The sequence below is a fragment of the Paraburkholderia steynii genome (genome assembly GCF_900100565.1).
Taxonomy (GTDB): domain Bacteria; phylum Pseudomonadota; class Gammaproteobacteria; order Burkholderiales; family Burkholderiaceae; genus Paraburkholderia; species Paraburkholderia terrae.
In genome coordinates this window covers 57,672-108,280 of record NZ_FNDI01000031.1, presented here as the reverse complement: position 1 = coordinate 108,280, position 50,609 = coordinate 57,672, and the positions used below count along the sequence as shown (strand labels likewise).

The 50,609-nt window shown below is 59.8% G+C and carries 42 protein-coding genes (1 of these 42 only partly in view); 15 read left to right on the top strand and 27 right to left on the bottom strand.

The window, feature by feature from the left end; all coding sequences use genetic code 11:
- Positions 1-83: 83 nt before the first annotated feature.
- From tnpA to tnpC, 3 genes are read left to right on the top strand one after another with little or no spacing between them, the layout of a single operon-like run.
- On the top strand, positions 84-500 hold the full coding sequence (gene tnpA / locus BLT65_RS37830) for an IS66-like element accessory protein TnpA (RefSeq protein WP_091776185.1): 417 nt from the start codon (positions 84-86) through the stop codon (positions 498-500).
- Complete coding sequence (gene tnpB, locus BLT65_RS37825) at positions 497-844, top strand: IS66 family insertion sequence element accessory protein TnpB (RefSeq protein ID WP_091776188.1); 348 nt, start codon at positions 497-499, stop codon at positions 842-844. Before tnpA ends, tnpB begins: the two co-directional genes overlap by 4 nt.
- Before the next feature lie 29 nt (positions 845-873).
- Positions 874-2,466: an IS66 family transposase gene (gene tnpC, locus BLT65_RS37820; RefSeq protein WP_091776191.1), complete on the top strand. Its 1,593-nt coding sequence runs from the start codon at positions 874-876 to the stop codon at positions 2,464-2,466.
- Positions 2,467-2,769: 303 nt separating this feature from the next.
- Here the strand turns inward: tnpC and BLT65_RS37815 are convergent, their stop codons facing one another.
- From BLT65_RS37815 to BLT65_RS37805, 3 genes are all read right to left on the bottom strand, one after another.
- Positions 2,770-3,882, bottom strand: a complete 1,113-nt coding sequence (locus BLT65_RS37815) for an acyltransferase family protein (RefSeq protein ID WP_091788113.1) — start codon at positions 3,880-3,882, stop codon at positions 2,770-2,772.
- Between the two features lie 192 nt (positions 3,883-4,074).
- The gene (locus BLT65_RS37810) at positions 4,075-9,021 is read right to left on the bottom strand and encodes a glycoside hydrolase family 99-like domain-containing protein (protein WP_091788110.1); all 4,947 of its coding nucleotides are present in this window, start codon (positions 9,019-9,021) and stop codon (positions 4,075-4,077) included.
- 11 nt (positions 9,022-9,032) lie between these two features.
- Positions 9,033-10,433 (bottom strand): ABC transporter ATP-binding protein, encoded by a 1,401-nt coding sequence (locus BLT65_RS37805; RefSeq protein ID WP_091788120.1) that lies wholly within the window; start codon positions 10,431-10,433, stop codon positions 9,033-9,035.
- 376 nt (positions 10,434-10,809) lie between these two features.
- Between BLT65_RS37805 and BLT65_RS37800 the strand changes: the two genes are divergently transcribed.
- The 4 genes from BLT65_RS37800 to BLT65_RS37785 all read left to right on the top strand — a co-directional run bounded on the left by BLT65_RS37800 (position 10,810) and on the right by BLT65_RS37785 (position 16,208).
- Positions 10,810-11,625, top strand: a complete 816-nt coding sequence (locus BLT65_RS37800) for a sulfotransferase (RefSeq protein ID WP_091788107.1) — start codon at positions 10,810-10,812, stop codon at positions 11,623-11,625.
- A gap of 194 nt (positions 11,626-11,819) precedes the next feature.
- Positions 11,820-12,644, top strand: coding sequence for an ABC transporter permease (locus BLT65_RS37795; protein WP_091788103.1), 825 nt, complete (start codon positions 11,820-11,822; stop codon positions 12,642-12,644).
- Positions 12,634-14,022 carry an ABC transporter ATP-binding protein gene (locus BLT65_RS37790; RefSeq protein WP_091788100.1) on the top strand — a complete coding sequence of 463 codons (1,389 nt, stop codon included), beginning with the start codon at positions 12,634-12,636 and terminating at the stop codon, positions 14,020-14,022. The genes BLT65_RS37795 and BLT65_RS37790 overlap by 11 nt, the downstream gene beginning before the upstream one ends.
- A gap of 236 nt (positions 14,023-14,258) precedes the next feature.
- On the top strand, positions 14,259-16,208 hold the full coding sequence (locus BLT65_RS37785; RefSeq protein ID WP_425273196.1) for a glycosyltransferase family 2 protein: 1,950 nt from the start codon (positions 14,259-14,261) through the stop codon (positions 16,206-16,208).
- A gap of 46 nt (positions 16,209-16,254) precedes the next feature.
- On the opposite strand, the gene BLT65_RS37780 is transcribed toward BLT65_RS37785, so the two are convergent.
- The 6 genes from BLT65_RS37780 to BLT65_RS37755 all read right to left on the bottom strand — a co-directional run bounded on the left by BLT65_RS37780 (position 16,255) and on the right by BLT65_RS37755 (position 21,667).
- Entirely contained in the window at positions 16,255-17,163 is a 909-nt protein-coding gene (locus BLT65_RS37780) for a glycosyltransferase family 2 protein (RefSeq protein ID WP_091788095.1), read from the bottom strand.
- Positions 17,160-18,056: a dTDP-4-dehydrorhamnose reductase gene (rfbD, locus tag BLT65_RS37775; RefSeq protein WP_091788091.1), complete on the bottom strand. Its 897-nt coding sequence runs from the start codon at positions 18,054-18,056 to the stop codon at positions 17,160-17,162. The genes BLT65_RS37780 and rfbD overlap by 4 nt, the downstream gene beginning before the upstream one ends.
- Before the next feature lie 8 nt (positions 18,057-18,064).
- Positions 18,065-18,616, bottom strand: coding sequence for a dTDP-4-dehydrorhamnose 3,5-epimerase (gene rfbC, locus BLT65_RS37770; protein WP_091788088.1), 552 nt, complete (start codon positions 18,614-18,616; stop codon positions 18,065-18,067).
- Positions 18,601-19,494 (bottom strand): glucose-1-phosphate thymidylyltransferase RfbA, encoded by an 894-nt coding sequence (rfbA, locus tag BLT65_RS37765; RefSeq protein ID WP_091788084.1) that lies wholly within the window; start codon positions 19,492-19,494, stop codon positions 18,601-18,603. Before rfbA ends, rfbC begins: the two co-directional genes overlap by 16 nt.
- A gap of 10 nt (positions 19,495-19,504) precedes the next feature.
- On the bottom strand, positions 19,505-20,566 hold the full coding sequence (gene rfbB, locus BLT65_RS37760) for a dTDP-glucose 4,6-dehydratase (RefSeq protein ID WP_091788081.1): 1,062 nt from the start codon (positions 20,564-20,566) through the stop codon (positions 19,505-19,507).
- 198 nt (positions 20,567-20,764) lie between these two features.
- Positions 20,765-21,667, bottom strand: a complete 903-nt coding sequence (locus BLT65_RS37755; RefSeq protein WP_091788078.1) for an NAD-dependent epimerase/dehydratase family protein — start codon at positions 21,665-21,667, stop codon at positions 20,765-20,767.
- Positions 21,668-22,024: 357 nt separating this feature from the next.
- Here BLT65_RS37755 and BLT65_RS37750 point away from each other — a divergent pair, with 357 nt between their 5' ends.
- Complete coding sequence (locus tag BLT65_RS37750) at positions 22,025-22,870, top strand: symmetrical bis(5'-nucleosyl)-tetraphosphatase (RefSeq protein WP_091788075.1); 846 nt, start codon at positions 22,025-22,027, stop codon at positions 22,868-22,870.
- A 28-nt stretch (positions 22,871-22,898) separates the two neighbouring features.
- Here BLT65_RS37750 and BLT65_RS37745 read toward each other — a convergent pair whose 3' ends face one another.
- The 8 genes from BLT65_RS37745 to BLT65_RS37710 form a co-directional block, all read right to left on the bottom strand.
- The gene (locus BLT65_RS37745) at positions 22,899-23,756 is read right to left on the bottom strand and encodes a lysophospholipid acyltransferase family protein (protein ID WP_091788072.1); all 858 of its coding nucleotides are present in this window, start codon (positions 23,754-23,756) and stop codon (positions 22,899-22,901) included.
- A gap of 50 nt (positions 23,757-23,806) precedes the next feature.
- Entirely contained in the window at positions 23,807-25,084 is a 1,278-nt protein-coding gene (locus BLT65_RS37740; RefSeq protein WP_091788069.1) for a dihydroorotase, read from the bottom strand.
- A gap of 51 nt (positions 25,085-25,135) precedes the next feature.
- On the bottom strand, positions 25,136-26,176 hold the full coding sequence (locus BLT65_RS37735) for an aspartate carbamoyltransferase catalytic subunit (protein WP_042307408.1): 1,041 nt from the start codon (positions 26,174-26,176) through the stop codon (positions 25,136-25,138).
- Positions 26,177-26,258: 82 nt separating this feature from the next.
- Positions 26,259-26,771 carry a bifunctional pyr operon transcriptional regulator/uracil phosphoribosyltransferase PyrR gene (gene pyrR / locus BLT65_RS37730; RefSeq protein WP_042307406.1) on the bottom strand — a complete coding sequence of 171 codons (513 nt, stop codon included), beginning with the start codon at positions 26,769-26,771 and terminating at the stop codon, positions 26,259-26,261.
- Positions 26,758-27,192: a Holliday junction resolvase RuvX gene (gene ruvX, locus BLT65_RS37725; protein WP_091788066.1), complete on the bottom strand. Its 435-nt coding sequence runs from the start codon at positions 27,190-27,192 to the stop codon at positions 26,758-26,760. Before ruvX ends, pyrR begins: the two co-directional genes overlap by 14 nt.
- The gene (locus tag BLT65_RS37720; protein ID WP_007736677.1) at positions 27,189-27,764 is read right to left on the bottom strand and encodes a YqgE/AlgH family protein; all 576 of its coding nucleotides are present in this window, start codon (positions 27,762-27,764) and stop codon (positions 27,189-27,191) included. Before BLT65_RS37720 ends, ruvX begins: the two co-directional genes overlap by 4 nt.
- A 246-nt stretch (positions 27,765-28,010) precedes the next feature.
- Positions 28,011-29,423 carry a hypothetical protein gene (locus BLT65_RS37715; RefSeq protein ID WP_091788063.1) on the bottom strand — a complete coding sequence of 471 codons (1,413 nt, stop codon included), beginning with the start codon at positions 29,421-29,423 and terminating at the stop codon, positions 28,011-28,013.
- 358 nt (positions 29,424-29,781) lie between these two features.
- Complete coding sequence (locus BLT65_RS37710) at positions 29,782-29,952, bottom strand: rubredoxin (protein ID WP_004186709.1); 171 nt, start codon at positions 29,950-29,952, stop codon at positions 29,782-29,784.
- Positions 29,953-30,214: 262 nt separating this feature from the next.
- On the opposite strand from BLT65_RS37710, the gene BLT65_RS37705 reads away from it, so the two are divergent.
- Positions 30,215-31,075 (top strand): hydroxymethylpyrimidine/phosphomethylpyrimidine kinase, encoded by an 861-nt coding sequence (locus BLT65_RS37705; RefSeq protein ID WP_007589089.1) that lies wholly within the window; start codon positions 30,215-30,217, stop codon positions 31,073-31,075.
- Positions 31,076-31,439: 364 nt separating this feature from the next.
- Positions 31,440-32,039 carry an adenylyl-sulfate kinase gene (cysC, locus tag BLT65_RS37695; RefSeq protein ID WP_091788057.1) on the top strand — a complete coding sequence of 200 codons (600 nt, stop codon included), beginning with the start codon at positions 31,440-31,442 and terminating at the stop codon, positions 32,037-32,039.
- A gap of 134 nt (positions 32,040-32,173) precedes the next feature.
- Here the strand turns inward: cysC and groL are convergent, their stop codons facing one another.
- Together groL and BLT65_RS37685 are read right to left on the bottom strand one after the other, a co-directional pair.
- Positions 32,174-33,814, bottom strand: coding sequence for a chaperonin GroEL (gene groL, locus BLT65_RS37690; protein ID WP_042307398.1), 1,641 nt, complete (start codon positions 33,812-33,814; stop codon positions 32,174-32,176).
- A 43-nt stretch (positions 33,815-33,857) separates the two neighbouring features.
- A complete protein-coding gene (locus BLT65_RS37685; protein ID WP_007589096.1) occupies positions 33,858-34,148 on the bottom strand; it encodes a co-chaperone GroES in 291 nt (96 codons plus the stop codon).
- A gap of 689 nt (positions 34,149-34,837) precedes the next feature.
- Between BLT65_RS37685 and BLT65_RS37680 the strand changes: the two genes are divergently transcribed.
- Positions 34,838-35,047 carry a hypothetical protein gene (locus tag BLT65_RS37680; protein WP_244186923.1) on the top strand — a complete coding sequence of 70 codons (210 nt, stop codon included), beginning with the start codon at positions 34,838-34,840 and terminating at the stop codon, positions 35,045-35,047.
- A gap of 104 nt (positions 35,048-35,151) precedes the next feature.
- Here the strand turns inward: BLT65_RS37680 and BLT65_RS37675 are convergent, their stop codons facing one another.
- From BLT65_RS37675 to xylA, 7 genes are all read right to left on the bottom strand, one after another.
- Positions 35,152-36,294 carry a hypothetical protein gene (locus BLT65_RS37675; protein WP_244186921.1) on the bottom strand — a complete coding sequence of 381 codons (1,143 nt, stop codon included), beginning with the start codon at positions 36,292-36,294 and terminating at the stop codon, positions 35,152-35,154.
- Positions 36,295-36,729: 435 nt separating this feature from the next.
- Positions 36,730-38,127 (bottom strand): MFS transporter, encoded by a 1,398-nt coding sequence (locus BLT65_RS37670; protein WP_042307391.1) that lies wholly within the window; start codon positions 38,125-38,127, stop codon positions 36,730-36,732.
- Positions 38,128-38,180: 53 nt separating this feature from the next.
- Positions 38,181-38,930, bottom strand: a complete 750-nt coding sequence (locus BLT65_RS37665) for a methyl-accepting chemotaxis protein (protein WP_091788051.1) — start codon at positions 38,928-38,930, stop codon at positions 38,181-38,183.
- Positions 38,931-39,384: 454 nt separating this feature from the next.
- Positions 39,385-40,581 carry a sugar ABC transporter permease gene (locus BLT65_RS37660; protein ID WP_042307387.1) on the bottom strand — a complete coding sequence of 399 codons (1,197 nt, stop codon included), beginning with the start codon at positions 40,579-40,581 and terminating at the stop codon, positions 39,385-39,387.
- Positions 40,578-42,155 carry a D-xylose ABC transporter ATP-binding protein gene (gene xylG / locus BLT65_RS37655; RefSeq protein WP_091788048.1) on the bottom strand — a complete coding sequence of 526 codons (1,578 nt, stop codon included), beginning with the start codon at positions 42,153-42,155 and terminating at the stop codon, positions 40,578-40,580. Before xylG ends, BLT65_RS37660 begins: the two co-directional genes overlap by 4 nt.
- Before the next feature lie 74 nt (positions 42,156-42,229).
- A complete protein-coding gene (xylF, locus tag BLT65_RS37650) occupies positions 42,230-43,258 on the bottom strand; it encodes a D-xylose ABC transporter substrate-binding protein (protein ID WP_042307384.1) in 1,029 nt (342 codons plus the stop codon).
- A 212-nt stretch (positions 43,259-43,470) separates the two neighbouring features.
- Entirely contained in the window at positions 43,471-44,796 is a 1,326-nt protein-coding gene (xylA, locus tag BLT65_RS37645; RefSeq protein ID WP_091788045.1) for a xylose isomerase, read from the bottom strand.
- Positions 44,797-45,138: 342 nt separating this feature from the next.
- Here xylA and BLT65_RS37640 point away from each other — a divergent pair, with 342 nt between their 5' ends.
- The 3 genes from BLT65_RS37640 to BLT65_RS37630 all read left to right on the top strand — a co-directional run bounded on the left by BLT65_RS37640 (position 45,139) and on the right by BLT65_RS37630 (position 48,495).
- Positions 45,139-46,341, top strand: coding sequence for a XylR family transcriptional regulator (locus BLT65_RS37640; protein ID WP_091788042.1), 1,203 nt, complete (start codon positions 45,139-45,141; stop codon positions 46,339-46,341).
- Positions 46,342-46,372: 31 nt separating this feature from the next.
- Positions 46,373-47,464 (top strand): aldose epimerase family protein, encoded by a 1,092-nt coding sequence (locus BLT65_RS37635; RefSeq protein WP_091788039.1) that lies wholly within the window; start codon positions 46,373-46,375, stop codon positions 47,462-47,464.
- A 326-nt stretch (positions 47,465-47,790) separates the two neighbouring features.
- On the top strand, positions 47,791-48,495 hold the full coding sequence (locus BLT65_RS37630; RefSeq protein WP_091788036.1) for a PepSY-associated TM helix domain-containing protein: 705 nt from the start codon (positions 47,791-47,793) through the stop codon (positions 48,493-48,495).
- Positions 48,496-48,574: 79 nt separating this feature from the next.
- On the opposite strand, the gene BLT65_RS37625 is transcribed toward BLT65_RS37630, so the two are convergent.
- Positions 48,575-49,348 (bottom strand): SDR family oxidoreductase, encoded by a 774-nt coding sequence (locus BLT65_RS37625; RefSeq protein WP_091788033.1) that lies wholly within the window; start codon positions 49,346-49,348, stop codon positions 48,575-48,577.
- A gap of 473 nt (positions 49,349-49,821) precedes the next feature.
- Here BLT65_RS37625 and iscB point away from each other — a divergent pair, with 473 nt between their 5' ends.
- Positions 49,822-50,609 carry the 5' portion of an RNA-guided endonuclease IscB gene (gene iscB, locus BLT65_RS37620; RefSeq protein WP_091788030.1) on the top strand. Its footprint extends 622 nt past the window's final position, so 788 of the gene's 1,410 nt are visible here — the first part of the coding sequence; it begins with the start codon at positions 49,822-49,824; its stop codon lies off the right edge, out of view.

Below are 50,609 nucleotides of genomic sequence, written 5' to 3'. Positions count from 1 at the left end.
GTAAGCGTTGCCCCAGCACCGTCTAGACCAATGTTGCCAAAGTGGACACAGTAGGCCCCACCAAACGAGTGGTGGAGACTACTTTGTCACCTGAGATAGCAACAGCAGCGAGACGGACGCGTAAAGGTACTCCCAACCACCCCATCGAGTTTCGGCGTGAACTCGCGAAGCTGGCATGTGAACCGGGTGTCTCGGTCGCACGACTGGCTTTGGAACACGGGCTCAATACGAATCTTTTGTTCAAATGGCGCCGAGCCTATCAAGCCGGGCAGTATGAGCCGCCGACACTGCTGCCCGTAGAAGTGGTGCACGAGGAGCGCACAATTGAGAACGCGGCTGTATTGCCGGCTCAGTCGCAGAGCAAGGCCCATCCAGTCGTCGCTGGTGTGATTGAGGTAAGCGTAGGCGTCGCACGCGTGCGTATCGAGGGCACGCCCGACCCGGCCACGCTGCGTGTTGTGTTGCGTACGTTGCGTGCCGCTGCGGAGGCTGAAACGTGATTGGTCTTCCTGTCGGCACGCGTGTCTGGCTGGCTGCCGGCGTGACCGACATGCGGGCAGGATTCAACAGCCTCGCGGCCAAGGTGCAAACCGTGCTCGAACGGGATCCGTTCTGCGGGCACGTCTTCGTATTTCGTGGCAGACGCGGCGACCTGCTCAAAGTGCTGTGGTGGAGCGGCGATGGCATGTGCCTGCTGATGAAGCGACTCGAGAAGGGGCGCTTCGTCTGGCCACAAGCCGACGGTGGCGTTATTTGCCTGAGCCCTGCGCAACTATCAATGCTGCTGGAAGGCATCGACTGGCGGCAACCGACGAGAACGGCACGACCGACGTCGGCGTTGTAAACGTCGCTGCTCGCGCGTAAACTGCCTGCATGACGCGCGCGAATCCGCTTCCCGACGATGTCGAAACGCTGAAGGCCATGCTGCTCAGCCAGGAGGCGGCACTTCGCGAGCGCTACGCGCAAGTGCTCAAACTACAGGAAATGGTCGACTCGCAACAAGCCGCGCTGGCTTCGCGCGCAGCGGAAGTCGAACACCTGAAGCTGCTCATTGCCAAGCTGCGCCGTATGCAGTTCGGCCGCAAGTCGGAGAAGCTGGACCGCCAGATCGAGCAACTTGAGTTGCGTCTCGAAGAGCTTGAGACTGACGAAGGCGCGGCACCGGTGGAAATCCCGAAGACGCCTCGCACGGCCGTGGAACAGGCACCGCGCAAGCCACTGCCCGAACATCTGCCGCGTGAGATCCAGACACACTTGCCCGAATTCGCCGGAAAGTGCACGCAGTGTGGTGGCCTGATGAAGTCGCTGGGCGAAGACGTCGCTGAACAACTTGAGTACGTACCGGCAAGCTTCCGGGTCATCCGTCATGTGCGCCCGAAGTTTGCCTGCGTGTGTTGCGACCACATCTCTCAGGCACCTGCACCGAGCCGTCCCATCGAGCGTGGTCTCGCTGGCCCAGGGCTGCTGGCACACGTGCTGGTCTCGAAGTTTGCAGACCACTTGCCGCTTTACCGGCAGTCGATCATCTACGCGCGGGAAGGCGTCGAGCTTGATCGCTCGCTGCTTGCCAAGTGGGTCGGGCACGCGGCGACGCTGCTGCAGCCACTCGTTGAAACACTACGTCGTCACGTGATGTCGGCGACGAAACTGCACGCGGACGACACGCCGGTTCCCGTGCTTGCACCAGGCAATGGCAAGACGAAGACCGGTCGCTTGTGGGTGTACGTGCGTGATGATCGTGCATCGGCCGACATGACGCCGCCGGCAGTCTGGTTTGCCTACACGCCGGATCGAAAGGGCATCCATCCGCAACAGCATCTCGATGCATTCAACGGTACGCTGCAAGCCGACGCGTACGGTGGATACCAGGCTATCTACGAAACCGGGCGAGTTACAGAGGCAGCTTGCTGGGCGCATGCCCGACGACAGTTCTATGAGTTGCACGTAGCGCGCCCCAATGCGTTGAACACCGAAGCGCTCGAGCGTATCGGCGCGCTATACAGGATTGAGGAAACGATCCGGGGCAAACCGCCCGATGAGCGCCGGGCGTATCGCCAGGAACATGCGCGGCCGCTACTCGATCGCTTCCATGCATGGCTCACCATGACACTGGAAACGCTCTCGCGCAAATCGGATACGAGCCAGGCGATCCTCTATGCGATGAATCGGTGGGAAGCGCTCACACGCTATTGCGATGATGGCCAACTCGAGATTGACAATCTGCCAGTCGAGCGCGCGCTACGCGGAGTGGCCATCGGTAGGCGCAATTACCTGTTTGCCGGTGCCGATTCCGGGGGTGAGCGCGCCGCTGCCATCTACAGCCTCGTTGGCACCGCAAAACTCAACGGCATCGATCCTGAGGCCTATCTGCGCTACGTGCTCACGCGCATCGCCGACCACGCGATTAACCGCATCGACGAACTCACACCGTGGGCCGTCGCCGATCAGCTCCGCCGCCCAGCCTGACAATCACGCTCTCCAGTCAAGACGTTGCTGCTGCCACGCTTACGTCCCTGGGCCCATTAGTACCTCGACAGAAATTGCAGGATTCACGCACCAAATGTCAGACCCCTGCGATTTCCACAATACCATTTTGGTCGTAAAGCCTCGCCAGACAAGGACTTCTCGATTGCCAGGTTCGACTCAGCATCTCAACTACCAACAAATGCGCGCGGGTCAACGCATAGCGACTTTCGGCAACTCTCGATTCTAAAACTTAAAACTTGCAATTTTGCACATATCACAGAGGCATCAACTCACAATCGAACTTCAAGCAATTGCACTACTGCTCTTGCGTCGCTGGAGAAATTGAATCAAACTCTTTCCGAGTGCGTTGCCCGGTGTTTCAATAAAGCGATACGTAAGTTCAGAAATAGACGTGACTACCGCCAGACCAATCGCTATCGACACGAGATACGCGGCAGTCACGTACGACACGTGTGCATAAATAAAGGCGAACACTTTCGACATTAAGAAAAGCGTTGTGGCATGACTAAGATAAACCGAATAGCTTATCCGTCCGTAAAATCTGGAAATGCGATTCACGATAATTACCGGGGACTTTATAGCCAAACCAATCAACAGTAAACCATAGATAGCTGCCTCGACTGTCAATCCGTCAAACCCACCAAAACCAATCAAGCCATATGCGACGGCCCAAATTCCCGCGATCCCAGCAGAAACGAACATTTCACCAATACCATACAATTTTGCCTTGTCGACATCGATAAGTCTAGAAATTCGATACACAACGATGCCGAACAGGAACGTTGGAAGATGATGAAGCAAACTGAAATTGTAGTAGGTCTCCACCAACCCCAAGTCGGCGATCATATGTGGTAGCGCCGCCCTCCATATCGCCCTCAGTAGCAAGGAAAAGAGGAAAAGAGCTGTTGCCTTTCCCAAGTTGCCTGCGCATTTGAAAAGAACAGGGAAAAAGACATAAAACAGCATTTCGACGCCGATCGTCCAACTCGCCCAAACGAAACCCTGTTCGCGCCCCGGAAAGAGATTCAAAACAAAGAAAACGCTGCGTGCAATTTCTGCAGGAGAATGAACTGTGTTGAAGACGAATATATCTCGAACGATATATGCGATTATCCATACATAAAACAATGGGGCGATTCGAAAAAAGCGCCGAATAAAATAATTCAACAATGGCGTGGATTCGTCGCGCTTGCGTGAATCCGTGGACAGGCAGAGCGTAAACGCACTGACCACAAAGAAAAGCGTTACACCCGATCCACCGAAACCCGTGAACGGAGCCAGCCATCGCGGCGCCACTGCCATTGGCGTAGTGATCAGGCTGAAATGGAAAGCGAGCACGTACAAGGCTGCAAAACCACGCAACGAGTCAATAAAACCGAGTTTCGGAGGCTGCATTTGTTAATCCGTTGTAGTTACTCGAAACAGCGTCCACCATACTGTCAAACATAGAAGCGAGGCGCACCGACCGAGGTCAAGACTGGCTCTTGGTCCAGACGGACTCCATTCCCGTCCGCCGGCCTGCAATCAGGCTCGCCTCGGCGACGACGCCACTACCATCAGCGGCAACAACCGCACCCACCTGCTCGTCTAGTCGATTGCAGTCATGCCCGGCAACGTTGCCTTAATGCCATCGAGAATTCGCGCATCGATACGGAACTGCGCGCAAAGATGTCGGGCATAACTATCAGCGACCTCTTCGGTCGCTACATCCAGATCGAAACGTTCCCGTACCCACAATTGGATACCGCGTATCTCTCTCAATTGAGATTCACCAAACCCGCCAATTGTTACGCTACTCCCGTGCCGCCGATGAAGGTTAAGTGAACTCTCTGTAAACGCCACTTTCCCCTTCGCCAGTACGTGTAGATAGACCATCCAGTCACCGGCGACACGAAACTGACGAATCTCGGCAAAGTGCGAATCGAGCACCTCAGCCAAGGCTTTCCGCTTAAACACTACCGCACTGACATTCGGGATAGTGTTCTTCACTGCGAGCGCATCGCGGATCTCATCAATGCCTTCATTGACGTAGTCGACTTGCCACTTGGTCGTAGAAATGTCCGCTACATAGTCACGATAATTCTCGGCCATCACTTCGCCCGTCTCAGCCATCTGCTTCGACTCGCTGTAGCTCAAGACCGTCGCCTCATCGTCGAAGCCTTCGATCGTTGTGCCAAGGAAATCCGGAAGTGCCAGATCATCCGCTTCCGCAATCCACACGTAGTCACCGTGCGCAAGGTCGACACCGCGCTTCCACTGTGCAAAAACCGAGCCTGAGTTTGTCGCATTGACGATGAGCCGATTGTCAACTGACTGGTTTGCCAGCACCGACTTGATTACCGATACGCTGTCGTCACTCGAGTTATCGTCGAGGACGATCACTTCATAGATGGGATATCGTTGCTTGAGAATGGACTCGAGCCGGTCTTCGATGAAGCGTGCGTAATTGAAGTTTGGTACTACGACGGAAACTCGCTTCAAGCCGATTCCCAACAGATCCAGCAGGTCGAACACGTAATGCCTGAATGAAAACTCGTCCGCAATGATCCGGGCGCCCGTCGCTCCCATGCGTCGAGCCTCTTCGGGCTCGGTCAAAAGCCTCTGCACGGCAGCCGTGAAAGCCTTGACGTCCTCTAGCGGTACAAGCAATCCGCAGTCGCGAACTATCAGTTCACTGGCGCCCGTTGCCCCTTCGAAAGCGACGACGGGCACGCCCACCTCCAACGCTTCAAGGACAACAGACGGAAACGGATCTTCACGCGACGTAAGCGCAAGGACATCGGCGCCTGCGTAATAGACATCCGTATCTGTCTCTAAGCCTGGGAAAACGAATCTGTCGCGGAGCGGGTGATGAACCAACAAAGCATCGACGATCTCCTGCGCTTTGGATTCCCAATGACCGACCCAAACGAAGTATGTGTCCTTCAACTGCGAGCCCAGCTCTACTCCGATCCTCGCGAACAGGTCAACGCCTTTCCGCAGATCAGCATACCCGACTCCAAGCACAATTTTGGCGTCACCGGGAAGATGAAGCTTTTCACGCAGTGCGGACCGTGCGCGACCTTGATCACCTCGTAACTGATTCCGCTTGTAAAGCCCTTGGGGCCTCAACCGACTACGGGCTTCAGCGGCAGGCATCATCGTCCGGAAGGACCCTCTGACTGATTCGGCAGGAAACACGATTGCAGATGCGCTTTCACTGATTCGTTTGGCATGGCGCTCCAGATTGTATTTCGCGAGCATCCCTTGTAGTTCGTGAACGAGCGATATACACCTGAAGCCGCCATCGGCTAATGTGCCTGCAAACAGTCCGGACACGGTCGAATTGCAAATTGCCACATCAAAGCCCCGCGAGGATAGCTTGCTCACGAGACTCCGCGCCTCCTCCCCTTCGGGATCTACTTCCTTGAGATCGTAGACGCTGCTCCAATTTGCGAACTCATTCCTCAAAGGGCCGGCTCCCAATAGCACCGTTGCCACTTCAAAATTGAAGTCGGCCGCCAGTGTGCGAACCAGATTTAGCGCGAGGAATTGTGCACCATGGGCATAAGCATCGTGAGAAACCACAACGATCTTGCGACCACTCAGGACCGCATTTGCACGGACGAGTGCGTTGTTGGTCGCCTGAAGCCAAGCGTAGCCGTACTTGCGGTCCGGTTCGAGGTGTGCCCCCTCCGCCCATTCGTTCCACGCGTTGATAAATACAAGCCGCTCGTCGGGATTATCAACTTTAGCGACCGTATATGAGGCTGCGTTAAACAACCACTCTTCATAGAGCCGCGGTGTCGAACCAAGGAATACAGTACCCCGTCCCGGCTTGCGGGCTTCGTTATCCCACGACGGAGTCACCCCGCGGAACAATCGATAGTTCGGCGTTTCGTAGTTGTAGCTCTTCTCCAGATAATGCGTCCAATCTAGAACATGCCCCGCAAACTTGTCATTGAAAAATGTCAGTTCATTTGCAAGCGACGGCGGATGTGCGTTATTGGGCGGGAATTCCACCGCGGCATCGAAACCATAGTCACGCGGATCGGCATTCTCGAAGGACTGCGTATAGGCGAGATACAACTCCCCGATCCCATTCTCGCGCGCCCATTTACGCCACCGTTCGACAGTCTCACGCGCATTGGGAAGCAGGTTCGGACGGTACACCATCAAATAGGGGCGACCGTTGATTCTGATATACCGCGGATCTTTCAGGTACGACGAAATATGCTCGATGAACGCGAGGTCATCCTCCGCGGAGTGATGCTGCGAGATCAGACGCTCCTGATCGAGACCATCCCATCGTCGAGTCCAGTTTTCATTCGCCCAGCAGAGACAAAACGGAAAATCAAACTCCGAATGCTCGAGGTATTGACGAATGGGCGCCTCCATCAAGCGCTTGCCTCCAAACCAATAAAAATAGAAGCAAAATCCACCTAGACCCGCGGCTTTCGCGAGTTCGACCTGCCGTCGTTGAACCTCCGGAATACGTAGGTCATAAAAACCGAGCTCGCCAGGCAGATGCGGTTGATAGTGGCCGGCGAATTGGGGGACCGCACGCGTGACATTTGTCCACTCAGTGAACCCCTTACCCCACCATTCATCGTTTTCAGGGAATGGATGAAACTGCGGCAAGTAGAACGCGAGTGCACGTACAGGCACATTCCTGGGTGCAACGGGAGGCAACGCCTGGTAGTTAGCGTCGGGACTGACGGCAGTGACGGGCAGCACATACGATGTCAGGTTCGCCGAGTCCTCCCTGGACGCAGGAACGTTAGCGGGTGCCACAGCCTCAGCGGGCGCGTCCGCTTGAGCAACCGTCGATGCGGAACGCAAATGGGCGCGCAGCGAAGCCCAGTCTTGGTAGGCCCGCGTATGAGCGAAGAGTCCCGGAAAGGCACGAAAGGCCGCGCCTTTGATCCGCCGCTTGGCACCAAATGGCACGGGAGCGAGACGATAGACCATGCGCGTTACCGACCGTAACGCGGCAGCACGCTCCTCGCCTCCGTGCGCGATGCGCCCGGCGAAGCGGATCGGCTTCGAAATTCGCCACGACGTACTCGAGTATATTTGCGCCAACTGTTCTTGGTTTCGCCTAGCCTGAACCTCGCGTTGCTGCAATGCCAAAATGAGTCGGTTTCGCTCCGCCGCCACGGCCTCTCGCTGCCCTTCGATCATCGCTATGGAATCGTCGCGTAACGTCACTTGTTTCTTGGCGTCGAGGAGGCTTCTCGACAATGCCGCAACATCTCGATCAGCTTCGGCCAACGAATCGCCGACGGACTGCATGCCCACTGACGCCGCCAGATCTAGCATGACTGCCCAGCCCGGTTTGATCATCGTCAGAACCGCGTGTGGCACTGGAATGGTCAGCCATGGGTCGTCTGTGGTCACGACCAGAGTCGCTGGTTGAACGGATTTTCGAAAGAAAGAGCCATGGACCTGATCGAGCCCCTCGCAGCGGCCATCCCACGACCAGGCGGGCTTTCCATCCTCGTTGACAAGAGAGATGTCGAACATCCGCACCAGACAAGGCCGGTCGCTAAGATCTAGCCTCAGACTAACGATGTCGAGATGCGCCGCATTCGGTTCACGTATTTCGAGGCGAACCTGCTGCCTTGATTCATTGGCGAGTACGTAGCATCCGATCGCGTGACGTTCTGTCCACGTCTCGTCCTGCGCGACGTGCCAGTACAACTTACATTCGATTCGACCGTCCTGAACCTTGCCAATGCCTGCCCCCGCCCCGCCCGGAGCCTCGTAGACGCTACTGTCGAGCTTCGGCATTTCGACGTCGGACGCAATCGCGACAAAGTAGAGCGGACGCGCGACCCCCATCTCTTCCACCTTGCTCGTGGAATCGGCACCGGGGATGGTCGTCAGGTGCGTAGCAGTGTCCTGCAAAGGCGCGAGCATTGACCCCGTCACAACACGCTGACCATACAACTCGACATTTCGAAACTGCTGGCGCAGCAGCGTTTCGAATTCGTCGAGATACAGCTCCTTCACGTGGAACGGATTTGCATAGCCCGTCACATCCGAGTACTCGTACTTATTCGGGCTGGAGATGATCAGCACTCCGCCTGGAACAAGTACTCGCTTGATCTCACGCATCATTTCTTCATGCTGGTCATGATGCTCGATCGTCTCAAAGCTGACCACGACGTCGACACTGGCGTCCTCAAGCGGAATACTTGCGGCTGAGCCGACTTCAAACCTCAGATTGACCGCTCTGTTGCAATACTCAGCGCGGGCATGCCGAACTGCGTCTTCACTAATGTCCACACCGACGACGCTCGAGGCTGCACCGGATAGTGCATAAGATCCATAGCCCTCACCACATGCGATATCCAGCACTCGCCGTCCGGTTGCAAGCTTTGCCGCGAGCACATAACGATGCACGTGCTCCAGTTCGATTTCTGTAGACATACCCGGGATAAAGCGCTCGCCATCCCACGCAAGGTCCTCTCCGCCCTGACCCGAAAGTCCGCGGTCAATATCGTCGTTATGCATTTCGCCCTGATTCGTTTCCAACCGGTTGTTCGACATACGATGTGTGATTAGTGTGCAGCCACTGCAGTGGAGATTCCGATGTTCAGCATAGGAATGGCCATGAGCTGGTGCGCTGTGCTGGACGCGTGAACCTTCAAGGCTAGCGCGTCATGAATCCAATGAAGCTGAACGTGCGACTGTTGCGTGCCGTCGGCGATGGCCACGTTCACAGAGTAGTCGCCTACAGGCAGAATCGGCATGGCAAAAGTAAATTCCGCCCGCACAACATCACCTTCTTCACCCGCAACAGGTCGGTCCTGATAATTGACGAACGTGTTTTCTCCGAACAAGGGCTGTCCCAAGATGTCGTTAACAAAAAACCCGACAATTGTTGATCCGACCGTTTCATGGAGTTGTGCCGTTACCCTGAGCGTTACACGCTGCCCTCCAACGACCCATCCAAGGGCACTGCCCTCTTCGTTCAAAAACTCGACATCACCGATGCGCGCGCCGCCCGTGCCAAACGAGGCCGCGACACGATCGAAGCGCATGACTTCGATGTCATTTCGAAATCTCGATCGATTGACGATAGAACGACGGTTGTCGTATGTGTCCGTGGCCACAGGTCGAGCTGCCTGACGTTGCTGCGTACGAGGCGGCTGATTCGCGCTCAGTGTCGGTGCCGCATCGTAATATGCTTCCAGATAGGCTTCGCAAACTTCACCGGGGTCCCCTGACCGCATCACGACGCCCTTGTCGATCCAGACGACCCGATCACACAGCTTCTTGACCGTGGACGTGTCATGGCTCACAAAGAGAATCGTGCCCCGCTCCCGGAAACGGTCCATAAAGCGCAAGCACTTTTGGTTAAAGAACGCGTCCCCGACCGCGAGCGCCTCATCAACGACAAGAATGTCGGCGTCCACGTGAGCGATTACCGCAAACGCCAATCTAACGAACATACCGCTCGAGTAGGTCTTGACTGGTTGATCTACGAAGTCACCGATGTCGGCGAAGCTGATGATGTCGCTCAGACGCTCGTCCGCCTGCGCACGCGTGAGCCCGTGAAGTTGCGCGTTCAGATAGATGTTTTCACGCCCGGTGTATTCCAAATCGAATCCCGAACCGAGCTCCAGCAGGGCCGCCACTCTGCCGGAGGTTTCGATCGATCCGTCGGTAGGATTGAGCGTTTGGCAGACGATCTGTAGCAGCGTGCTTTTACCGGATCCATTGCGTCCAATAATGCCAACGGTTTCGCCTCGGGTCACCTCGAGATCGACGCCATTGAGCGCCCAGAATGTCTTCGAACATTCATTCGCAATCGTGCGCGCCCGCTCTCGAACTGCCGCCCAAGGCAAAATACGACTCGCCCCTCCAAAAAAACCTTGCTTCAGGCGCTCGGCGGGCGTTTCGTATGAGCTAAATCCTTTCCTTATCTTCGACGCTCGGATGACTACCTGACTGCACATAGGTACGGCTTCCTTCGAAAAGATCATGGATTCAGGCCGTCCTCCAACACCGAACCCACACGTGTTCAAACTTACGCATTCTATCAAACGGCCGAATGCCGCCTTCGACCCGGGCGCCCGGTCTCACGGCTGCCAAGTCTGTAGCGCCCTGTAAGGTTTCAAATCGGCCACAAAATAGTGAGTCGGTCATAATCACGAATCACTGGACGAACCAATGATTCCCCGCAGCGCAACAAGGCTTCATCGTTTCGCTAACCGAAAACAAGTCTGGCGGAGTTCATCAGCGTTCTGGTAAATATTACCTGTATAATTTTAGGATTCTGTAATCTTCGAATCCGCGGCCGACGTCGCCGCTTGTCAACCACAATTTACCGATATGTTCATTGTATTTGGCTCACCACGATCAGGCACAACCTTGCTCAAGGAGTGCCTTAACCTGCATTCGCAGGTTTTCATACCCATGCAGACAACAGTCATCAGCACGGCCGCGCACCTGATCGGAAGTATCAGCGACTGGGCGAAAGCTCGTGACGTGGTGACTGAAATGCTACTCGCATCAGACGATTTCGCGACAATTTTCAGTCAGCATCTCTCGGAAGCCGACGTGCGCAGCGCTGTAGCAAGCGCCCCGCCGACTTTTGCGGGTGTAATCGATGCGTTGTATTCCTCACTTGCGAGCAAGCTGCAAAAGTCGATCTGCGGCGACAAGTCGCCCGACGACCTGCTTTCCATCCGAAAACTTGAACAGGTAGGCCTTTTCGATTCATCGATCAAGTTCGTTCATATCGTGCGCGACGTGCGCGGTTCGGTTGCCTCGTTGCTCAACGTCGATTGGGCACCCAAAGGAATCGACGAATACTTCCCGCGTATCTGGAGCTACACAAACTTACATGTATTCCACGCGCTGAACAAAAAACCGAACTATGTGCTTCTGAAATACGAGGATCTGGTCATCCGGCCAGAACACGAGCTAGCACGGATCACAGAACTCTTGAGGTTGCAGTTTGAAGAGTCGATGCTTGATGCAAGTCAGCGAGGGCCGGAGCTTCGTACGAATCAAAGCCATGTGAATCTGGCTCAACCTTTCCTACCCGACCGGATTTCCGCATGGCAAGATCAGTTGCCGGATCGGGTCCGGCACCATTGTGAGTTCAGTGCGAGAGAGGCCATGCTCACATTTGGTTACGAATGATGCAATAACGGCTTAAGTTGTGCTGCATAGCACTGGTGAACAAGGTACGCAGGACAGTCCGCCTGCGTCACTATGAGATAATGGGACTTAGCCGTCAGCCGTAGGAGGTCAGGCCTCCATCAGCAATCGGCACCATGCGGCGCCGGTTGGACGGGCGCAGCAACCGTATTTCGCCCTTTTGTTCACCGACACCCATGCAAAGTTTCAGTGCCTCGCCGATGTATCTTTTGGCGTCGATGGCGAAGAATCGCCGTTTGATGTTCGACCTTGCCCGCAGAGACGCAGTGGGTCGATACAAAGGGTCGATGCTGGGCATTCTCTGGTCGCTTCTCACTCCGCTGCTGATGCTGAGCGTCTACACGTTCGTTTTCAGCGGTGTTTTCAAGTCGCGCTGGGGCAGCGGCGGACCGGAGGGATCGCACGCACAGTTCGCTGTCGTGCTTTTCGCAGGCATGATCATGTTCAATGTATTCTCGGAATGCCTGAACCGTGCCCCGACCATGGTGCTTGCGAACACAAACTTCGTAAAGAAAATTATATTTCCGCTGGAAATTCTCCCCTGCGTTTATTTGCTGTCGGCACTCTTCCACCTGTGTGTCAGTATCACCATACTTCTTATCGCCGAATTCCTCGTGCAAGGATATATACCCATAACGGCATTTTTGTGGCCGTTGGTTCTGCTCCCATTATGTATTTTGATCCTCGGGATATCGTGGCTGCTTTCGGCCACTGGTGTTTTTCTGCGCGACATTGGCCAGACGATTGGTATTTTGATCACAGCATTGATGTTTCTTTCCCCTATTTTCTTTCCTGTAGCATCGCTGCCGCCCCGATTCCAAGCGTTCGTTTACTGGAATCCTCTCACGTTCCCAATTGAGCAAAGCCGAAACGTACTCATTTGGGGTAACTCGATCGACTGGTTCGCATGGTGCATTTATATGGCCCTGAGCGCGATCGTGGCGTGGGTGGGATTCGCGTGGTTCCAGAAGACCAGGAAGGGCTTTGCCGATGTCCTCTGAAGTCGTGATCGAAGCAACAGGGCTGGGAAAAGGGTTCGACTCGTACGCCCGCCCGTCCGATCGACTCAAGCAGTCCGCCTGCAATTTCGCCGCTCGCATTTCCCCAATCGGCTCGTTGCGTGCATACTTTTCTCAGCGCGCAAAGGACGCGGCTCAAAAATTTTGGGCGTTGCGAAATTTCGACTTGGAGGTTCGGCGAGGAGAAACAATCGGCATCATTGGACGCAATGGCTCAGGCAAGAGCACACTGCTCCAGATGATCTGCGGGACGCTTTCTCCCAGTGAAGGCAACGTGGTTACCCATGGGCGCGTCGCAGCATTGCTCGAACTTGGCTCGGGCTTCGACGTCGAGTTCACTGGTCGCGAGAACGTATACATTAACGGCCAACTAAATGGGCTGACACGAGAACAGATTGACGAAAGGTTTGAGGCAATTCGAAGCTTCGCAGATATTGGCGATTTTATTGATCAGCCCGTCAAAACCTATTCTAGTGGCATGTTCGTCAGGCTCGCGTTTGCAGTAATTGCACATGTCGACGCGGACATTCTCGTTGTCGACGAGGCGCTCGCCGTAGGCGATGCATTCTTCACGCAAAAATGCATGCGTTTTCTTAGACAGTTCATGCAAAACGGCACGATTCTATTCGTCAGCCACGATTCTTCAGCTGTCCGCAGCCTCTGCACGAAAGCAATCTGGCTCGAGCGAGGCAAGATTATTGCCTCCGGCGATCCCAAAAGCGTGTGTAATCAATATCTCGAAGCCTATTACGAAGCGCAGCAGGGAAAAAGCCAGGTCGAGGCAGTCCCGACCCTACACCAAGAAGAGGAGCTTACCGAGCGCGACGACCAACGTTCGCACTTCCTCGCGCAGCCCGAGATTGATGTCCCAGCTTTTACGCTCAGTCCTGTCGACTCTTCTCTTTATGATGATTGGGCGACGATTGAGTCCGTGAGATTGCTGAAGAACAATGGCGAACCGCTGACGTGGACCACTGGCGGCGAGATAGTCTCTCTGAGAATTGTCGCGCAATCAAAGTTTGCTGAAAGGGGGGTCGTCGTCGGCTTCGTTGTAAAGGACAAGTTGGGCAGAACGCTCTTTGGCGACAACACTTATTGGGAAACGTTTAACGATCGAGTCGACTTGTCGCCGGGCGAAAGCATGACGAGCGAATTCACTTTTGCAATGCCCGTACTTATGCCCGGCGACTACGCAATTGACGTTGCCATTGCCGTCTCCGAAGGAGATGGCGATCGCGAGACGAACTGGCAACATGGTGCGTACTTCTTCCGATCAGAAGCCGCGACCTCGTCCACGGGACTCATCGGCATACCAATGCTCGAAGTGTCTTTAAGTCTCGACAATCCCCACACCTACTAGTGCATCTTTGTATGGCCAGTCAGATTGACCCCGCTCGCAGCAATGGAACAACGAGTGCGCCCTCGCCGCGCGAAGATGAGCTTGAGCGACTTCGAAGCCAGCTTGATGCGTACGAAGCGCGCGTGTCCGGCCTTGAAAAGCGCCTGGGCGAGGCTCTTGCTAAAACGTCTGAGCTTACGAAGGTACGCAACCAGCTCACCAAAACTGAAGTTGAACTACAGACTACCTATCTGTCGATGTCATGGCGCGTGACTGCACCGCTCCGCGGTGTGTCCCGAATGGCGCGTGCTGCGCGTTTGCTGATAGAGACAATGCAACGACAAGTGCAATTCCGCGGGGGTATGTGGCAAGCGTTTGAGTACTACATCACCGTCTTTAAACGCGAAGGCGTCGCTGGGTTGAAGTCCCGATTGGCGCGCTTAGCTTCGGGTGTTGGCTTCGCCCATAATCCGCTATCGGATGCCGCGTACAACGAGTGGATCGTAAAGCACGACAGCATGACGGGTGATCGATCGTCGTTGACGCATGACATGCTGCATGCGATGACCCGCCGCCCGCTGATATCGATCGTGGTTCCGACCTATAACAGCGATGAAGAATTTCTCTCGAAAATGATCGCATCGGTAACATCGCAGATTTACCCTGATTGGGAACTGTGCATTGCCGACGACGCGTCCACGACACCACACGTCAGAAAAGTTCTCGAGGCAGCAGCGCAAGGAGATGCACGTATCAAGGTCGTTTTCCGTGAAGAGAACGGACATATCTCCGAGGCCAGTAATAGCGCGCTTTCTATCGCGTCTGGGGACTTTGTCGCCCTACTCGATCACGACGACATCTTACCCTCTCACGCGTTACTGATGGTTGCGCACTACATCAATCTGTATCCGTCCGCTCGAATGCTCTATAGCGACGAAGACAAATTGACGCCCGAAGGCAAGCGCACGACGCCTTATTTTAAGAGCGACTGGAACCCCGAGATGTTCTTGACGCAGAATATGTTTTCACATTTGGGTGTATTCGATGCCGCACTTGTTAGAAGTGTTGGAGGGTTTCGCACAGGGTTCGAAGGAAGCCAAGATTACGACCTTGCACTGCGCTGCGTAGAGGTTGCCGGCAACGATGCCGTCGTTCACATACCGCATGTCCTTTATCATTGGCGAATCTCACCCGGTAGCACCGCGGGCAGCGGTAGTGAGAAACCATACGCTCAGGTTGCTGCGGAGCGAGCAGTCGCAGAACATCTCGAGCGATGCGGTATTGCCGCAACGATTGAACAACCTCATGAGAATCTTGCGACGTTCCGGATACGTTACGCGTTGCCTCATCCATCACCGCTTGTATCGATAGTAATTCCGACACGCGACGGTGTGGACTTGCTCAGACAGTGCGTCGACAGCATTCTGGAACGCACGTTATACAGCAACTACGAAATTATCGTGGTTGACAACGGCAGCGTCGAACCAGAAACCCTTGCGTACCTTGACAAACAGAGCGAGCTACGCAACTTGCGCATCCTTCGGGATGACTCACCATTCAATTTTTCCGCCCTGAACAATCGGGCAGTTGCAATCGCGAATGGCGATTACGTCTGTTTGCTGAACAATGACATCGAAGTCATCTCCCCCGACTGGCTCGGCGAAATGGTTAGCCTCGCGGCCCAACCGCAGAATGGCGCCGTGGGTGCCGCGCTCTGGTATCCGAATAACACGCTTCAGCACGGTGGCGTGATCATTGGCTTAGGCGGAGTAGCCGGGCACATGCATCACACAATGCAACGCGGTCATTTCGGCTACTTTGGCAGGGCAGTAGCAACGCAAAATCTTTCGGCGGTGACAGCAGCTTGCCTGGTAATCAAGAAATCTGTTTACGACGAGGTGGGCGGTCTTGATGAAGGCCTTGCAGTTGCGTTCAATGACGTGGACTTTTGCCTTCGCGTCCGCGAAGCCGGTTATCGCAACGTCTGGACTCCGTACGCTGAGTTGTACCACCATGAATCGGCGACGCGAGGTTCGGACATGGATCCGGACAAATACGCACGGTTCGTCAAGGAGGTTCGTTGGATGGAGGCTCGATGGGGAGACAAGCTGAAAGAAGATCCAGCATACAATCCGAACCTCACTTTCGATACGACTTCATTGCCGTTCTCGCTTGCCGAGCCTCCACGTAGAGGCATGCTGGATTGAAGTGTGATCCGCGTCCTGCTCGGTGATAGTGAAGGAATTGCCTAGTTCACCGTCTAGTCCGGTACGCCCCCAACCTACCGCGCGCGCCGTCGCAAAGACCCCGCCAGACCATTTTGAGGTGCTCGAGCCGGTCGCTGGGAAAGCAACAGTAGATGACAACGCGAACCGGAAGCTTGATCAGTTCAGTGCTTTTCCAAGTGGCCGGGACTGATCTGCGTTTCGCCAAAGCCACAGCATTCCGGAACAGATAGTAGTGCCGCAATGGGTTGTGCATCGGATACGCCCGCCCAAAGATCCGAACGGGCTCACCACCTAGTTCGTGACTCATACGCACCCAAGGCACGCCGAGCACGCGAAAACCCTTGTGCTTCGCCCGTGCACACCATTCAAGATCGACGAAATCGATGAACAGCGAGTCGTCCATCGGACCGACGTTCGACCACCATCGCAGATTAATGCACGACCCTGATGAGATCAGAAAGTCGACGTCGATCGGCTGGTCGCCGGTCGGAACAATCCGTTCAAGCTTGAACCAGCGGAATCGGACGAATGGGGCAACGCCACGCAGACGCGGGTCGTCATACGCCGGTCCGGCAATCGCAACACGGTCGCCGACCTGATTCGCTTTCGCGATGACGGCGGGCAGTTCCGTCAATAGGTTTGCGGGTGGTTCGCTATCCTGATCGAATAGAATCGCGAAATCGAACCCCGAGATGACGAGCCTCTCAACACCTTGGTTGATTGCCGTTGCGACGCCGACATTCTCGCCGTTAGCGACGTACTGCACCAACTCAGACAATCCGAGCGCCGCCGCTGTCGTGATCCCCGGTGTATTGTCTATGACCACACAATGAAGCATCGCAGCGATCCGGTTTGCCCGTGAGACACAAGCAGCATCCGGATTGTAGAAAACGACGACAGCACCCGTACGCAGCGAATGCGTTTCGACGCTCATCGCGACGCCATGCACAACCGTAAGGCCTCTCGCCAATCCGGTGCTCGCAACCCGAATACATTGGCGAGCTTGTCATTCGAAATCCGCGAATTGTTTGGCCGCTTTGCGGGGGTCGGATATGCGGAAGCCGATATCGGCTTCACAATGGGTCTTTTCGGCAAACTGGCAAGCTCGAAGATCGCCTCCGCAAAACCATGCCATGACGTCGCACCAGCTGCCGTCAAATGATAAACACCCGAATGCTGTGCCCACCATCCAGCTTGATCGGACGCCACGACCGTCTGTGCAAGCACATTCGAGGTCAAGGTGGCAATCGTGTTCGACCAGGTCGGCGCGCCGATCTGGTCGGCCACCACGCTAAGCTCGTCACGCTCGGCGCCCAATCGCAGCATAGTCAAAAGGAAGTTCTTGCCGCGTGTGCCATACACCCAACTCGTGCGGAAAATCAGGTGCGCGCACCCCGATGCTTCGATCGCCCGCTCACCGTCCAGCTTGCTTCTGCCATACACGTTCTGGGGGTTGGTGGTATCTGTCTCGACATAGACGCCGTCTTTCGTGCCGTCGAACACATAATCTGTCGAGTAATGCACCAACGCCGCACCCAAACGTTTGGCCTCTTCTGCGAGCACGCCAGGTACTTCGGCATTCAGGCGCATAGCGCTCTCAACGTCGGCCTCAGCCTTGTCGACTGCTGTATGAGCGGCAGGGTTTACGATCAATTGCGGCCGGACCTCGCGCACGACCTTGCGCACCTGGTCGAGATCGGATAGCTCAAGCCCATAGCGATCCAGCGCAACAACACGGCCCAAGCCCTGCAGGCTGCGCGCCAGTTCAAAGCCAACCTGGCCGTTGACGCCGGTCAGCAGAATAGTTCGAGGGTTGGACGTCGTCATCTCGACCCTCACGCAAAGCAATCAGCTTCGGCAAGACGTTTACCCGCCGAGTCCTTCGCGGCCAGCAACGGCTCGAAATCGATCGGCCACTCGATGCCAATGTCCGGATCATTCCACACGATGCTGCGCTCATGCGCCTGATACCAGTAGTCGGTCGTCTTATAGAGAAACTGCGCCGACTCCGACAGCACGACGAAACCATGCGCAAAGCCCGGCGGCACCCACAACTGACGATGATTTTCAGTCGACAGGACCACGCCCACCCACTTGCCGAAATTCGGCGAACTCTTGCGAATATCGACCGCGACGTCGAACACTTCGCCTTCCACGACGCGCACCAGCTTGCCCTGCGCATGTTCGATCTGGTAGTGCAGCCCGCGCAGCACGCCCTTGGCCGACCGCGAATGGTTGTCCTGAACGAACTCGACATCCGCCTCGACGGATTCGGCGAATTCACGCGCGTTGAAGCTTTCGTAGAAGTATCCTCGCGCGTCACCAAACACCTTCGGTTCGATGATCTTGACTTCCGGAAGCGCGGTTGCAGTTACGCTGATGGCCATGCGACTTGATCCGTAAGAAGGTTTTGCAGGTATTGCCCGTAAGCGTTCTTCGACAGTGGCTTGGCGAGCGCGAGAAGCTCTTCGCCATTGATCCACTTGCGCCGGTACGCAATCTCTTCGGGGCATGCAACGACCAGCCCTTGCCGCTTCTGCAACGTCGCAATGAACGTCGCCGCTTCGATCAAGGAATCGTGCGTGCCGGTGTCGAGCCAAGCGTAGCCACGCCCCATGATCTCGACATCCAGCTTCTTCTGCGACAGATAGCGCGAGTTCACATCCGTAATCTCAAGCTCGCCGCGCGCGGAAGGTTTGATATCCGCGGCGATATTGCAAACGTCGTTATCGTAGAAGTACAAACCCGTGACCGCGTAATTCGACCGCGGCTTCGCCGGCTTTTCTTCGATCGACAGTGCGCGAAACTCCTTGTCGAATTCGACCACACCGTAACGCTCGGGATCATGCACGTGATACGCGAAAACAGTCGCACCGTCCGTGCTAGCATTCGCACGCTCCAGCTGCTTCGCCAGATCGTGACCGTAAAAAATGTTATCACCGAGAATCAGCGCCGACGGATCGTTGCCGACGAACTCCCGACCAATGATGAACGCCTGCGCGAGCCCATCCGGGGACGGCTGCACCGCGTACTGAATATTCATACCCCACTGGCTGCCATCGCCGAGCATCGCTTCGAAGCGCGGTGTGTCCTGCGGCGTCGAGATGATGAGCACATCGCGGATACCCGCGACCATCAGCGTCGACAGCGGGTAGTAGATCATCGGCTTGTCGTACACGGGAAGCAGCTGCTTCGACACGACGTGAGTGATCGGATAGAGCCGCGTGCCCGACCCGCCCGCGAGAATAATGCCCTTGCGCGCCATCGTTCCGCCCTTACGCGCGCTGCGCGTAGTTCGTTTCGACCCACTTGCGGTACTCGCCCGAAGCGACCTCGTCGGCCCACCCCTGGTTGTCGAGATACCACTGCACCGTCTTCGCGAGACCCGTTTCGAAGGTCTCCGCCGGCTTCCAGCCCAGTTCACGCTCGAGCTTGCGCGCATCGATCGCATAACGGCGGTCGTGGCCCGGACGATCCGTCACATAGGTGATCTGATCGCGATACGAGCCCTGCGCCTTCGGACGCTTCTCATCGAGCAGGTCGCACAGCGTATGCACGACTTCGAGGTTCTTCTTCTCGTTCCAGCCGCCGACGTTGTATGTCTCGCCCGGCACGCCGCGCGCCAGCACTTCGCGGATCGCGCTGCAGTGGTCGCCGACATACAGCCAGTCGCGCACGTTCTGACCGTCGCCATACACAGGCAGCGGCTTGCCGCCGAGCGCGTTGGCGATCATCAGCGGGATGAGCTTTTCGGGGAACTGGTAAGGGCCGTAGTTGTTCGAGCAGTTGGTCGTCAACACGGGCAAGCCGTACGTGTGGTGATATGCACGCACGAGATGGTCTGAGCCAGCCTTGGTGGCCGAATACGGGCTGTTCGGCGCGTAAGGCGTCGTTTCGGAGAATTGCGGATCGGTCGCCGACAGCGAGCCGAACACTTCGTCCGTCGATACGTGCAGGAAGCGGAATGCCGCCTTGTCTGCATCGTTCAGCATATTCCAGTACGATCTTGCAGCTTCGAGCAACGTGAAGGTACCGACCACGTTGGTCTGCACGAAGTCCGCCGGCCCGTGGATCGAGCGGTCGACGTGGCTTTCGGCAGCAAAGTGCAGCACCGCGCGCGGCTTGTGTTCGGCAAAGAGTTTGTCCAGCGTGGCACGATCGCAGATATCGGCGCGCACGAAGACATGACGAGGATTGTCCTGTTGCGATTTCAATGTGCCCAGGTTGCCGGCGTACGTCAGCTTGTCCAGGTTCAGGACTGACTCATCCGAGGCGTTCAACCATTCAAGCACGAAATTGGCGCCGATAAAGCCGGCACCGCCCGTTACCAGGATCATGGGATTCCTTCTAGAGATTTCTTGGCCGAGTGGACCGGGTGCCAGGACGGCCACGATCTGGCAATTATTGCCCGACCACGGAGAGCCGCCGGCAAAACTGACCGGGCATCACAAAGGCGCACGTGGGTACGTAACCGGCCATTATAAAGGTGTCGATGAGAAACACCAGCGCACTAACAAACTGAGACAGTTTGTAAATCAGGCGAGAGAAAGCATCCAGTCGATGGTGTCTTCAATGCCGATGGCCGGCATATCGGGAACGACGCGATTCAGCCTTTTGGCCGAACCAACCAGCACCTTGACTTCATTTTGACGGATGAAGGCGGGATTTACGCGAATTTCCAGATCGTGACCGGATGCCTCGCGCACGATATCGATGATGTCGGTGAGGGTCCGCGGACTGCCGCTGCAAACATTGAGCGTTTCGCCCGCGACAGGGGCTTCAAGCAGCGCCCGATACGCCCGCGATACCATCCGCACGTCCGAAAAATCACGCGCAACGTTGATATTTCCCAACTCGATAAACGGTCGACGCCGCACAAAATGGGAAACGATTTTCGGAACCAGGAAACGCTCGGACTGCCCGCGCCCCGTGTAGTTGAAAGGCCGCGTGACAACGATCGGCAGCCGGTCGAACCACGTCCGCACCAGATGCTCCATCGCCAGCTTGCTCGCTGCGTAGTGATTGACAGGCGCAGCCGGCGCGTCTTCGTCGACGACGCCTTCCGCGTTGCCGTAGATGTTCGCGCTGCTCGCAATCAGGATCTTGCGCGGCTCGTGCCCGACGTCGACGCACGCCTGCAGCAGGTTCGTCGTGCCGATCACGTTGACGTTGTACATTTCCAACGGATCGTCGTGCGCGACGAAGCTGATCGCGGCCAGATGCACGATGAATTCAGGTTTCAGCTCGCCGATCAGGCGGCGGCAATCCGGCAGCGACGTGATGTCGAGCGTACGCTCGCCGGCCTGCGGATCGCTCGCCGTCGTGCCGATGACCTCATAGCCCGCGTCGGCGAGTTCCTCGCGCACGTAGGCACCAGTGAAACCGCTCGCCCCCGTGATGAGAACGCGGTGGATGACTGGCTGAGACGGATGCCGCAAATCCCTTCCTCCCTGATCTGAGCGCCTGTCGCGCTGGCAGCGGCCGATTATATCGGACGAATGAATCGGCCTCGTTCATTCGCCGAGGGTCGTGGAAGGCTAGTTTGGCCGCCAGAAAATCATCCAAAAATCCGAAAAAAATCAAAATAATTCAACGCTTGCACTGCGATTGCCGGCGACACGGCGCGGCGATTCCAGCAACCTGCCACCGATGCCAGACGGACTGGGGATCGCGCGCTATCATGTCGCGTTGTGCAATGCAGCCTGCCTGCAGCAGCTTCGAACTCAATTCCGGGCGAACCGCGGCGCAACCACGCACGCCCGCCACCGCGCCCTTCGGACCACCACTTCTTGCCGATGACCGTTTCCACCAGCTCCCCTCCTCTCGCTTTCGGCGATCTGCAGGGCTGCCGTACCCAGTTCCAGCAACTTCTCGCGAAGGCCGCGCCGCCCGCCGACGCACCGCTCTGGTTCGCGGGCGACCTCATCAATCGCGGCGGCGAGTCGCTTGCGACGCTGCGCGACATCATCGCGCTGGGAAATCGCGCGGTGCCCGTGCTGGGCAATCACGACCTGCATCTGCTGTCGGTGTCGGCGGGAATCAGAAAGTCCAAGAAAGGCGACACGATCGATGAGATCCTCGCCGCGCCCGACGCCGAAGATCTGCTGCACTGGATCCGCCATCGTCCGCTCGTTCATTACGAGAACGGCATGCTGCTCGTTCACGCTGGCGTGCTGCCGCAGTGGGACGTCGAGCTGACGCTCGAACTGGCCGACGAGCTGCAACGCGCGTTGCGCGCGCCGACCTGGAAAGAGACGCTCGCGGGCCTGTACGGCAACGAGCCGAACCGCTGGAAGCCGAGCCTCAAGGGCATCGACCGGTTGCGCCTGACCTGCACCGCGCTCACGCGGATGCGCTTTTGCAATGCCGATGGCGTGATGGACTTCTCGTCGAGCGGCGGCGTCAATTCCGCGCCGTCGGGTTTCATGCCGTGGTTCGACGTGCCGGGCCGCAAGACCGAGGACACTACGGTCGTCTTCGGACATTGGGCCGCGCTCGGCTTGATGGTCCGCGACAATCTGATCGGACTCGATTCGGGCTGCGTGTGGGGCGAGCAGTTGTCGGCAGTCCGGCTGGCGCAGTCGCCCGCCGAACGCACGGTCACGCAGGTGGAATGCGAAGGCTGCCGCGCCGTCGCATGAACGCGAAGAATGAAGGCTGACTGACGCGCTATGCGTGGCGCGTCATGTCGACGTCCGGATCGGCCAGCGGATCTTGCGGATTTTTAGCTGCTGCAGCCGCATCGATGAACTGCTGAGTCCGGTCCGCGATCTGGCCGGAGCGGCGCGCCTCGGGATCCTGCAGCGCGGCGAGCGCCGCGCCAACGGAAGCCTGCGCCTCGGCCGCCAGCAAACGCCGATCGGCGCCCGGCGCAAGCGGCGCGCCGACATACACATGCGCTGTGAGCGGACCGCCGCGCAACAGCGCATCGAGCGACTCACCAAGCGACAACTCGCCGATATACGCCGGCGCCGTCGAATGCCTGCCCTGCGCATCCTCGTACATCATGCACACGGGCTGGACCGGACGCGACGCCGACACCGCCGCCTGAAACATGTTCGCGTGAAACGGCAGCAGTTGAACGCCGTCGGACGTCGTGCCCTCCGGGAACACGCACATCAGTTCGCCCGCATTCAGCCGATCAGCGAGCTCATGCATGATGCGTTTCGCATCGCTACGCTTCTCACGCTGAATGAACACGGTACCCAGCTGCTCCGCGAGCCAACCGACCACCGGCCACTTGCGAATCTCGGCCTTCGACACGAACGGCGTCGGACGCCACGCGTTGATCACGTAAATATCGATCCACGAAATGTGGTTCGCTACCACCAGCACGCCTTCGTCGAGCCGCGCGCCGTCGTTATGCACGACAAGGCGCATCCCGCACAACTGCAGCATGCGCAGCGACCATGCACGGTTCAGTTCCAGACGCTGCTGCGCGCTTGCGCGCGGAAAGCGCGTCCAGACGACCCACATACCGTGAAGCAGATGCACGACCAGTCGAATCTTGCGAAACGCGAGCTTCATGTTGCGAGTCTTCCGCTTATCTTTCCATTCTCTGCCGATGTGCAACGCACTCAGCGCTGCTCGAACGCCACCTGACCCGACACGACCGTCGCGCGCACGCGAGCCGGAAGCTCGTAGCCGAGGAACGGCGAGTTATGTCCCTGGCTTTTAAGCGCGCGCGGCTCGACGCGCCAATGAGCGTCGCGGTCGAACACGCACAGGTCGGCCGTCCCGCCGGCCTCGATACGGCCAGCGGGCAGCTTCAACACGCCAGCGGGCGCAGCCGTGATGCGGTTCAGCGCCTTCGCGAGCGACACGCCCGCTTCGTCGGCCCACTTGAGCGTCAGCGACAGCAGCAACTCCAGACCTGTCGCGCCCGGCGTCGCCTCGGCGAACGGCAACAGCTTCTCGTCGTCGTCGACAGGCGTGTGGTCCGAGCAGATCGCGTCGATCGTGTCGTCCAGCAGACCCGCGCGAATCGCCTCGCGGTCACGCTGGGAACGCAGCGGCGGATCGAGCCGGAACTGCGCATCGAAGTAGCCGATGTCGATATCGATCAGATGCACATGATTGATCGTGACGTCGCAGGTCACGGGCAGGCCTTCCGCTTTCGCCGCGCGCATGAGCTCGACGCCCGCCGCCGACGACACATGCGACAGATGCACACGCGCGCCCGTCACACGCACGAGTTCGAAGATCGTATGCAGCGCGATCGTTTCCGCCGACACCGGCACACCCGACAGACCGAGACGCGACGCGAGCGGACCGCTCGCCGCGACGCCGCCCTTCGCGAGATACGCGTCCTGCGGACGCAGCCATACCGTATAGCCGTACGTGTTCGCGTACTGCAGCGCGCGCAGCAGGATCTGTGTATCGACGATCGGCGTATCGGCCTGCGAGAAGCCGATGCAACCCGATTCCGTCAACTCGACCATCTCGGTGATCACCTGCCCCTTGAGCCCGACCGTCAGCGCGCCCAGCGGATACACGTGCGCGCGGTTCAGATTCCGCGCGCGGAATTTAAGCATTTCGACGAGGCCCGGCTCGTCGAGCACGGGATCGGTGTCGGGCGGACAGACGAGGCTCGTCACGCCGCCCGCGAGCGCCGCGGCCATCTCCGATTCGAGCGTCGCCTTGTGCTCGAAGCCGGGCTCGCGCAGCCGCGCCGACAGATCGACGAAACCAGGCGCCACATAAAGGCCCTTGGCGTCGATCGTCCTGGCCGCGTTGAAATCGGCGGGCGCGTTGCCGAGCGCAACGATCTTGCCCGCCGCGATGAATACGTCACGTTGCTGTTCGGTGCCCGCTACCGGATCGATCAGCGTGCCGCCTTGAATATGAATCTTCATGCGCTGCCTTTTTGCCTACGTGTGCTTTCTAGTGCCTGACTCGTGCCCGACTCAATCGTTGTTGCCCGCGACGATACCCATCACCGCCATACGCACCGCGATGCCGAACGTCACCTGATTGAGAATCACCGACTGCGGCCCGTCCGCCACCTGCGAGTCGATTTCGACGCCGCGGTTCATCGGGCCCGGATGCATCACGATCGCATCGGGTTTCGCGAGCGCGAGACGCTCGGGCGTCAGCCCCCAGCTCTTGAAGTACTCCTGCGCCGACGGCAGCAACGCGCCGCTCATCCGCTCGTTCTGCAAACGCAGCATGATGATGACGTCGACGTCCTTCAGCCCTTCGTCGAGGTTGTGGAACACGCGCACGCCCATCTGCTCGAGGCCGCCCGGCAGCAGCGTGCGCGGGCCGATCGCGCGCACTTCCGGCACGCCGAGCGTGGTGAGCGCGTGAATGTCGGAGCGCGCAACGCGCGAATGCAGAATGTCGCCGACAATCGCCACGCGCAGATTCGTGAAATCCTTCTTGTAGTGACGGATCGTGTACATGTCGAGCAGGCCTTGCGTCGGGTGCGCGTGCCGGCCGTCGCCCGCGTTGATCACGTGTACGTGCGGCGCGCAATGCTCGGCGATCAGATACGGCGCGCCGCTTGACGCGTGGCGCACGACGAACATATCGGCATGCATCGCCGACAGGTTGTTGATCGTGTCAAGCAGCGACTCGCCCTTGCTCGTCGACGACGCGTTGATGTTCAGATTGATCACATCCGCCGACAGCCGCTTGGCGGCGATCTCGAACGTGGTGCGCGTGCGCGTCGAGTTTTCGAAGAACAGGTTGAACACCGATTTCCCGCGCAACAGCGGCACCTTCTTCACCTCGCGGTCGGTCACGCTGACGAACTGCTCGGCCGTGTCGAGAATGTGATTGACGATCGCGCGCGGCAGGCCTTCGATTGTCAGCAGATGCTTCAGCTCGCCGTTTTTCGTGAGCTGCGGATTGCCCTTCAGGAAACCGTAGCGAAAACGGTCCGCTGACGCGGCGTTATCCGTCGAAACGGTGGAACCTTGGGAAACCGGGTTGGGCGTGTTCATGGTGTTCCTGAATCAGACTGAGGACTGCGTGTGCAGCAATTACTGACAGCGTCGCGGGACTGAGCGAGCGTTGCGCACGCGCTCAATCCGCGCGCGGCTCGGTGTGAAACGCAAGGCGGTCGCCGTCGCGCGACAGCACGAGCGTCGAATTCGCGGGCACGTCGATCGCACCGCCGACGAAGCGCGCCGCCACCGGCAACTCGCGCCCGCCGCGATCGGCGAGCACCGCCAGTTCGACGGACGCGGGACGCCCGTAGTCGTACAGTTCGTTCAGCGCGGCGCGCACGGTGCGGCCCGTGTACAGCACGTCGTCGACGAGCACGATGCGGCGGTTGTCGACTTCGAACGGCAACGAGGTCGGGCTGGCTTGCGTATGCAAGCCTTTCTTCGCGTAGTCGTCGCGATGCAGCGCGACATTGACGACGCCGAAGGTCGGCACGTTCAGGTCTTTGGCGAGGCGCTCGGCCAGCCACGCGCCGCCGCTGTAGATGCCAGCGAGCACCGCGCCGTCCGGACCACCCAGCGCGTCGCCGTAGACGGCGCGAATCTGTTCGAGCACGGCGCGATAGAGCGCCTCGGCGTCAATGGAGCTCATCGGAAAGTCCGTCCAGATATTGCTGAAGAATGATGCACGCGGCTTCGGCGTCGAGCATGCCGGCTTGCCTCGACCCGCTGCGGATACCCGCTTCCGCCTCGACCGACGAATAGCGTTCGTCGACCCACGTGACAGGCAGATTGAAGCGCCCGTTCAGCTGATTGCCGAAGCGCTTGGCGAGCTGGGTTCTTTCGTGCGGAGTGCCATCGGGATGCATCGGCAGGCCGACGACGAGCGCGTCAGGCTTCCACTCGTCGATCAGCTTGCCGACGGCTTCGAAGCGATATTCGCGATTGCGGTTTTGCAGCACGACGAGCGGCCGCGCGCTACGGGTAAGCGAATTGCCGACGGCAACACCGATACGTTTTTCGCCATAGTCGAACGCAAGCAGCGTCGCTTCACGTCCGGCCACACCGCTCATGCGTGACCCGCTTCGCCGGAGAGCATTGAAGAGGAAATGCCGAGCAGCGCGAGCGCTGCTTCGAAGCGCTCTTCGGCGGGCACGTCAAAGACGATTTTCGGGTCGGCCTGAACCGTGAGCCAGCCGTTCTTCGAGATTTCGTCTTCGAGCTGGCCGGCCCCCCAGCCTGCATGGCCGAGCGTCAGCAGAAAACGCTGCGGGCCCTTGCCGCTCGCGACGGCTTCGAGCACGTCTTTCGACGTGGTCATTTCGAGTCCGCCCGGCACCTGCATCGACGATGTATAGGTGCTTTCCGTAGCGTCGTGCAGCACGAAGCCACGCTCGGTTTGCACCGGGCCGCCGAAATACACGGGGACATGCAGCAGAGGCTCGATCTCGAGCTTGAGATCGATACGGTTGAAGAGCGCCTGGAGGTCGATATCGGTCGGCCGGTTGATGACGAGGCCGAGCGCGCCGCGCTCGCTGTGATCGCAAAGGTAGACCACCGTTCCTGAAAACGTGGGGTCCGCCATGTTCGGCATGGCGATCAGGAACTGGTTGGTCAGATTGATGCGATCGTTACTCTTGGACATAGGTCGAATTTTAGCAAAGACGGTGCGCGACTGCGGGCCCGTGCGTTGCGCCAGAATCGTGCAACGGGCTATTCGCCGGTCTTTGCGGGCAAGCTGTCTGCAAAACGCGCGGCCGACGAGATCGCAGTCCATGAAACTGCACTCTATCACGCGCTCCGGCCTTGCCGGGAACGACGAGCGTGCGCTATCGCGCAGCTAATGGCATAGCGCGGAGGTCTTGCGCCGTCTCCTGCATCTGGACGATCGCTATGCGCCGCCGCCCTGTTCGATGGCGCGCGTGAGCGCGGCCAGCACGTTCGTCGCGGACTGAGGCGCGACGCCCGCCGCGACCTTGTGCAGCATCGCGCGCAACGCTTCGGCGGCGGTTTCGAGCGAACGCGCGTCGGGCGCTTCGACCACGATATGGGCGCGCACGGCGGGTGTCGACACGCCGGCATGCGCGCGACGGCGCCACGCGAGGCCCAATGCGTCGGCGAGCAGCGCGACCTGGCCGAGTCCGAGCGCCGACGCAGCCGCGCCCAAACGATACGCCGCATCGCCCGCCTGCAGCGCCGCGCTGGGGTCGGCTTTCTGCGGATTGTCGGCGGCGCGCGCGTAATCCCTGAGCGCGGCGATCGCGGCGTCGGCGGTTTGCAAAAAGTCTTCATACGCGTTGGCATTGACCGTCAGCACGCCAAGTTCGCGCGTCATCGCGACATGCGCCGCCAGCGTCTCGGCTTGGTGCGCGCCCGCTTCCCACAGCGCTTCCGATGCCTGCGTGCCCGCGATATGCCAGTCGACCGTCAGACCGTAGTCGCGCAGCAGTTCGACGTGCTCGGTATCTTCCGCGGCTGCGCCGAATAGCGCATAGTCGCGCCACAACAGCGCGAGCGTCGCGCGCACCAGCGAACGCGGTGCAAGTGGAATGCCGCGCTCTTCATCGGCGAGCGCCATGTTGCAACGCGCATAGAAGCGCCGCGTGTCGACGTCTTCGACAGAACGGCCGGTCGCGCGCAACGCGCGTGAACACGCCAGGGCGAGACGCCAGAAATCGTAGGGATCGGGACCGGACAGATCGACCAGACATATGTCGAGATCGTCGAGTGCTGCATTGACTGCGCCCGCCACCGCGCTCGTGCTGACATGGCCCTTCGAGCGCAGCACGGGCAGCAGTGCCTGCTCGTAGCGCGCCCGCAAATGCGCCAGGCGCGCAGCCGATTGCGACCGCAGCGAAACGGGCGGAACCGGCCGGCCGGCGAGCGCGATGTCTTCGAACGTGATGCTGTAGCCGGGTGTGTGCTGCGCGATATGCGTGCTGAGCGCGCGGTAATGCTCGAAAAGCGAGCCCGAGCAGCCAAGCTCGCGTAGATTGCGTCGTTCGAGCGCCGCACGAAACGCGCGCAACGCCGCGCCGAACGTAGCGCGCGCGGCCGCCTCTTCGGCGAGACCGCTCGCCGCCATCGGCGAGACGAGCAGCAAGGCATCGGTGAAACGGTGCGCGGCGAGCCAGCCTGCGTCGCGTAACGCGCGCCCGGCGATCAGCAGTTGCGCAGTCATGTCGCGCCGCTGCTCGAACGCGTCAAGCGCGTCGGCAATGGCCTGCTCCGCGGGATGGACGGCGCCGCCGCGGGGATTCGGTAAAGCGTCGAGCGTATCGGGCGATGCGGATCGAAGGGTCATGAGCAGGCTGCAGGAACGCCGGCGTGGTCAGGCGGCATCGATACTGCGCCACCGGAACTGCCGCTATGGCGAAAGTAGTGCAATTGCCGGGCCACCGACCGCATAGCCCCGAAACGGTGCCGTTTTCTCAGCTTACGACATGACGCAAACGGCACCGCTCAAGTTCGCAACATCGTGATGCTGACAGCGCCACGCTCACGACGACCATCGTGATGCATCGCAAGCAAAGCGCTGTGACAGGTTATCTTGCGACAGCCCATGCGCGCCGATGTTCCATCGCGCGCGCAATCGATTCATTTCGAATCGATCGACCTTGCGTGGCGGGCAAGGATAGCCCGCCACCGGCAAGGTGGATCGATCAGATCTGCACCATCTCGAAGTCTTCCTTGCGCGCGCCGCACTCGGGACAGGTCCAATTGATGGGAACATCTTCCCAGCGCGTGCCCGGCGCGATTCCTTCCTCTGGCAGACCGGCTTCTTCGTCGTAAATCCAGCCGCAGATCAGGCACATCCAGCTCTTATATTCCATTCTTGAGTCGCGTCGAAAAGTCCGGGGAAACGGGAGCCATGATGGTACCGTGTTGCCGCCCCGATGCCTAGCGGATGCGGGGTCCGAGCGGTCGTCCGCGACACTTTGCGGCGTTATGTGTGACCGGACCCGCGGACAGATGCGAAAAAATGCCTCGCACGCGTATAAGGCCGCATAATTGAGCCGTCTGTGTGGGCTTGGCGGGCGCGTTGCGCGCCGGTAGTGGCCCACGAACATTTCGCTCATCGACCACAAAAATTTCATGGCCAGCAACACCCCTCCGATCGTTCTCACCTTCGGCCTGTCCGACCCGACGGGCGGCGCCGGATTGCAAGCCGACCTGATGACGCTTGCCAGCATGGGTTGCCACGGCGTGTCCGTGCTGACCGGCTACACGGTGCGCGACTCGGCGAGCTGCGACGAGGTCACCGGGCTCGACCCCGAAGTCGTCGCGACCCAGGCGAGGATGCTGCTCGAGGACATGCCCATCGCCGCCTTCAAGGTCGGCGCCGCCACGCGCGCGGAAGTGGTCAGCGCGATCGCCGAGGTGGTCGCCGATTACGACGACATTCCGCTCATCCTGGCGCCTGACTTCACGCTCGATGACGAGCACGTGCTCGCCGCCGACGAACTGCGCGAAGCCATCGCCGATCTGCTTGCGCCGCAAACCACTTTGCTCGTCGCGGACACGACCGCCCTGCTCGCGCTCGCGCAGCCGGACGGCGATGCCGAAGCGCCGAGCCTCGACGCCGCGATCTCACATCTGCTATCGCAAGGTTGCGAGTACATCCTGTCGACGGAAACGGGCACGCACCGGCTCGTCAACACGCTGTTCAGCGAAGACGGACAGTTGCGGCAGGACATGTGGGACCGTGGGCAGCAGCGGATCATGGGCATCACCGATACGCTCGGCGCCGCGATCGCCGCGTTGCTGGCTAACGGCCAGGAACCGGCCGAGGCGGTCCGCGAAGCGCAGGAGTATCTGTTCCAGGCGATGCAGGCTGCGTTTCGGCCGGGGATGGGGGCTTATCTTCCGGATCGTTTCTTCTGGGCGAGAAGCAGCGATGATGAGGTGCCGCTGGGTGGCGGGTCGGATGCGTCGCCGGGTGAGGCGCGGCACTAAATCCTGCGGCCCACGCAACGTTGCGCGCAGCCGTGAGAATCATTCCAGTCAAGCGTTATTTCGCAAACCACGTATTACAGCAGTAATTTTCTGTTACAGCAGTCCTATTTCTTAGATACTACAATTACGGATTGTAATTATTACCGCTGCCTGTTGATGCCTCGCCCGACGCCAGTCGCCAAGGCAGGCCCAACGGCAGACCGTCGATCCCCTGACGGAAACATACGGACAATCCGAATTGGAAGACCTTCGCCCCAGCGCCGCGGCCGCCGTTTCCGAGCCGCGTACCCGCTGCGCCCAAAACAGCGCACCAAATGGCCGCGTCGCTCGCGATGAGCAGGACGACCGCCCGTCCGTCGAGCGCATGCAGCCGTTTGTACAACGCTTCAACGGCACCATCACCGGCCGCGACCGCGCATTGATGCTCGGGCACCGGCCCGTTACCGTATGGCTCACGGGCTTATCTGGCGCCGGCAAATCGACGATCGCGTTCCGACTGGAGCGCGAACTGATGTCGATGGGGCACGCGTGCTATGTGCTCGACGGCGACAACGTCCGCCACGGCCTGACAAGCGATCTCAGCTTTTCGAAAGAAGACCGGCGAGAGAACATCCGCCGGGTCGCGCACGTCGCGCAATTGATGAACGACGCGGGGCTGATCGTAATCGCCGCGCTGATTTCGCCGATGGGTGAAGACAGAGCAATGGCCCGCGCCATCATCGGAACCGACAGTTTCGTCGAGACTTATGTGTCCGCTTCAGCAAACGATTGCGCGAAGCGTGATCCCAAAGGGCTGTATGCGAAGGCCCAGGCGGGAACCATCACTTCGTTCACTGGCGTGTCCGCGCCCTATGAACCTCCGCCAAACCCCGACTTGCTTGTCGATACGACCACGCTGACAGAAGTGGATAGCGTGTCACGCGTGCTCGATCATTTGCGCCAACACTTTCTGCTGCAACGCTGAACGCTTCGCGTGCATGACCGCTAGCTAAACCTGAAGCACCAAAAGAAAAACCCGCATTTCTGCGGGTTTTTCTTTTGGCACGAGAAGCGCGCCTCGCGGCGCGCCTCCCACATGCATTTCCAGTTACCCGGAAATTACATGTCCATGCCCATGCCGCCCATACCGCCGGGCATGCCGCCACCCATCGGTGCGTCTTCCTTCGGCAGTTCGCAGACAGCTGCGTCCGTCGTCAGCAGCAGGCCAGCAACCGAAGCTGCGTTCTGCAGTGCCGTACGCGTCACCTTGGTCGGGTCGACGACACCGGCTTCCACCAGGTCACCGTACTCGCCCGTTGCTGCGTTGTAGCCATAGTTGCCCGTGCCGGCTGCAACTGCTGCCACCACGACGCTGGCTTCTTCGCCGCCGTTCGTGACGATCTGGCGCAGCGGCTCTTCCATTGCGCGCAGAACGATCTTGATACCTGCGTCCTGGTCAGCGTTGTCGCCCTTCACGCTACCGATTGCGCTGCGTGCGCGGATCAGCGCGACGCCGCCGCCAGCCACGATGCCTTCTTCCACAGCTGCGCGCGTTGCGTGCAGTGCGTCTTCAACACGTGCCTTCTTTTCCTTCATTTCGACTTCGGTCGCTGCGCCAACCTTGATCACTGCAACGCCGCCTGCCAGCTTGGCAACGCGCTCTTGCAGCTTTTCACGGTCGTAGTCCGACGTCGCTTCTTCGATTTGCGTGCGAACCTGCTTCACGCGCGCTTCGATGCTTGCTGCTTCGCCAGCGCCGTCGATGATCGTCGTGTTTTCCTTGCCCACTTCGATACGCTTCGCTTGACCCAGTTCGTTCAGCGTTGCCTTTTCCAGCGTCAGGCCGGTTTCTTCAGCGATGACCTGACCGCCCGTCAGGATCGCGATGTCTTCCAGCATCGCCTTGCGACGGTCGCCGAAGCCCGGAGCCTTGACAGCAACGGTCTTCAGGATGCCGCGGATGTTGTTGACGACCAGCGTAGCCAGTGCTTCGCCTTCGACGTCTTCAGCGATGATCAGCAGCGGACGGCCAGCCTTCGCGACCTGTTCCAGAACCGGCAGCAGATCACGGATGTTCGACACCTTCTTGTCGTGCAGCAGCACGAACGGGTTGTCCAGAACGGCGACTTGCTTGTCCGGGTTGTTGATGAAGTACGGCGACAGGTAGCCGCGGTCGAATTGCATGCCTTCGACAACGTCCAGCTCGTCTTGCAGCGACTTGCCGTCTTCAACGGTGATGACGCCTTCCTTGCCGACCTTATCCATCGCTTCAGCGATGCGATCGCCGATCGACGTGTCGCTGTTCGCCGAGATCGCGCCGACCTGTGCGATTTCCTTGTTGGTCGTGCAGGGCTTGCTGATCTTGCGCAGCTCTTCGATTGCTGCTGCGACGGCCTTGTCGATGCCGCGCTTCAGGTCCATCGGGTTCATGCCCGATGCGACGTACTTCATGCCTTCGCGAACGATCGACTGGGCCAGAACCGTTGCCGTCGTCGTGCCGTCACCGGCGTTGTCGCTGGTCTTGGAAGCAACTTCCTTGACCATTTGCGCGCCCATGTTCTGGAGCTTGTCCTTCAGCTCGATTTCCTTCGCGACGGAAACACCGTCCTTCGTGACCGTCGGGCCGCCGAAGCTGCGTTCGAGAACAACGTTACGGCCCTTGGGACCCAGCGTGACCTTCACTGCGTTGGCGAGAATATTCACGCCTTCAACCATCTTGGCACGGGCGGAATCGCCGAACACGACGTCTTTAGCTGCCATCTTCTAACTCCTTGAATTCTTGAGAATGAACCGGGACAAGTGATTACTTGTTGACAACGGCCATGATGTCTTCTTCGCGCATCACCAGCAGTTCGTTGCCGTCGACCTTGACGGTCTGGCCTGCGTACTTGCCGAACAGGACGCGGTCGCCGACCTTGACGTCGAGCGCGATCAGGGCGCCCTTGTCGTCACGCTTGCCCGGGCCGACTGCCAGAATTTCGCCTTGATCCGGCTTTTCTGCTGCGGCTTCGGGGATCACGATGCCCGACGCGGTCTTGGTTTCCTGATCCAGACGCTTGACGATCACGCGATCATGCAAAGGACGAAGGTTCATGGATAGATCCTCTCTTGATTGGGACTGAAGAACGCTGAGGTATGCCGGCTGGCGCCGCCAACCAGCGGAGTTGTTAGCACTCTCGTGCGGTGAGTGCTAATTATATGGACGAGGGATTACAAATTCAAGAAGAGACGGATGATATCGCCCCACCGTCGGTCGGCGCGGTTCGACCCGACTGCGGAAAAGTCGGTGAGTTAAAAATAATTCATTACAAACAACAACTTACAGAAATCAGACAGATTGCGGACCGGGCGAGAAAGACTCATGGATGCTGCACTGCTCTCCAACTAGTGGCCACTAGGTGAAATCCCGTAATCGTTGTTCGTGCCGGGCTTGACGCACTCCCCCGCCTGATCTGGCCCCACACGTTGACGCCGCGATCGGCGTTTTGCGTCGCGCACTCCGTCCGCTAGTCACAAGCCGATGCAAGCGACGACACCGTGCAAATCGGCCAGGAACCCGGTGTCTGAAAAGCGCCGCATCCGGCATCCGAATACTGTGCGATGACGCACAGGTACATCGGACCGCAATCGATAAGATCGACCCGAAATCGTAGATATCCGAACTAAACGGACGGGGAAGGCAAAGTCCGTTTGCGGCTTTCATACGAACGCCAGACATCGTCACGATACGGCTCGGAACCCCGTTTCCCGATGGAACCGGATGCAGCCATTAAAGGTTGAATGATGACCAACGCCATCCACGCTGTCCGTCAGTTTCAGCCCTTCCTCGAATACCTCCAGGAAGGAAAGCAAAGCCGCACGCCAAATCCGCATGTCGAAAAAGCCGATCTGATGACGATCGAGCCGTCCAGTCATGTCGTGATTTCGCGGGAAGGCCGACAGAAGCTGGCGGCCGAGAGGCAGACAGAGCAGCAGTTCGATTGGGAACTATAGGTTTGACTGCGCCGCGTCTATCCGTCGTTGCCGTCTAGCACTTGCCGGGCGGCGGCGAACAGAACGAACGTGGAACGCAGTTTATCTGCGCCCACGCGACACACTCACTTCGTGGTCAACGACCCAACGGGCGAAAGGCTTCCCCCGTCCGAGCCGCGCATGGCGCTCGTCTGCGCATCGCCGCTATCGCGGGGCGGCGCCACCCAGGCGGCAGGCGCCGCGTTGTTCGCTGACGGACGGGCACTGTCCGTGGGTGTGCCCGGCGGCAATGGCGGAAGTGTCGGCAGCCCAGTCGGCAGCAGTCTCGTCGGCGCGCTGTTGGCAACGACTGGCGGCGGTTTGCGCGGCGCCGGCGCAGCCTTCTCGCCTAGCGGCTTCCATCCTGTCGACAGGATCGCCCGCTGAAGCAGAGCCTGAGCCTCCACGCTGCCGACATCGATCGCGAGCGCCTGGTTGGAGAGTTTGAATACACAACTCCATATCTTGTCGTTCGCACAGCTGTTCGCCACGCCTATCGCAACGTCACGCTGGTTCTCCCGATCCTTCACCTCGGTTTGCATCCGCAACGCGTCAGGATTGCCGGGTGCCAGCAACGACGCATTCGCCACGGCTGCTTTCGCTTGCGTCAGATCGTTTCGCGCGAGAGCCGCCCTTGCGTCGCCCAGCGCATCGGATACCGTCCGATGCGACTGCGCGCCGCCCGGCGCGCGAGATGCGACCGGCTGCGCGATCTTGTTGACGGCTGGCTGGCCCGTGACGTCCATCGAAGACACACCATCCTTCGACGGTGGCATGTACTGAGGTATCGAGCGGCTCGAAGCGTCCGCGCCTGTCGACAGTTCGCCGTTATCGGTGTCCCGCGTATGGCCGTGTCCGAGCCAAAGATAGCCGACCACGCCGAGCAGGGCCAGGCCGGCCAGAGGTATCGCGCCCCTCGTGACGATCCAGCGACCAACAGCTTGCGGCAGAGACAGCGGCACGACGTCCGGCGAAAATTCCGGCTCCCCTGCCCCTTGCCAGATGACGTTCGGCGCAGCACATTCCGTCGGGTCGTCGACGATTGCGGGTGCTCGGCGGGTTTCCGCGGGGACAGCCCTCAATTGCGCCTGAGCACGCTTTGGCCGATCGGCCTCGAGCGGGCGACTCACGCCGCAGTAGGGGCAGAAGTTGACATACTGGTACAGCACGCCGCCACAAGTACTGCAGGGCGTCGGAAACCTCAAGGCGGGCGTCGTTTCGGCAGACATGCTTGAACCCCAACCAATTGTGCGCGAGGCCATTTCGGCAGACTCAGCGTCGATCTGAAGACAGACAAAAGAGTGAGCGGAACTCGCCATCCACTTTCGCGGAGAAGCGGACAGCCCGGCCGCAGGGCCGGTAACTGCGCAACAGAGTGCTTTATCGCATGTCGCATCAAGCGACGGTGTTAGCTATCGCACATACGTTACGAACTCATAGAACAGAACGAATCGTGGTCTGAACTTTTCATGACCATATGTGGCGTACGGCTCTTTGCAGAAGAAACTGTGACGCCCGGCAAATGAAGAATCCCGGCCCCAAAAAGACATGGCGACCTTCCGGTCACAGAAGGTCGCCACGCTGCGCAGACGTCGATCAGTCGATAACGGAACGATGCATCGGCGTCCGCGTCATCGGGTAAGAACAGAAACTACGACAATGCATCAAACCCCACTATCCACCCGCACGCCCGCGCGAATCGGCTCGACAACGACATGGCTTTCCTTAGGCAGCGCCCATTCGAGCCACCGTGCGCGATGCAGCACCACCAGCCCGAACGCAAGCGCCGCCAGCACGCCGAACGTCGCAAAGCCCATCTGATAGCTGCCCGTGCCTTCCTTCGCGATGCCCATGATCACAGGCAGATAAAAGCCACCGATACCACCCGCCGCGCCGACGATCCCCGACATCAACCCGGTCTTGCCCTTCCAGCGCTGCGGCACCAGCTGAAACGTCGCGCCGTTGCCCAACCCGAAGCACACATACATCGCGATCAGCAACGCAATACCAGCCGACACCGGCGGCATCCACGCAGCGAACAGGAAGTCGCACAGCGAAATCGCCGCCAGCAGAATCACCAACGCGCGCACACCCGAAATACGATCCGCGACCAGACCGCCGATGGGACGCACCAGCGCACCAATACAAGCCAGCAGCGACATGAAGAGCCCTGCTTCGAGACGCGGCATCTGATACAGCGAAATCAGCAGCGTCGTCACATACGACGACATGCCGACGAAACCACCAAACGTGATGCTATAGACCAGCATCACCACCCACGTATCGCCCTCGACGAGCACGCTGCGATAGTGCTTCGGCAGCACCGCAATCGCGAGCAGCGCCCCGAGCACGGGCAGCAGCAGCACGCCCGTCTTGCCCGCGCCGAACACACCCGCATGCACGGCGACCACGAGCGCGACGAGACCCACCAGCGTCACGATGAAACTGCGCATCGCCTGCACGCCGCTGCCCGACTTCTGTCCAAGATCCTTCGCCCAGAAGAACAGCGCGATAGCGGCAAGACCCAGCAGCGGCAGCGCTGCGCCCGCAGCTTTCGCCCAGCCGAACTGATCGGCGAGCGCGGGGAACATGAAGCCGTCGAGCACCGCACCGATGTTGCCCGCAGCCGCCAGTCCCAGCACCAGACCCTGCACTTTCGGCGGATAGTTGCTGCCCGCCATCGGCAGCGCAACGGCAAAGCTTGCGCCGCCGACGCCCAGAAACACGCCGAGGATCAGCAGCAGCGTGTACGACGGCGTGCCCGGCATCAGCAGCAGCACGACGGAAGGAATCGCCGATAGCGCGATGCCCATCAGCGCGACGCGCCGTCCGTCGCAAGCCTGGTAGAGATTGCCGAGCGTCACGCGCAGGATCGCCGCACCGAGCACGGGCACCGCGACGAGGAAGCCCAGTTCTGCGGGCGACATCGCGATGTCCTTGTGAATGAACGGCGCGAGCGGCCCGAACATGACCCAGACGGTGAAGCCGGTATCGAAGTAGAGAAAGCACGCAAGCAGCGCGCGCCAGTTACCGCTCGCAAGCGAATTCAGCAGGTTTTTCATGGGTCTCTCTCATTGAACGAAAACGGGGCTGATGCGTGGGGTCGAGCAAAGAACTAGGGGAAAGCACGTTCGGTGGCGCGGGGCCGCGCGGACTGCGCGACGTGATGCGCCGGTTTGCGGGGCGTGCCGCGCCGCGACGATGCGTCGTCGCCGTCGCGATCGACGACGCTGTAGATCAGCGTGTCCATCTCCTTGATGATGTCGGCGAGCACCGTCGTGATGACGGCGAACTCGCGGCCGTACGAACCCGCGCGCGCCGCCGAAATGCGCGCATTCAACGCGACGATGTTCGCCTGCATCGAAATGCTCGATAACTGTTCCGCGATCGCGGCCTGACGGCGCTGCGTTGCTGCCTCGATACCGCGCATCTCGTTCTGATACGCAAGCGTGATTTCCTGCAGCAGTTCAAGCAGCGGCGTCGCTTGTGCGACGAGCGCATCCACATGCTCGCGTGTCACGTCGTCATTCGCCTCGACGCGCGCGACCGTTTCATCCGTCAACGCGATGAAGCGCTGCACGCGCTCATCCGCCTTGCGCGTGCCGTAATAAAGCTGCTGTAACGCTTCCGAGAACACGCCAGGCAAATGATCATTGCCGTTCACGAGCACGCGATGCGTCGCCGCAAACGTCGCGAGGCATTCGCGCGTGATCGCCAGCGCATTCATATCGCCATGCGACGCGAGCAACACATGCAGCACGATGCGTTGCGAAAGCATCCGCTGACGGCCAGACAGATTGATCAGTTCGCCGATCGTCTGCCCGGACACTTCACTGCGTTGCGTGGTGATCTGCTCGTTCGTCATGCTGGATCGCGTCGATGCGCGCTTTTCGGTTGCGCAAAAAAAAGCGTCCCGAAGCGCACGCGCGACGCCCGATCACATGGATCGAACGCTCCTCGCACGTTGCGTTTCGGGACGCCGTTGCCCCATCGGTCCGCTCGCACTGCGAGCGTCCCTGAAAAAAAACCGGAATTCGTTGAAGCCGCCGTTGGCTACGCGGCGGATAACGCAATAGGTATGCCATCAGCCTGTTTTCGGCCGATGCATGCGTATCGAAAGGGACTTGACGGCGCGCTTGCGGAGCGCGCAATCGCTTGCTGGACGGGGCGTGCGCGCATTCTTCGATTTTTCGCGCAATGCTTCTTGCCGCTACGTCCCGCCAATGAAAAAGCGCCCTTCTCAGGGCGCTTGTGCGCGCCTCAACGAAGCGCGCCAATGCTATGACGTGGTGCAGCGCACCACGGCCGTGCGCTCTGCGCTAGCGCCGGTCAGACCCCGAGACCACGTCGATCCAAACCGCGAGCACGAGAATGCCGCCCTTCACGATCATCTGCCAGTACGAGTCGACGTCGAGCATCGACATGCCGTTGTCGAGGCTCGCCATCACCAGTGCGCCGATCAGCGCGCCATACACGGTGCCCGAGCCGCCGCGCATCGAGGTGCCGCCGATAAAGCACGCCGCAATCGCATCGAGTTCGCCCATCGAACCCGCCGACGGCGAGCCCGCCGCCAACCGCGCCGTATTGATGAGGCCGCCGAATGCACACATCAGCCCCATCAGCGCGAAGATCGCGAGCTTCACGCGGTTCGTGTTGACACCCGACAGGCGCGTCGCTTCGAGATTCGAGCCGACCGCATAGATGCGCCGGCCGAATACGGTTTGCGTCGCGATGTACGTGAAAATGCCGAGCAGCGCGAGCAACAGCAGCACGGGCACGGGAATGCCGCCGTAACGGTTGAGCGTCGCGACGAACGCAAGCAGGATCAGGCCCGTCGCGACGATCTTCACGCCGTCCTGCCACAGCGGCACGACGCTCAGGTTATAGTGCTGGCGCTTCTGCCGCTGCCGCACCGTCAATGCGGCGAGCAGCACGAACAGCGCAACAGCGAGCGTGTCGCCCGCAATGCGCGGCAAATAGCCCTGACCGATAAAGACGAAGTCGTCGGACACCGGCGCGATCGTCGATCCGCCCGTCACGCCGAGCAGCACGCCGCGATACGCGAGCATGCCGCCCAGCCCGACGATGAACGACGGCACACGCAGATACGTCGACCACCAGCCGTTGAAAAGGCCAATCGCGACGCCAAGCAGCATCACGACGGGCAGCGTCGCCGCGAGCGGCCAGTGATGCGTGACGTTGAGTATCGCCGCGACGCCACCGAGCAGCCCGAGCAGCGACCCGACGGACAGGTCGATCTCGCCCGAGATGATGACGAACACCATGCCGCACGCGAGCATTCCCGTGATCGACATCTGCCGCAACAGGTTCGACAGATTGCGCGGCGTGACGAACGCGCCTTCCGTGAGGAACGAAAAGAACACCCAGATGACGGCGACAGCAAGCAGCAACGCGAGCAGCTTGTAGCGCGCGAACAGTTGCTTGATACGCTGTCCCGATGCGATCGACGCGCCGTGTTTTGCGTGGCTATCGGAGGAAGTGAGATCAGGAGTCATGCGACGCTCGCCAGTTGAGTGGGGCCCTTGCCTTTCGTGTCCGCGTCTTTCGGGTTCGTCGCGATGGCGGCCGTCAGAATATGTTCCTGCGTGAGACCGTCATTCACAAAATTGCCGCGCAACTCGCCTTCACCGATCACGAGCACGCGATCGCTCACGCCGAGCACTTCCGTCAATTCCGACGACACCATGATGATCGACACGCCGCGCTTCGCGAGCGCGAACATCAGCTTGTAGATTTCGAACTTCGCGCCGACATCGACGCCGCGTGTCGGCTCGTCGAGAATCAGCACGGAGGGATTGGTGAGCAGCATGCGCGTGAGCACCGCCTTCTGCTGGTTGCCGCCCGAAAGACTCGCAATCGACAGCATCGGCGAAGCTGCGCGCACGGACAGGCGCTTCATTTCCGAGTTGATCGTGTCGAGTTCGGATGCGGTATCGATGCGACCGCCTTTCGCAAAGCGTTGCAACACGGCGAGCGTGATGTTGTGACCGACACCCAACTGCGGCACGATGCCGTGACGCTTGCGGTCCTCGGGCACCATTGCGATGCCTGCCGTGATCGCATCGGCGGGTGCGCGGATTTTCAGGCGCTTGCCGTCCATCCACACTTCAGCCTCGCTCATACCCGGATACGCGCCGAAGATCGCCTGCATCAACTCCGTGCGCCCCGCGCCGACCAGTCCCGCGACGCCGAGAATTTCGCCCTTGCGCAACGCGAACGACACATCGTCGACACGCTTGCGGTTCGTATTCGTCACGTCATAGCACGTCACGTTGCGCGCCTCGAAGATCACGTCGCCGATCTCATGCGGTTCGCGCGGAAACAGATTCGTGATCTCGCGCCCGACCATCATCGCGATGATGCGATCGGTGGTGAGTTGCTTCATCGGCTGCGTGGCGACGTGCTTGCCGTCGCGTATCACAGTGATCGTGTCGCACACGGCTTCCACTTCATCGAGCTTGTGCGAGATATACACGCAAGCCACGCCACGCTTTTTCAGATCGCGCACGATATCGAGCAGGATTTTCGTTTCCGCTGCCGTCAACGATGAAGAAGGCTCGTCGAGTATCAGCAGTCTTGCCTGCTTGTTGAGCGCCTTGGCGATTTCGATCAGTTGCTGATGCCCGCCGCCATAGTTCATCACCGGCTGTGCGACGTTGATGCCCGTGATATTCAGTTCGCGCAACAGTTCGTCGGCGCGCTGATACATCGCCGCGTAATTCATGCGGCCGCCGGGCAGCGTGATTTCGTTGCCGAGGAAAATGTTCTCGGCAACCGACAATTGCGGCACCAGCATCAGCTCCTGATGGATGATGACGATGCCTGCGCGTTCAGTATCGCGAATGTTCTGCGCGACGAGCGGCCTGCCGTCCCAAAGAATTTCGCCGGACCACTCGCCATGCGGATAGACGCCGGAGACGATCTTCATCAGCGTCGATTTGCCTGCGCCGTTTTCGCCGCACAGTCCGACGCATTCGCCGGGCGCGACGACGAGATCGATGCCGTCGAGCGCCTTCACCCCGGCAAACGATTTGGCTATGCCGCGCAACTCCAGAAGCGCTTGTGCCATGCGTAATGTCCTGGATGGATGAAAGATGCGCGAGCGCTTCTGTCTGTGACGATCAGAAGCGCCCGCGCCCGCTATCAGTTGCCAGCCAGTTGCGCCTGCGTATAGAAGCCGTCCTTGATCACGACATCGACGTTGCTCTTGGTGAGCAGCGTGGGTTGCAGAAGTACCGTATCGACCTGCTTCTTGCCGTTGTCGTACTTCGCGTTGTATGAGGGCTTGTCACCCTTCGCGAGATCGACGGCGAGCTTGGCTGCCTCGCCTGCGATCAGCTTCAGCGGCTTGTAGACGGTCATGGTCTGCGTGCCCGCGATCACGCGCTTCACAGCTGCAAGGTCCGCATCCTGGCCGGACACGGGCACCTTGCCCGCCATCTTCTGCGCGGCGAGCGCCTGGATTGCGCCGCCTGCCGTGCCGTCGTTCGATGCGACGATCGCATCGATCTTGTTGTTGTTCGCGGTCAGTGCATCTTCCGTGATACGCAGCGCCGTCGCCGCGCTCCATTCCGGCACCCACTGCTGGCCGACGATCTTCACGTCGCCGCGATCGATTGCCGGTTTGAGTATCTTCAACTGCCCTTCGCGCAGCATCTTCGCGTTGTTGTCGGTCGGCGCGCCGCCGAGCAGGAAGTAGTTGCCTTTGGGCTGCGCGTTAAAGACGCCTTGCGCCTGCAGTTCACCCACCTTCTCGTTATCGAACGAGATATAGGCATCGACATCGGCATCGAGAATCAGCCGGTCATACGACACGACCTTGATGCCTGCCTTGTGCGCTTCGGCGACGACATTGCCCAGGGTCTTCGAATTGAACGGCACGATCACGATCACGTCGACGCCGCGCGAGATCAGGTTCTCGATCTGCGAGATTTGCCGCGCTTCGCTCGCGTCAGCGGATTGCACGGAGACTTTCGCGCCGAGTTTCGTCGCTGCGGCGACGAAATAGTCGCGATCGCGCGACCAGCGTTCGACACGCAGATCGTCGATGCAGAAGCCGATTTCGGGCTTGTCCTTGCTCGCGTGTGCGAGCGGCGCGACCATCGTCAGGCCGGCGGCCATTGCGGCGCAAACGAGGGAACTCAATACGGAACGACGCATTGCAGATTTCATGTCTCACTCCATTTAGGGTTGCGTGCAGTTTCGAATGCGAGAGAGTCGAACCGCCGTCTTAACCTCAGGGTGCGCTGCGAATACCTGTTCGCGAGCGTCAATTTTGAAAGCTGCCCCATTTTTGTTCGCACGACAGCGTGTGCCGTGCGCGCCGGCGGAGCAATTGCGAAATCTACCGGCGCTGCTAACGTTTTTTCGTGCCTTTGCTTTGCCTATTTAGCGGCTGAGTAGATTGCCTGATTGACGATGTTCTCCAGACGCTCTTGCTGTCCGCTGACATGATGCGGCGCGATGTTTCGCTGCACTGCATCGCTTGCCAGCGATTCGAGCGAATAGCCGCCCGCCAGCACCTTACGGCCGAAATCGCTGTCCCATCCCGCATAGCGTTGCTGTTTGAACGCGCCCAGGCGGTCGTTCTCGACGAGATGAGCGGCACGTTCCAGCGCGACGGCGATCACATCGATTGCGCCGATATGGCCGTGTACCAGGTCTTCGGGATCGATACTCTGGCGTCGGACCTTTGCATCGAAGTTCATCCCGCCCGTCGAGAACCCACCGTTGCGGAGGATCTCGTAGAGCGCGAGCGTGAGTTCTTCCACACTATTTGGGAACTGGTCCGTGTCCCAGCCGTTTTGCGCATCGCCGCGATTTGCGTCGATGCTGCCGAAAATGCCCAGCGCGAACGCATTGGCGATTTCGTGATGAAACGAATGGCCAGCGAGCGTTGCGTGATTCGCTTCGATGTTCACGCGGATTTCGTCCTGCAAACCGAATTGCGTGAGAAAGCCGTGCACCGTCGCGACGTCGTAGTCGTATTGATGCTTGGTCGGCTCTTGTGGTTTCGGCTCGATCAGCAGCGCGCCCTTGAAACCTATCTTGTGCTTGTGTTCGACGACCATGCTCATGAAGCGTCCAAGCTGATCGCGCTCGCGTTTCAGGTCTGTGTTGAGCAAGGTTTCGTAGCCTTCGCGGCCGCCCCACAGCACGTAGTTCTCGCCGTTCAGGCGCTGCGTTGCTTCCAGTGCGTTCAATACCTGGGTTGCGGCAAACGCAAACACATCGGGATTCGGGTTGGTCGCAGCGCCTGCTGCATAGCGCGGATGCGAGAAAAGATTGGCCGTGCCCCACAGCAGTTTGACGCCCGTCTGCTCCTGCTTGCGCGCGAGCACGTCCGTCATCGTCTTGAAGTTGTTCACATAGCTTTTGATGCTGTCGCCTTCGGGCGCTACGTCGGCGTCATGGAAGGTGTAGAACGGGGTGCCGAGTTTCTGGAACAGTTCGAACGCGTGATCGGCCTTGGCATGCGCCTTTTCTAGCGCATCACCCGAGCGATGCCATGGACGCTCGAACGTGCCTGGTCCGAACATGTCCGCGCCGGGCCATACGAACGTGTGCCAGTAGCAGACGGCTAGACGCAGGTGGTCTTCCATTCGCTTGCCGAGCACCAGTTTGTCCTTGTCGTAGTGGCGATAGGCGAGCGGGTTGTCCGTGTGCGGGCCCTCGTACCGAACGGCGGGCAAATGTTCAAAGTACGGCATGCGCGTCTCCTGATGAGTTGGTGCAGCTGAGCTGCCTGATGTGAGGTCATGCTGATGCTTACGGGTTTGCGGAGCAATTGCGAAATTCGCCAGCGGGGATGGTGATTCTTTGTGGTTGCTGGCGCAGGGGGATGGGGGCGCCTAGAATTGGCGCGATGGGTTTGATTTAGTTGTTTGGTTTGGTTCGGTTTGCCAGGGTTTTCACTGGCATCCGCGATGTGATGTTTGCTGTGCAGGCACGAAGGCATATCGCGGGGGCCAGCGAAAAGGCAAAATCCGGATGCCACCGCAAAGCACAAACCGACAGGCAAGCAGATCCAACCCTCACTGCCCGGAGAGCAAATGCCCCAGAGAACACATCGAATTGCACTGCTCTTCAATGCAAACAAAGTCTACGACCGCGAGATCATCACAGGCATCGGCAACTACCTGCTTTCCACGCGAGTCGCCTGGGACCTCTTCCTGGAAGAAGACTTCCGCGCACGCCTAAACGGCATAGAACGTTTTGAAGGCGACGGCTTCATCGCTGACTTCGATGACCCAGCAGTCTCTGAAGCGCTCGCCGACTCCCCCTTACCCGTCGTCGCCGTAGGCGGCTCCTACGAAGACGCATCGAAGTACCCACCGAGTCTGCCCTACATAGCGACCGACAACATGCAACTCATGTCGCTCGCGTATAAACATCTGATCGGCGCCGGCCTGCAACGCTTCGCCCTCTACAGCCTGCCCGAATCCCCGACCAACCGCTGGGCGCAAGAACGCGAACTCGCATTCAACACGCTGCTGCGAGCAGATGGAATGGAAGGCGACGTGCACCGCGGCCTACCGACCAGCGCGCCCGTCTGGCACCAGGCCAGCGTGCAACTCACCGAGTGGCTGCAAAGCCTGCCGAAGCCCGTCGGCATCATCGCAGTAACGGACGCCCGCGCGCGTCAAGTACTACAGGCATGCCTGATCAGCGGCATCCCCGTGCCCGAACAGGTCGCGATCATCGGCATCGACAACGATCCGCTAACGCGCTCGCTCACCCGCATTCCGCTTTCGTCGGTAATTCAGGGCACCGAGGAAATGGGCCGCACAGCCGCGCACCTTCTACATCAGATGCTGGGCGGCGCACGTTTCGCAGGCCGTCGCATCCTCGTGCCGCCCGTCGGCATCAACGTATGCGAATCGACGAAGCACGAGCCGCTCGCGAGCCCTTACGTGATGCGCGCGCGTCACTACATCCGGCAATACGCCTGCCAGGGCATCAAAACGGAACAGGTCGCCGATTACGTGGGCGTGTCGCGTTCGTCGCTCGAAGACTATTTCCGGCGCGAACTCGGCTGCACCGTGCATCAGGAAATCCTCAAGCACAAGCTCGATGTCGCCAAGCAACTGCTCGCGCAGCAGGACATGTCGAGCGCGGAAGTGGCAATCCGCTGCGGCTTCACTTCGTTGCAGTACATGTACGCCGTGTTCCGGCGCGAACTCGACTGCACGCCGCGCGTGTATCAGGAACGCATGCAAGCCTCGCCATCGACTCACAATGCGCCATCCGCATAAATGCCTTAATCTGGTTTGATCCGCGACCGATATGAATTTCGCCGACATGCACAGCACCGATACCTCTCTTTCATCCAGCGTCCAGGTCGATCGCTGGGGCACGTTGCCCGGTCTCGGCGACATTCGTCTGTTCACGCTGCGCAACGCGCACGGCATGCGTGCCACCATCAGCGATCTCGGCGCGACGCTCGTCTCGTGGCATGCACCGGATCGCGCGGGCCGCGTCGCCGATGTCCTGCTCGGCCACGACACGCCCGCCGACTATCTGGCGAGCCGCTGGTTCTTCGGCTCGACCATCGGCCGCTGGGCGAACCGCATTGCGCAGGCGCGCTTCACGCTCGACGGCGTCGTCTATCAGCTCGACCGCAATGACGGCGACAACCTGCTGCACGGGGGTATCAACGGTTTCCACAAGGCGCTTTGGCATGCTCGCGAAGTAGACGGCGCGCTGGTGCTGTCGCACGAATCGCCCGAAGGCGACGCAGGTTTTCCCGGCGCGGTCGCGGCAACCGTGCGCTATGCGCTCGACGATGACGGCGCGCTCACAATCGACTACGACGCCACCGCCGACGCACCCACGCCCATCAGCCTCACGAATCACGCGTACTTCAATCTGTCCGGCGACGCGTCCGCCGATGCGCCCGATATTCGCGGTCATGTGATCGCGATCGATGCGGACGCCTTCTTCGCCATCGACGACACGATGATCCCCATCGAAAGAAAAGACGTGGCAGGCAGCGTATTCGACTTTCGCGCGGGCGCGCCGATTGGCGCGCGTCTCGACTGGCCGGATGCGCAACTCGCGCGCGCAGGCGGCTTCGATCATTGCTACGTGCTGCGCGACGGCGCCGCTGCGACGCGCACGGCCGCTACGCTCTACGATCCCGCCAGCGGGCGCGAGCTGACGGTATCGACGGACGCGAAAGGCATGCAGTTCTATACGGGCAACTTTCTCGCGGGCGTCGACGGACGCAACGGCAAGACGTACGGCAAGCACGCGGCGTTGTGCCTCGAAACAGGCGCGTTTCCGGATCAGGTCAACATGCCGGACGCCGAACAGGTCGTGCTGCGGCCCGGTGAACGTTATCGTCACACCACCGTCTACCGGCTCGGCGTGCGTTGAGTACTTGCGGCGGCATTGCTTCCATATTCCTTACGTAATCTGTCGAAACATTGCCGCTGTTGTAATTCGCGCCCGATGATTGCGGCATTCATTACGCCATGAAATCATAGGCAGCCTTTTCTGATCTCAAAGCCAGCCCACTGCGGCGCCCCATCCAAGGGCAAAGCGGCCAGCCAGCAAACGCCATCGCATCCCCCCGACGATGGTCATTCCGTCACGAAGCATCACGCGCGTCGCGAGCATCGACGGCCGACGCGTGCGCCAGCCATTTCGACGACGGTTGCGGTCAGTTGCAACCCTACGCTGTCTTGCCCCTGGAGCGACCCGTGAACACACCCGAAACCGTTGTCATCGATTCCGCCGCGCGCGCCAACAGGCAAAGCAAAAGCGCCGGCAATGGTGCGCCGCCCGCCGGCTCGCGCCGCATTACGTTTATCCGCTGGCTGCGCAAGGTGCATAGCTGGGTCGGCCTGTGGGGCGCGGCGCTCGGTCTTTTGATGGGCACGAGCGGCTTCTTGCTGAACCATCGCGGCGGACCGCTGCGCGTTTCGACGGGCGAACCGCAGGTCGAGTCGCTGCAGGTAAAGCTGCCGCAGCCCGCGCCCGAGTCGCCGCGCGATCTCGCCAAATGGCTCAAACAAGAGCTGAAGGTGCAAGGCAAACCGGGTCGTGTGCAGAAGGAGCCGTCGCATCCCGTCGCGTGGGGTGACCGCAAGGCGGTTCAGCCGGAACACTGGCAGGTAAGTTTTGCGTCGCCTGGCGAGAACACGCAAGCGGAGTACTGGGTCGGTAATGACTATGTGACCGTCAAGCGCAGCGCCAACACGGTCCTCGCGGCGCTGACGAACCTTCACAAGGGCGTGGGCCTGAGCGTCGGCTGGGTGCTGGTGATCGACACGTTCGCGGGCGGCGTGATCTTGCTGTCGCTGACAGGCGTCTTGCTGTGGACGCAGTTGAACAAACGTCGCACGATCGGTGCGGTGCTGGTGCTCGGGTCGATCGTCGCGGCTATCGTCGCCGGGATGTTCTGACGCGTCGCGCTCATCGAATAGAACAAAGGGCAATGCACCGCTGTGCATCGCCCTTTTTTGTTGAGGCCTTTAAAATCTTTTAACGACGGAAAGCCGGCGCGCCCATCGGCGCTCCCGTATTGCCGCCATCGACGACGATCTCAGCCGCCGTCATGCCCGACGCCGCGTCCGATGCGAGGAACACAGCCGCCTGCGCCACTTCTTCGGCCAACGCGAAACGGCCCATCGGAATCATCGGTGAGAGCGCCGTTTCCGTTGCGTCGAGCGTTGCGCCTTCACGGTCGCCGCGCGTCCAGATCGACGTGCGCGTGCCACCTGGAATGACCGTATTCACGCGGATACCGCGCGTAACGAGTTCCGAAGCGAGTACGCGCGCCATGCCGGAGATCGCCGCCTTCGATGCCGAATACGCCGACGCCCCCGGCGCGCCCAGCTGACGCATCACCGAGCCGTTCAGCACGATCGAACCGCCCTCGCCCATCAGCGGCACGGCCGCCTGCACGGTGAGGAACACGGCCGTCACGTTGGTACGCATGATCGCTTCGAACTTCTCCGCCGTCGTGCTGCCGACAGGCGTCGCACCGCTCACGCCCGCATTCGCGAACACGATATCCAGCTTGCCGAACTTGTCGGCGATCACTTTCATCACGTCGTCGATGGCCGCGGGATCGTCCAGATCCGCGCGAATTGGAAGCGCGTTCGGGCCCAGTTCGGCTGCCGCTTCGTCGAGCTTCTTCTGGTCGCGGCCCGTGATCGCCACGCGCGCGCCTTGCGCGATCAGGATACGCGCCGCCGCGAAACCGATGCCGCCGTTGCCGCCTGTGATGAGTGCCGTCTTGTTTGCGAATGACATGAGGATTTCTCCAGAAATTGAGGTTGAGGGCGGACATCCGCCCGCAGCTGTTTTATAATTGCAACTGCAATCTTAAATTAATAATAGTGACCGCAATCAATAGGTGTCAAGCGGTTTTTCTCATCGGTTTGTTGCGGAAGGTGGAATAGCGGTCAATCACCCCGGCCTGAAGGCCGAGGCTTGCAGGGAAGCATCCTGCAAGTCTGGGATTGACCAGACCCAGCGCCGAGCGGCGCTACGTTGTGCAGAAGACAGCAGACCCACCGCCAGATGCTTCACTCAGTCTGGCGCTCTGGAAGTCGCAGCAGCAGACACGCCCCGGGTAGGTACGAAACGGGCTGCGACCGGTGAGCTCACCCTCACCCTCTGCTGCACAACATGGTCGAGGGGAGCGGCGCCGTAAGGCGCCCGTCACCAGGCCCGTAAGGGCAACGCGCCGGACGTTTTCCGGCAGCATAACGAGGAGCTGTGGTTTGGCCGTATGTGTTCTGGACAGGTCTGGCAAGGCGTTGATGCCGTGCAGCGAAAAGCGCGCGAGGCTGTTGCTCGCGCGCGGCCGTGCGCGCATTCATCGTGTCGTGCCCTTCATCATCCGGCTCGTTGACCGGCAGGCGCACGCCAGCAGGTTTCAACCCCTGCGCATCAAGCTCGACCCCGGCAGCCGGACCACCGGGCTGGCGCTGGTGCGCGACACGGAGCACGTCGACGCCTCCAGTGGAGAAATCCAGCGTGGCGCCGCAGTGCTCAACCTGTTCGAACTGGTCCATCGGGGCCGGCAAATCAGTGCAGCCCTGAGCGCGCGCCGGGCCATGCGCCGCCGGCGCCGCGGCAACCTGCGCTATCGCGCGCCCCGCTTTCTGAACCGCACCCGGCCGGCAGGGTGGCTGGCGCCATCCCTTGAGCATCGGGTTGTGACGACGATGGCATGGGTCAATCGACTGATGAACTGGGCACCCGTTACAGCGGTCTCCAGTGAACTCGTGCGCTTCGATATGCAGGCCCTTGAGAACCCGGAGATTGCGGGCGTTGAATATCAGCAGGGCACGCTGGCAGGTTACGAGGTGCGTGAATACCTGCTGGCGAAGTGGGGCCGCAGGTGTGCTTACTGCGACCAGGAGCACGTCCCGCTGCAGATTGAACACATCCTCGCTCGCGCGAGCGGCGGCACTCACCGTATCTCCAATCTGACGCTGGCCTGTGCGCGCTGCAACGCGAAGAAGGCGGCGCGCCCGATAGAGGCGTTTCTGGCGCGCGAGCCGAA

Coding starts and splice junctions, on each gene's coding strand:
- rfbC (WP_091788088.1), bottom strand. CDS start 18,616: ATGGCCATCAGCGTAACTGCAACCGCGCTTCCGGAAGTCAAGATCATC.
- ruvX (WP_091788066.1), bottom strand. CDS start 27,192: ATGAGCGGTGTGGCCGGACGTGAAGCGACGCTGCTTGCGTTCGACTAT.
- BLT65_RS37715 (WP_091788063.1), bottom strand. CDS start 29,423: ATGACCCTTCGATCCGCATCGCCCGATACGCTCGACGCTTTACCGAAT.
- BLT65_RS37750 (WP_091788075.1), top strand. CDS start 22,025: ATGACCGTTTCCACCAGCTCCCCTCCTCTCGCTTTCGGCGATCTGCAG.
- BLT65_RS37815 (WP_091788113.1), bottom strand. CDS start 3,882: ATGCAGCCTCCGAAACTCGGTTTTATTGACTCGTTGCGTGGTTTTGCA.
- BLT65_RS37670 (WP_042307391.1), bottom strand. CDS start 38,127: ATGAAAAACCTGCTGAATTCGCTTGCGAGCGGTAACTGGCGCGCGCTG.
- BLT65_RS37680 (WP_244186923.1), top strand. CDS start 34,838: ATGACCAACGCCATCCACGCTGTCCGTCAGTTTCAGCCCTTCCTCGAA.
- BLT65_RS37720 (WP_007736677.1), bottom strand. CDS start 27,764: ATGTCCAAGAGTAACGATCGCATCAATCTGACCAACCAGTTCCTGATC.
- BLT65_RS37635 (WP_091788039.1), top strand. CDS start 46,373: ATGAATTTCGCCGACATGCACAGCACCGATACCTCTCTTTCATCCAGC.
- xylG (WP_091788048.1), bottom strand. CDS start 42,155: ATGGCACAAGCGCTTCTGGAGTTGCGCGGCATAGCCAAATCGTTTGCC.
- BLT65_RS37710 (WP_004186709.1), bottom strand. CDS start 29,952: ATGGAATATAAGAGCTGGATGTGCCTGATCTGCGGCTGGATTTACGAC.
- cysC (WP_091788057.1), top strand. CDS start 31,440: ATGCAGCCGTTTGTACAACGCTTCAACGGCACCATCACCGGCCGCGAC.
- BLT65_RS37790 (WP_091788100.1), top strand. CDS start 12,634: ATGTCCTCTGAAGTCGTGATCGAAGCAACAGGGCTGGGAAAAGGGTTC.
- BLT65_RS37685 (WP_007589096.1), bottom strand. CDS start 34,148: ATGAACCTTCGTCCTTTGCATGATCGCGTGATCGTCAAGCGTCTGGAT.
- BLT65_RS37745 (WP_091788072.1), bottom strand. CDS start 23,756: ATGAAGCTCGCGTTTCGCAAGATTCGACTGGTCGTGCATCTGCTTCAC.
- BLT65_RS37810 (WP_091788110.1), bottom strand. CDS start 9,021: ATGTCGAACAACCGGTTGGAAACGAATCAGGGCGAAATGCATAACGAC.
- BLT65_RS37665 (WP_091788051.1), bottom strand. CDS start 38,930: ATGACGAACGAGCAGATCACCACGCAACGCAGTGAAGTGTCCGGGCAG.
- BLT65_RS37795 (WP_091788103.1), top strand. CDS start 11,820: ATGCAAAGTTTCAGTGCCTCGCCGATGTATCTTTTGGCGTCGATGGCG.
- rfbD (WP_091788091.1), bottom strand. CDS start 18,056: ATGACGACGTCCAACCCTCGAACTATTCTGCTGACCGGCGTCAACGGC.
- BLT65_RS37780 (WP_091788095.1), bottom strand. CDS start 17,163: ATGAGCGTCGAAACGCATTCGCTGCGTACGGGTGCTGTCGTCGTTTTC.
- xylA (WP_091788045.1), bottom strand. CDS start 44,796: ATGCCGTACTTTGAACATTTGCCCGCCGTTCGGTACGAGGGCCCGCAC.
- BLT65_RS37675 (WP_244186921.1), bottom strand. CDS start 36,294: ATGTCTGCCGAAACGACGCCCGCCTTGAGGTTTCCGACGCCCTGCAGT.
- groL (WP_042307398.1), bottom strand. CDS start 33,814: ATGGCAGCTAAAGACGTCGTGTTCGGCGATTCCGCCCGTGCCAAGATG.
- BLT65_RS37625 (WP_091788033.1), bottom strand. CDS start 49,348: ATGTCATTCGCAAACAAGACGGCACTCATCACAGGCGGCAACGGCGGC.
- xylF (WP_042307384.1), bottom strand. CDS start 43,258: ATGAAATCTGCAATGCGTCGTTCCGTATTGAGTTCCCTCGTTTGCGCC.
- BLT65_RS37640 (WP_091788042.1), top strand. CDS start 45,139: ATGCCCCAGAGAACACATCGAATTGCACTGCTCTTCAATGCAAACAAA.
- BLT65_RS37800 (WP_091788107.1), top strand. CDS start 10,810: ATGTTCATTGTATTTGGCTCACCACGATCAGGCACAACCTTGCTCAAG.
- rfbB (WP_091788081.1), bottom strand. CDS start 20,566: ATGATCCTGGTAACGGGCGGTGCCGGCTTTATCGGCGCCAATTTCGTG.
- pyrR (WP_042307406.1), bottom strand. CDS start 26,771: ATGAGCTCCATTGACGCCGAGGCGCTCTATCGCGCCGTGCTCGAACAG.
- BLT65_RS37785 (WP_425273196.1), top strand. CDS start 14,259: ATGTCATGGCGCGTGACTGCACCGCTCCGCGGTGTGTCCCGAATGGCG.
- BLT65_RS37740 (WP_091788069.1), bottom strand. CDS start 25,084: ATGAAGATTCATATTCAAGGCGGCACGCTGATCGATCCGGTAGCGGGC.
- rfbA (WP_091788084.1), bottom strand. CDS start 19,494: ATGGCGCGCAAGGGCATTATTCTCGCGGGCGGGTCGGGCACGCGGCTC.
- BLT65_RS37660 (WP_042307387.1), bottom strand. CDS start 40,581: ATGACTCCTGATCTCACTTCCTCCGATAGCCACGCAAAACACGGCGCG.
- BLT65_RS37805 (WP_091788120.1), bottom strand. CDS start 10,433: ATGTGCAGTCAGGTAGTCATCCGAGCGTCGAAGATAAGGAAAGGATTT.
- BLT65_RS37735 (WP_042307408.1), bottom strand. CDS start 26,176: ATGAACACGCCCAACCCGGTTTCCCAAGGTTCCACCGTTTCGACGGAT.
- BLT65_RS37705 (WP_007589089.1), top strand. CDS start 30,215: ATGGCCAGCAACACCCCTCCGATCGTTCTCACCTTCGGCCTGTCCGAC.
- tnpC (WP_091776191.1), top strand. CDS start 874: ATGACGCGCGCGAATCCGCTTCCCGACGATGTCGAAACGCTGAAGGCC.